The sequence below is a fragment of the Leptotrichia trevisanii DSM 22070 genome (assembly GCF_000482505.1).
GTDB lineage: Bacteria > Fusobacteriota > Fusobacteriia > Fusobacteriales > Leptotrichiaceae > Leptotrichia > Leptotrichia trevisanii.
Genome location: NZ_AXVL01000005.1, coordinates 1 through 57,671, shown reverse-complemented (window position 1 = coordinate 57,671; position 57,671 = coordinate 1). Strand labels below are relative to the sequence as shown.

Below are 57,671 nucleotides of genomic sequence, written 5' to 3'. Positions count from 1 at the left end.
TATCCCAAACAATTAATTTTTCTATTCCTTTGCTAGATAGATAAGTTCTCATAAATTCAATATTTTTTTTACTTATTGAGCAACTTACTACTAAAACATACACATCTGGTAATAAATTATTTTTTGATAAAAACTCATCTACTATTTTTTTTAATTGTGACTGTGAAATTTTTAGGTATCTTTTACATTGAAATATATACATTCTTTCTCTATCATATAAATTTTCAGTTGCTTCTATATCAATTCCATCATCACTTCCTAACTTTCCAAAATGATTTATTGATTCCCATCTTCTCCATTTATATGCCATTGCTAATATTAATTCTTCAAATCTTATTGGATCTAAGTCTTCAAAATGTAATTGATTTATAGTTCTTGTAACTCGATTTTCTTCTTTTTTAGCTTTCAACAACCTTAACCTCCTCCTCACTCAACCCATACAGTTCATAAACCATCCCATCAATCTCTTTATCCGTTTTTGTAATTTCATTATTTAATGTTTCTGCTTTTGATTTTTCTGCAATGAAATAATCCTCCCAATCAGCTTTTTGAGAAAGGTTTAATTTCACTTTTACTTTTGATAACTCTTTTATAAATTTATCAAAATTTAACAAATACCAATTTTGTAATTTAGTAGAAATTTTTTCTAAACTAAATTCTCTCATAATCATTCGTTGAAATTTTTGTGAAATTTCTTGTAATTCTTTATTTAAAGATAACATTTTATTAGCTTTTTCAATAAAAGACTGTTGATTTATATTTTCTATATTAACTAATGGAATATTTTCAAAAGCTATTTTGGTTAAATTAGTATTTGATTCTCCATAATATAAATTGTAAAAATAGCTAATTAATCTAGAATTCAAAATTGTTAAATAAAATCTTACATCATCTTTTTTATTTTTCAAATTAACTAAATTTGCATTCGGAAATATAATTTTTTGATTCAAGTCTATTGTTGCAAATATTTTATTTCTATTTTGACCAACTATTCTTTGAAGTATTATTTTAGGAGAAAAATGCCACTCTTTCGTTGTTTTATCAATATTTTTTATATAAACATATTTATTTACTTTATCAGTAAAATATCTATGAATATCTCTACCCTCCAAGTATTCAGAACAATTATTAATAATATTATTTTTTATTGCTTCTTCTTTAGTAAATATCCCTTTTTCTATTTCTGTTAAACCTATTTTTATTTTTTTAGGAATACTCATCCATCCCTTATGCAATTCTAGGTAATCCCCAAATCTTAAACTATTTTTTAATAATTTGTTTAAAATTGAATTTATATTAACTATTATTTTATTATTATACTTCATTAATATTTCTTCTTGGCTGAGTTGAATATTATTTTTTAAACTTTCTTTCAAATATAAATTATTTACATTTCTATTTGATACTCTTAAATTTACAAAATTCTTATCTATTTTTTTATTTAAAATAAGAATAGCTGTTTCCGTATTAACTTCTTTAAATGGATAAAATCTATATGGAAAATCAATTATTTCAATAATTTTAGTTTTTTCTAGTAAATATTTTCTTAATAATTCAAAACTTGTATTTGTAAAATAAGAATCACGTGTAATAAATCCTAGATAACCTTTATTTTTCAAGAATTCATTTATTGATTTATATATAAATATTTCATATAAATCCATTTCAGAAAATAAAATTTCTTTGTATTTATCCCAATAATAATTTCTGTCATTTACTGGTATTTGTTTTGTAGAAACATACGGCGGATTCCCCACCACAACATCAAATCCACCATTTTCAAACACTTGCGGAAACTCCTTCTCCCAATTAAACGCCAATTCCCCAGCAATCTCAATATCATCAATCAATGAATTTCCACATTTTATATTATTTTCAAGTGTTGCAAGTGTTTTATTTTTATCAGCAGTTTTTAGCCACAATGATAATTTCGTAATTTCTACACTTTCCTTATTCAAATCTACGCCAAAAATATTATTTTGCAAGATTTCCTTTGTCGTATCGGAAAATAAATCTTTTGTTCCTGTCAAATCAAAAATTTTATCGTTTAAATAATTGTTGTAATTTAATAAATATTCAAAGGCTGTGATTAAAAATGCTCCGCTTCCGCAAGCTGGATCTACAATTTTTATATTTTTTACAGCCTCTCTGTATTTTGTCCAAAATTCTATATGTTTTTTGTAATTTTTGCTGTAAATTCTTTCATCACTTTTTTTACTGCTATATTTTATTTCAAAATCTTTTTCTGTCAGTTCAGGAAGTTTATCTTCGCCTAGCTCTTTTCGTTTGTCGTCAAGCCAGTTTTTTATCGAATTTTCTACAATGTATTTTGTTATATATTTTGGTGTGTAAAAAATACCGTCTTTTTTACGTTTCCCTTTTTTCTTGTCAAATTCTTCCCCATTTAATTCTTTTTTCAAATCCTCTATATCGCTTATAGATTGCTCAAAAATATGCCCCAAGATATTTTCATTCAGTTCAGAGTCAAAATCATATTCAGATATTTTTTTCATTTCTTCAAAAACTTCATTATCGACATAAAGTCCATCCAAAATATCATCATTTTTGAATAATCCACCATTAAAACGAGGAATATTTTCTCTTGAATTTCCTATGTCTATCCATCTACACAATGATGAAAAAATTTCAAAAATATTTTCGATCTTTTTTCCTTTTTCCAAAGTTTTATGAAAAATATTATTTGGCAATAAGCCTTTGTCTTCACAAAAGCAGATAAACAAGAATCTATCCAATAATTTTTGAACTTTTTCAATTATCGTATTTTCATTTACTGCAGGATTATTTTTTCGCATATTTTCAAAAATATGTAATCTAATAGCTTTATATTCGTTATAAAATTTCTTCTCAATTTCAGCTTGATTTTTCTGATATTCTTCAGAAAGTTCTATTGTTTTTGCTTTTTTCTTTTCAGTTCCTACCAAAGCATAAAATGAAAGAATGTAAATAAATTTCTTAAATTCCAAATCATCTTTTAATTTTTCAAGAAAAAATACCTGATATTCTGTCATATCATTTGACCTGTAAAGCCGTATTTCCTTATAGTTTGAAACTATAACCCATTGACAGTTTTTTCCGTATTTTGGAGCATAATTAAAAGCCTGTTCTACAGGCGTTCTTGTATCGCCTGCCTTACATCTAGCGAAACTTTCGCACCTTTCAGTTCAATTACAGCCCTGACATCTTTTTTTCCATCTGCATCAAAAAATCCCAAAACTCCATCAGCCTTCTGCCCATCTAACTTTGTTTTAGTTTCTCTTTCCAAATTCCATTCATTTTTTCCATCCGATTTATTCACAGTCCTCAAGACAGTTGTAAAAATATCGTATAAAAATTCTCCTTGAAACTCTTCTTCTTTCGATTTATCCAGAATACCATTTTCAAGATTTTTTATCCATTTATTTAGTGCCTTTCTTCTTTCAGAAAAATTATGTTTACTTAAATCGATTTCTTCTTCAGCCTTTTTAGCTAATATTTTTGGATTAAATAAATTATTCATCTAAATTTTATACTCCTTCTGCTCCGTAAATTGTTACCTGCTTACATTCTATTAATTTTCCCATTTTTTGTCAATTCAATTTAATAATAAGATACTCAAACATTCTAATCAGTAAATCTATAACAAAATATATTCAAACCTATTTAAAATTAAACTACTAAAAATTATATAAATTTAGGGTTTGAGTAAAATAGTCATAACTTTTGAGTTTAGTTTTAAAGCAGTTTTACTATAATACTAAACCCCTTTTGAAAATAGGAATAAATTTTTATAATAGAGTTGTTTGATAATTAACTCATAATCATTCAACTAAATTATTTTTTATTATTTTTTGGATATTTTATTAATAAGTATTTTTTCATATTACTATGTTTTTTCTTTTTTATTTTCGTAGGATTGCTCATTGCCGCAAATCCTTATCTTGCAGAAAAGGTTTGTCCTAATAATTAAAATTGTGGCAAGAATTGCTACGCAATAACCTATGGCTAGTCTACGACATTTTTCTGCACTGACAAAAAACTCGCTATGCTCAGACAGTTTTGCCAGTACAGAAAAATGCTCCGACCGATTAATTTATACTAAAATCTATTTAAAAAGTAAAAATTATGTTTTAATCATTTGAAAATATTAAGTTTTATCCTTTAATTAGAAAAATTTGTAATAAATTCGTTATTTAAATGGGATTTAATATAAAATAATAGGGAATATCTTATAAATCATAAGAATCCCCATTTAAAATCCTAATAAACATATTTCGCAATCTCATCGACTATATCGCTCGTCATTTCATCTAACACATATTTTTTATTAGCTTTAATAGTTTTCCATTCTTCCTTAGGTTTATTTGCCTTTTCATCAAACATATTTCCGCCAGTAGTAATTTTTACTTTATTAGTAGAAAAATTAATGCTAAATTCCTCTTGATTGCCAGAATTTCTCATATATGAATTGCTGTCAAATCCGATAAGTTCGAATTTTTTGTTTTGAAATCTAAAAGTGTAGGTATTTTGTGTTACTGACCAGCTTCCTGCACTCAAAAAATAATTAAATTTAATTTTTAAAATATTATTTTTTATGCTGATGTTGTCTAAAGTATCCATAAGAGCTGGATTTTCCTTATCTCCTTCACTTTTGATAAAATCTTTGTCATTCTTGCTTGCCAAAATATAGCTTCCATTTTTTTGCTTGAATAAAACCAAAAGTATTCTTGGATTCAAGTTTAAATATTCAGAGCCAAGATTCTCGTTTTTTACAATGTTCGCCTTATCTTCTTTTTCAATAACAACGACGGTATCTTCAAGTTTATCGTTATTCAAATCCCCTTTAGCCGAAAGAATTGATTTCCAGCCTTTTGGAATAAATCCATCTATATTTTTTGATTTATCTGGAAAGTTTTCGCCAAAAGCAAAAAGTGAGCAAATTAAAAATACCGATAAAATAAATAATAGTCTTCTTTTCATAAATAATGCACCTTTCCTTTCTTTTTCTTTTTTATTCTAAAATTTTTCTCAAAGCCTTAATAACTCTGTCGTTACTTTTTCTGTCCTTAATTGCTAGTCTAAAAAATCTTTCATCCAAAAATTTAAAATTGGACGCATCCCTTATCAGAATTCCTTCTTCCATCATTTTTTCCCGCAATTTTTTCACATTCAGCCCTTTAGAAAACAGTTCATCTTTTATTTTTACACAAATAAAGTTTACTTCAGTCTTATAAGGCTTTATTCCTGAAATTTCATTCAGTTTTTCATACATATATTTTTTTTCTTCTGTTATCCAGTTTAATGTCTTTTCTATGTATTCTGTATCATCAAGAACCGTTATTCCAGCCATTTCAGCGATATTGTTCACACTCCACGGCTCTTTTTTTTCAGCGATTTTCTTTTCTAAATTTTTGTCAAAATAAATTCCGTATCCCAATCGTAATCCTGGAATAGCAAAAAATTTTGTAAATGCACGAGTTACAAACAAATTTTTCTTATTTTCCCCACTGTTTACAATGCTTTCCTTTAATCCATCCTCTAAAAATTCGATAAATGCCTCATCAATAAATAACTTTGTATCATATCTATTGCATTCTCTCAAAATTTCCTCTATTTCAGCCATTTTCAAAAATTTTCCAGTCGGATTATTCGGATTGCAAATTATTACCAAATCATATTTTTTCTCAAGTTCCTTTTTTAATTTCCCAATATTAAGCCTAAACTCGTCTTTTTCTTTTAATTCAAAATATTCAATTTCAATTTTCTGACTTTCAGAATTTTTACACGCTCTTATTGCCCTTTCATATTCCCCAAAAGTAGGCGATACAATCAGCACTTTTTCGGGCTTTATTACTTTTATGAACAAAAATATAGCTTCTGTCGCACCATTCCCCAGCACAATATTTTCCAGTTCAACTTTATTCAGCTGAGCTAATTTTTCACGCAATTCCACATAGTCAGGATCAGGATATCTCTCAAGAATCTCAATATTTTCTGTAATCTTACGTTTTAGACTCTCAGGCACTCCGTAAGGATTGATATTTGAGCTGTAATCCAGTATTTCTGTTATATTTTTTTCCCTGAATATTTTATAAATATTTCCACCATGAAAATCCATTTTTTCCTCCATTTTATGAAAATTGTTTTTATACAATCTCTCATTTTATTTTACATTAAAAATCTTTTAAAATCAAACATATATTTGAATATTTATAATTTTTTTTGTTTATTTTTAAATATTTTTTACTATTATTATTTTTTTATTTTATAGATTATAATGTATAACAGTAAATTTGAATAATATAAAAACTTATTGTCATTTTACTTTTTAAATACGCAAGATATAAAGTGTTCAATCATAGACTCTAACTCTATTCGCTCAATTTATAATTAAACTATACTCAAAAAAAAAAAAAAAAAACAAACGAGATTTAAATCACAATATTTAGAACATAGAATATAATAAGAATAAACAAAATAAATTAAAGGAGTTGAATGTCTATGAAAGTAGTATTTAAAATTTTAGCTTTAATTTTACTTGGATTAACAATAACAGGCTGTGAATTGTTTGATCCAAGAGAGTGGCAAAGACTTAAAAGAGAAGACGTTCTGACAGGTAGAGATTATGACAGATACACTGGAAAAACCACAAATTCAAGACCACATTGCCTTGTAGATGAAAATGGACATAAGAAAGAGTGTCGAAAAACCCCTTATGAAAATAAAAGATTTACAGGTTGTAGTGGCTCAGAGAGAGATATAATGGGAAGAATCTGTACATATAAAGATTATTAAACAATTACCCCAAATATCAGTTAGGAGAGATTCTTATGAACAAAGTATTTAAAATTTTAGCTTTAATTTTACTGGCATTAACAGTTACAAGCTGCGAATTGTTTAGTCCAAAATTTTGGGCAGAAGTAAAAAAAGATGACGTTTTGACAGGTAGATATTACGATACCGGAACAGGAGAAACCACAATTGCGAGACCGCATTGTCTTTTAGATAGAAATGGAAGTAAGAAAGAGTGCCGTAAAACACCTTATGAAAACAAAAGATTTACAGGTTGTAGCGGATCAAATACAGGTATGCTTGGAACTGGAAGAATTTGTACGTATGAAGATTATTAAACAATTACCTCAAATAAATAATAGTTAGGAGAGATTTTTATGAACAAAATATTTAAAATATTAATTATAGTCTTACTAGGATTGACTTTAATCAGTTGTTCAACACCAGATGTAATGGGATATGATGGAGAAGAATATTATCGTAATTAAGATTAAAAAAGATACTATTTAATTCATAGATTGACTAGACTGCACCCCAAAAATTGTATATAATATAAGAGGTGCAGTTTTTTTATTAAGAGAATTTATACTAAACCCTATTTTGATAATGAATTCATTACAAACTTTTTCAATATACTCAAACCTATTTAAAATTAAACTACTAAATTATATAAATTTTAGATTTTGAGTAAAATAGTCATAACTTTTGAATCTTGTTTTAAAGTAGTTTTACTATAAATTATAAAATTATGTTTTTATTTTTATTATTTTAATTTCCTATTTTATCTCCATTATTTCATAAACCTTATCAATATCGACATTTTCTCGCAAAATTTGTGCCAATTTATCGTATTCCCTGTTTTTATATTCTTTGAAACTAAAATCTTCATCGACTTTGTCTAGTCCTTTAAGTTTTCTTACTTCGTTCAGAAAATGATTTGTAAATTCAGAATTGTCAAATATTCCGTGAATATAAGTTCCGACAACATTTCCTTTTACAACGCCTTTTAGCTTTTCATCATCAAAGATACATTTTATCTTGGTTTTTTCCTCGTGTACAGGATAACTGTAGCCTTGATGTATTTCATAGCCTTTTATTTCAATGCCGTCCATTCCAGCGAGTATTCCATCTGCATTTTTTATTTTATTTTCATACTGTGTTGTTGTTTTTGCTGTTTCCATAACTGTTTCTATGTCTAGCAAACCTAAACCTGAAATTTCTTTTAGATTAGACTCAATATTTTGAGGATCCATTATTTTTTGTCCCATTATTTGAAAACCGCCACAAATTCCAAATACTATCGTTCCTTTTTTTGCAAGCCTTATAATTTCCCTGCTTATATTTTTATCAATCAAGTCCTTCATATCTTCCACAGTGTTTTTAGAGCCGGGAATAACAATAATGTCCTCATCTCCAAGTTCAGAGCTTTTTGTAACGTATTTCAAGGAAACATCGTTATAATGGCTAAGTGCATCAATATCAGTAAAGTTCGATATATGTTTTAATTTAATAACCGAAATCCGAATTTTCCCTTCTTTTTTCACATTATACTTATCAATCCCTAGACTGTCCTCTTCCTCAATTCCTAATGGCACAAACGGCACTACTCCCAGAACAGGCACATTTGTCAACTCTTCAATCATCTCAATTCCAGGAGTCAAAAGGCTCTTATCTCCCCTAAATTTATTTATAATTACACCTTTTATACGTTTTCTTTCACTTTCCTCAAGCAGCATAATTGTCCCGTAAATTGCCGCAAAAACACCGCCTCTGTCAATATCAGCAACCAAAATAACAGGCGAATCAGCCATTTCCGCCATCCCTGTATTTACAATGTCGTCTTCCTTCAAGTTAATCTCCGCAGGGCTTCCTGCTCCTTCCAGCACACAAATATCAAAGTTATCCCTTATGTGATTATATGCTGCCATTATATCCTTTTTTAAATTATGCTTATAGGCAAAATATTCCCTTGCATCCATGTTTTTATAAACTTTCCCATTCACAATAACCTGTGATTTTCTGTCTGTTGTAGGCTTTAGCAAAATTGGATTCATAAATGCCTGTGGCTCGATATTAGCCGCTTCAGCCTGCACCACCTGAGCTCTCCCCATCTCTTTTCCATCCTTCGTAATAAACGAATTTAAAGCCATATTCTGCGACTTAAACGGCACCACACTATACCCGTCCTGATAAAATATTCTGCAAAACCCCGCATTGATTATGCTTTTTCCCACATTAGAACCTGTCCCCAGCAACATTATATTCCTATGTTTTCTTCCCATAAATACTGCTCCTATTTTAAATTTATCTAAAAAATTTATAATTATTTTATAAATAATCCATTTATTCTTATTAAAATAATTATAACAGATAAAAATGCCATAAACAAATTAGATTTGCAAAAAATATTTTTATTTTCTTTTAGATTTTATTGTATCTAATATTTTCTTGATTTTATCGCTAAAAAATACTCCAATTACATATGAAATATGCGACATTATACAAAATATATATTTTTTCCCATTTGTCAAATAAGACATTATCGAACTATTTTTGTTTTCAAAAAGAGCTCTAAACACAAAATAAACCAATATTACAATCATTATCCAAATTAATGCCTTTTTATTCATTTTTTTCAAAAATCCTTTGCACAAATATCCTAAAAAATACATAATTCCCAATATTATTATCAAGCAAAACAACGAAAACACAATTATAAAAATCTTCAAAATCTGCTCTGGAGCTTCCAACAAAACCCCAGTAGAAAATAATGTAAAAATAAACCAAAACAAATATGCTAACACTGGATATATCCCTGCCTGAACTAAAAAATAAATTATTGTAAATAAAATTAATCCTAAAGGATTATTCTGTTTCGTCATAAGTTTATCTGTATTTTTTTTCATTTTTCTTCTCCTTCTTTTATTTTTTTTTAAATTTTATTCTGTCTAATACTTTCTTAACTTTATCGCTATGAAATGCTCCCATTATATACGAAATATGAAATATAGTACAAAATATATACTTTTTCTCATCTATTAAAGCATCAATTATTGAATTTTGATCTCCAGCAGCAGCTTTGTACAAAAAATAAATCAATATTACAATCATTACGGTATTTAATCCTATTTTATTCATTTTTCCTAAAAAATCTTTACATAAATATCCTAAATAACACATAAATCCAGATAATATTACCAAACAAACACAATAAAATAGATAAGTTAAAATAACTTGAATTTCTTTTATTTTTAAAATTCCCAAAGCATCTGCTATTCCTCCAAAAATCAGCGTGAAAGAAAACCAGAATAAAAATCCTAATAGCGGATATATCACATTCTGAACTAAAAAATAAATTATCGCAAATAAAATTAATCCTAAAAAATTATTCGGTTTCCTCACAAATTTATTTTCATTTTTTTCCATTTATTTTTCCTCCTTCTTTTATTTTTTTCTTTTAAATTTTATTCTGTCCAATACTTTCTTGACTTTATCACTAAAAAATACTCCAACTGTGTAAAAAATATGTGATGCTGTACAGAAAATATATATTTCCCGTGCTGTCGGTGCAAACATTGCTGTATTTTCATCTGTTTCTGTAAAAATTTTATACAAAAAATAAATTAAAATCGCCATCATTACACTACCTAACAAAGTTTTATTAATTTTTTTCAAAAATTTACTGCATAAATATCCCAAGTAAAATACAAACATAAGCACTGTTAGCAAAGCAATTCCTGTAATCACAATATCAATAATACTTATGGTTCCTTTTGAAAGATTTAAAAATTCTAAAGCATTAAAAATTATTTCTTCTATCCGCATTGTAAAAATTAACCAAAACAAAAGTGCTAATGCTGGATATATTGTTTTCTGAAAGAAAAAGTAAATTACTGTAAATAAAACTAATACTAAAAAACTTTTTGCTTTTGACATAAATTTATTTTCATTTTTTTCCATCCTTTTTTCTCCTTCTAATCTTTATTACTTTTTGTAATTTTTCTATTTTTTATAAACAGATAAATAATTTCCATAAGCAACATTACACTCCAAAACATCAAATAGAATGCTCTGTCTTTTTTATAATTTATTTCCAATTTCTTGCTTAATTCTGAATTTAAAGAAATATTTTCATCTAAATCTCCTGTTTTATCTAATTGATATTGATATAAGATTTCTTTTTTACTCCCAAATTTATCAACAAAGTACTCAGCATCCTGTAATTTTATTTCTTTTAAACCTAATCTTTTTTCTAAAGTTTTCTCATCTAAGTTATATTCAATTTTATTGTCGTTAATGAAAAAATATGTTTCTGGTTTGACACCATATTTTCCTTCGTAAGAATCTGTTTCTTCTATATAACCAACCCAAGTATTATTAATTTTAGCTAATCCATTTAAATACAAAATCAAATCTTCAAGCTTCGTCTTATCAACAAGTTTATAAACTTCATGCTCTGAATCCGAACTCAAAGTTCTTTTTATCAAAAAATTTTGTGATACTTCGAGTTCGCTGTTACGGTTAACTGTGTCATAGGGAAAACGAAGATACCTAACAAATAATAATGACAAAATTGTAAATGCAATAAGAAAATTAAATTTTCGTTTTGAAACAAAAAACCAGAAAGTTAATAAAATTAATATTGGAATTATAAAAGGGGATAACAAGACAAATCCCCAAGTTATATTTGTATCTGTAAGCATATTTACTCCTAAATTTCTATATATTTATGACCCTTTTATTTTTCAGAAATACTTTTTAAAAAACTCTCATAAATCTCAATTTTATCATCAAGATTTTGTAAATATTTTTGCCACTTTTCAATTTCTATATTTACATATTTTTTATGATTTGTCAAAATTTTCATTCTTTCTTTTATCGTTCCGTTCCCTTCATATCGTAAATCTGAATATTTCTTAATTTCACTCAATTTCATTCCCATATCTTTTAATCTTTTTAACATTTTTATCCATTCAATGTCAGTTTCATCGTATATTCTTCTATTCTTTTCGTCTCTTTTTACACGAAACAGCTCCTTTTTTTCATAAAACCTTATTGTATATGGAGTTAAGCCTGTTTTTTCTGAAAATTCCTTTATTTGCATTATTTTTTGTTCATTCTTTTTCATTTTATTTTCTCCTTTCAAAAAACTCTTGACTTATACTATACTCTAACTGTTATCCTTTATTTATCAAATTTATGGAGGTAATAACTATGAAAACAAAATATACTGTTATAACAGGAGCAAGTTCGGGAATAGGTAGAGCCGTGGCTCTAAAATTCTCAGAAAGAAATAAAAATCTTATTCTGATTGCACGGAGAAAGAATTTACTAGAAGACTTAAAAAGTGAAATTTTGAAGAAAAATCCTAATTTGGAGATTATTGTAATAGATTTTGACTTAACAAATGTCAGCAAAATCCCTGAACTATATTCAAAATTAAACAATTATCACATTGAAACTTTAATAAACAATGCAGGTTTTGGGATGTATGGTGATGTAAAAGAGCAGCCTTTAAATAAAATTTTAGATATGCTTCATCTCAATGTAGAAGCATTAACTTTGCTATCTTCTTTATATGTCCAAGATTACCACAACGAAAAAGGCTCTCAATTAATCAATATCTCCTCAGCAGGAGGCTACACAATCGTTCCAAACGCAATTGTCTACTGTGCCACAAAATTCTACGTAAACGCCTTCACAGAAGGACTCGCACTAGAATTAAAGCAAAATAATGCCCAATTAAAAGTAAAAGTCCTAGCCCCCGCTGCTACAAAAACTAACTTTGGAAATGTCGCAACTGGTAAAACTGATTTTGATTATGATAAATCTTATCCAAATTACCACACAGCCGAAGAAATGGCAGATTTTCTCATTCAACTTTACGAAAGCGACAAAACTGTCGGTTACATTAGCCGTGAAACTTTTGAATTTAACTTGTCCGATGAATTTTTTCAAAATGCGTTTAGTTCTAAAAATAATGTGAAATTTTAAATATTAGTTTTTATTATTGATTTTCCTAAAAAAATATTATAAAATATACGAAAATTGTTATTTAGGAGTGATTTTATGAAAAAAATTATATTTGCGTTGTTTTTACTGACTTTTAGTTTAAGTTTTTCTAATTCTGATATTGATATAATATCTAAAGAACTTTGGAGATGTCCTTATTCTGTTGACAGAACTTTTAAGGGACTTACTTATATAAAGTTCTTGAATGAAAATGGCAAGTCGTCTATTTCAGTTAGCATATTGGATAATCGTGCAGCATTAAAAACAGGAAAAGTTTCGCTTGAACTTTCACAATTAGATTACGAAGTAAAAGAAAATGAAAATTCTATCTATTTTACAAACTTGAATGACAAAACACAAGTTTTTTCAAATTACAAATTATCTTATTCGTTTGATAAAAAAAATAGACCTAAAATGGATTTATATCGTATTTCAGATAACAAAAAACTTTGCAATCTTATAACAAATTAAATTATCAAAATACAAAAAATAATTAATAATTTTTAAGCAACGATTTCTTAGTGATTTTCGTTGCTTAATTTTTATCTTAAAATTAGTCTAATTTTGATTTTTTTGTTCTATTTTGTTAATTAACCTCTCATAATAATGATCTAGCTTATTATCTTCATTATAATATTCTCCAACAGCATTTTCATAAGCTATAAACTCTTTGATTACTACAGGATACAATGAAATTTCAAATTCATTATTTTCTATGGAAAGTAATTCTAATTTTCCATTTTCATCTAAAACTAAAGCGTTGTCTTTAAAACTGTTTCCTTTTTTTAAAACTTCATCAAGTTCTACTTTTGTAGGAATTTTTATATTATTTAACAAAAAAGTTTTTACTCTTAAACCTAGATTTTTAATTCCTAAATTTAAAATTTCTTTTTTTATTTCTAATATTTGATTTTTATTAAATCTTCTTTTTTTGGGAAAACAACTACCAAAATTAATATTATCATTTATTGTATCAAAAATCATAGTATTATCAGACTTATTTAATTTATTTCTTTCATCAATGTAGAAATCAATATTTTCTATAATGATTTTTAATTCATACTCTATCTTTAAATTTTCTTCTTCTTTTATATAACTTAAAACTTTTTCGATTTTTTTAATATCTTCAGCCATTAATTTTAATTTTTCTTCTTCTGAAATTTCTTTTTTTTCTTTTTCAAAAATAAGCTCAGGACTTTTTATACATTTACATAAAAACTTTTTCTTTTCATCTTCACTCATTTTTACAGTTTTATGATTATTAAGTATTTGAATTTCATAAAGAAAAAGTTCTAAATTTTTAAAATAGTATAAAATTTTACTACTCATATCCTCTTTTTTTATATCCTTAACTTTTAAAAAACTATATATTTTATCAAGTATTTTCAATTCATTTTTAGAACTTTTACTACATTTTAGTATAATTTCATTAAATTCTTCTTTATTAAGAATATTTTCATAACCATTATATGTTGTATATTCTTTATTGTATTGAGAAAATTTATTAAAAATTACAAAATTACTCTTTGAATACAATTTAATTAGCCTAGCAGTTTTTGGAAATTTCCTTTTTTCTACAGAAGACATATTTCTTTGATAATACCACATCCAATTTGGCAAGTAAATTCCAGGATAAATTTCAACAACTTCTTCGTATTTCATTCCTTTATTTAACAATTTTATTTCTTCGCTTTCTAACCAAAGATAATTCCATTCAGAATTTTCAAATGAATAAAATGTTAATGATTTAGGCTTTATTTTATAAATAAATCCTCCCGAAATTAATTCAATAAATCCTTCTTCATTTGAATTTTTTACTTCTTTTAAGTCTAGACCTCCAGCTCCAAAAAACATATGATTCATTGAGTTAAAATAAGAAAATTTATTTAATACATCTACTATTTGTTTTGAATTTTCCCAAACAACTACATTTGGCATTGTATCAGAAAATAAATTTTTTGATATAAATTTCCATTCATAATTTATTTTTTCTTCCATTTTATAAGTTAAAAAATTTTCTAAATACTCTATTACCTTATCTATGTCTATTCTATTTTCAGGATTATTTTCAGTAGCCTCAAATAATAGTTGTTCTATTAACCCAAGAGGTTCATCTTTAATATAATTTCTAATGCTTATTTTTTCATCTCTAAAATTATATTGCCCATCAAAGCATTTTTTATCTCCTGTTAAAAATATCCACAAAGTTTTAGCAAAACTGTATATATCTCCCTTTGTTCCTTCTGATGTATCTGGATTTCTTTTAAATTCTGGGGCTATTGTCATTCTAGGACCCAATGCTCTATTTTTTTCATCAATAGTTATATTTTTGGCGTTTGGATAATCAACAAGCCCAAAATCACTAAGATACCATTTATTTTTTATACAAAGAATATTTTCTGGTTTTATATCTCTGTGACTAATTTTTTTGCTATGTAATTCTTTTAAAGTTTTAGCAACTTCTAAAACATTTTTTACTATTTTATTAATACAGTATTCTTTTATTTCATTTATATTTAAAGTTTCAGCTTTATCCATAATATACCAGCCAAAAGATTGATCTTTTTGATATTTTTCTGATATATACGAATCATAAATCTTCATAATTCCAGTAACTTCATTTTTAATTTTTTCCATAATTTTTATTTCTCTTTGAAATCTTTTATATTTCATTTTATTATTGAAAACTACATATTTTAGTGCATAATTTTCTTGGCTATATTTTACGAAATATACAATTCCATTTCCTCCTTTTCTATTTGGATTATTATCAGTAATTTCATATTTTCCTATCTTATCTCCTATATTTTTTATTTTACTATTTAACAATTTTACCATCTACTTTCTAAATAATTTGTTTTTTATTAAAAGATTCTAATATAAAATCGATTTCACAAAATATATAATCTTTTTTGTCTATTAAATTATTAATAAATTGATTCCAAGATATGTTTCCATTATAATATCTTCTCTGATTTCATTTAAAACATCTAACTTTTTTATTAAAATTTCTTAACTTATTTATTTTTAAATAAATTTGCTGTTTAAATGAAGTATCTGATTTTTCCAGAATTTTTTCATATACTGTCATTTTTATTTCTCCTTTTTCATAGTTTTCTATAACCTTTCACATACCAATTCCCATAAAACGCAATTCCCAGTTGCCCCACCATTACAATCCAAATCAGTGGCTCGCAAATCATTACACCTAAATAGCCTAATTTCGGAACGATAAAAATTACGAAGATTATTTTTCCAAAAAATTCTATTACGCTGGAAACAAGAGGGATTAATTTCTCTCCGAGAGCCTGTAAAGCGTATCGCAAGTTAAAAAGAATTCCCAGTATTGTGAAAAATGGGGAGGCGATTTTTAGGTAGGTTGAGCCGTTGTGCAGTACGATTTCAGATTCGGAGCCTGACATCAGATGAATCATGTTTTTGGAAAATAAATATACAAAGATTGTGATTCCGATTGCAAAAACTATATCCATCATATTGGCGTAAAATACACCTTTTCGGATTCTATCTACTTTGTTTGCACCTTTATTTTGGGAAACGAAAGTTGCAAGTGCAAGTGCAATTGTAGTTAGCGGAATGTTGCAAAATCCCATAAGTTTTCTTGCCGAAGTATGCCCAGCGATAATCAAGTACCCAAACCCATTTATCGCATACTGTAAAATCAGCGTTCCCATAAGTACAATTGCAATCATAAATCCCATAGAAAGTCCCTGTCCAAGCAGTTCCTTGTACAATTTTTTATCAAATCTGAAATGTTTTTTTCTAGGTATTAAAATTGGCTCTTTTACGTAAATGTAGATAATACTTAAGATAACTGAAATTGCCTGTGCAATAACTGTTGCAACCGCAGCTCCTCCAATTCCCATTTTAAGGGAAGTTATGAAATAAATATCAAGGAAAATATTTAAAATTGAAGCAATTACCAAAAATACGAGCGACATAAAGCTGTTTCCAATTGCACGTAAAAGTCCTGACGACAAGTTATAGGAAAAAGTTACGCCAATAAACATTGTTATTATGTTTATATATTCAAATGCTTCTTTTATAATATTTTCAGGCGTATGCAAGATTTTTAACAGCGGCATAAGAATAAACCGTGATAAAATCATTACTCCCACAGTAATCCAAATTCCAATAACAATCGAGCCAGCCACAGACTTTTTCAAAAGATTCTTATTATTCGCCCCATAATTTCTAGCTGTAACCATACTAAGCCCATTTCCAATTCCTAACGCAAATCCAAAAATCAGTTCAAAAATAGCCGCCGAAGCCCCAATAGCCGCAAGCGAGTTATCTCCCAAAGTATGCCCCACAATAGCAATATCCGCCATATTGTAAAGCTGCTGAAAAATATTCGATACAAGTATCGGTATCGAAAAAATCAGAAGCGACTTCAAAATATTATCATTTATCAAATCAACAGAAAAATCAAATTTTTTCATTTTTTATCCTTTCTTTTTGCTTTTTAAATCGTAAGTTTTTATTCTTGCTTACAAAATAATTTTTTGTAAATTATATAATTTCCAATTTTTTATTCTTCTTAATTTCTTTTATTAATTTTAACTTTGTTTTATTATATCACTAATTTCTAAAAATAAGATAAAAATTTTTTCATTTTTTATGGGTTGACAATAACAAAAAACGAAGTATTATTATTATTATTGAAAATTTATATCTACAGTAAAACTAAGTTAATAATAATATATTTTTTAAATTAAGTTTATAACCAAAGATTATGCTATTCAAAAAAATAAGTTTTTTAATTTATATCAATTTTATTTTAATATAATTTGAGTATAGTTTATAAACATTTTGAATAAACAGGAGGTTACTAAAATGAAAAAAAATCATTTACTCTCAGTATGTATGATTGTCAAAAATGAAGAAAAAATTTTAGAAGATTGCCTAAAATCAGTATTGCCAGTTGCCGATGAAATTATAGTTGTAGATAATGGAAGTTCAGATAATTCTTTAAGTATTCTAAAAAATTATGGATGTAAAATAATAGACGGTAGCCAATTCTACGTAGATGAAGCAAGGAATTTATATTTAAATGCTGCAAAAAGTGAATGGATATTAATAATAGATGCTGATGAAAGATTAGATGAAAATTCTTATGGATTGCTAGAAAAAACACTAGAAAAGACAGATGAAAAAGCTTATGGAATACAGTTAAAAAATATTCAGTATTTAGGAAAAGGATTATGGTGCGAAGTTCCTGCCTTACGAATTATAAGAAATCATAAGGGAATAAAATATGATAATGTGCCTATTCATGCCTCACTTGGAACATCTATAACAAAAATGGGGAAAAAAATAATAAATTCTGATATTTTACTTCATCACATAGATATTTTGATTAATAATCGAGCTGAAAAGAAAAGAGAAAAATACAGAAAAGGCTTGGAAACAATGCTGTTTTCAAAAAATAAAATCATAGATGAAAGATACTACTTAAATATGGGTTTTTATGCAATGGAATACATCGCTATCCAGGAATACGATAAAGCTGAAGATATCTTATTAAAAGCATTGCAAAAAGAAATAAAGTTTAAACCTTTTCTTATGGTATTTTTGTGTCAACTATACATTATTACAAATAATTTCCAAAAATTAGAAAAGTTAATAAAATCTATAGATTTCAATATGCAGAACTTACTAGATTCAGCAGATATAATAGGAAATTACTATTGTTATTTAGATAAAAACCTATGTAGGGAATACTATATGAAACAATGTATAGTAAATCCATTTAAAATATCAAATTATTTAAATTTAGCATATTTAATGAGAGAAAAAGATACTACTTTTGCTAAAAAACTTATTGAAACAGCATTTGAAAAGAATAGTTACTTGAAAAATCCTTTGATATATAAAGAAGGAGATGAATGTAATATTTTTAAACAGCAATCTAATTTTATTTTTCCAATAAAGGATTTAAAGTGCAATTTGTTCTTGGAGATTTAGATTCCTATAATGCTAGAAACCAAGAACTAAATATTGTTTTAAAAAGAGCAGAACATTATAAAAAATTTATTTCAAAATTAGGCTTTAATGAAAAAAAGGGAATTTTAAGAAGTCAATATAACGATTGTAATATTTGCAGAGATTGTTTTTTGATTTCAAAGTATATAAATGAGAGTTATTTTATAAACAAATACATATGTTAGGAGTGAATTCTTATTGTAATACTTATAATGATTTTCTTAATGCAATTAAATGGATAAATAAAAACTACGTAACTCTTTTTTCTCTAATTACAAATATATATGATTTTTCAGATATAGATTTTGTAATTGATAATATAATAAATCATAAACTAAAGAATTATATAAAAATTATTTTTAAAAAATAAAATTATTAGAACGTATCTGGAAACTATTAAAATAATGATTTTTAACAAATTTTTTAAAAAATAAAAATTTTAATTTTAACTTAGTTTATCTAATTTACAAACTCAAAAAATAGTAAAAATAAAACATATTTTGAGTTTTCAGATACGCTTTATAATTCTTCTCAACCTTAATCACAATCTTATTAAAAATATTTATATTTCTTGATAATTTATCTTTTTAACAATATATTTTGAATCAAGTCAATAATAAGTTCTCTAATTTTGTCCTTTCTTTTTATTTTTCAAATCGTAAATTTTTTATTTTTCCAAAAATTCCTTCATATCCGCAAACATTGATATTTCCAATTCAACTTCCTTTTTGCTTGCAGGATGTGTAAATTTTACCTTATAAGCGTGCAAAAATTGTCTATTTATTCCAAGTTCTTTGTTTAAGCCATTTCCGTAAAGTTCGTCTCCTACGATTGTATGCCCAATGGATTTTAGGTGAACTCGAATTTGATGCGTTCGCCCTGTAAAAAGTTCACATTCTACTAATGTTACATTTTTTTCAGGGTAAGTTTTTAAGACTTTTACAGCTGTTTTTGCGTATTGCCCCCGCTCATCAATTATTCTTTCCAAATTATCCCCATCCCGAAAAATCCGTCTTTCAATAACTATTTTATTTATTCCATTTTTTTCCAAAATTTCATTATTAAAATCATTTTTATTTTTCAAATTTAAATTATCTTTTGCATTTTTGCTGTTAAAATCTATATTTTCAAAATTACTTTTACTTTTCAGATTTAAATTATTATTTTCTTTTTTACTGTTAAAATCCGTATTTTCTTCAATTTTATTATCTTTATTTTCAAAAGTTAAATTGTTTTCTATTTTTTCCATTTCATCGTATTTTTTCATTTCTCCAAAATTAACTTTTTCAATTTCAGGTTTCAAATTTTCCTTTTCCAAATCCTGAATCTTATGTTTTTCCCCATCTTTTGCAAGTTCTTCATTGATTCTTGCAATTTCCTCACCATCGATAATTCCGTTCACAATCGCCAGATATTTTTTCTCAAAAATTGAAAAATTTTGTAAAAATGCCTGTGCAAAACTGTTTTTAGCAATAATAATCAACCCAGATGTATTCATATCGAGCCTATTGTAAAATCGTGGAACTCTCATTTCCCCATATTTTTCCAAAAAATGATTTACAATTCCGTTTGCAAGTGTAAAATCAGCTTTTTTCTGTGTCGGATGTGTCAATAAGAATGGCTCCTTATTCACAACCAAAATATCTTCATCTTCAAAAATAATATCAAGTGGCAGTTTGATCGGCTTAATGTCCGTCCCCTTTTTCTTCTCAATAACTCTCAAGTTTCCGTGTGACGGCAATTTCTTAGTTAACCTTACCTGCTTTCCATTCAAAAAAACTTCCACATTTCTCAAACTTCTCCCTGAATAATTCTGCACTTCCCGCAAATACTGCGAGATTTTCATCCTCTGATGTTCCTTTTCAATTCTAAATTTTTTCATTATCTATACACATCCTTTTTATAAATTTATTTTTTTAATAAACTTTTAGTTTTAAAAATAAGTTGCTAAACAAATCTATTATTCTACCATCTTCTAATTTAAATAATAAAAATCAGAAAATTAACGGAATTAAAACCTTTTTTACAAAATTGTACTATTTATAATCTATGTACTTATAAAATATCCTTTAATTAAATTTAATCATTAAGTATCCATATAAGGGATTTTATTTAGAGTTATGAAAAACTGCTCATTGTTAATAAATATTTTTCATAATTTCAGGTTTTTTCTTTTTATATAAGCAAGGGAAATCAATCGCCATTTCCCTTTATTTCGCAATAAAAGTTATTTTAACAAATTTAAATAATGGCATATTAAAAATAATGGCGAAAGTGTATGCACTAACCCTGGCTCGTCTAAGTATTTTTTTGAAATATTCCCAAATTTTATTTGGGAAAGTAGTCTAAACATTCATTATTTGGATAAACCTTAATTACTACGAAAACAAAACTCGCTAACACTCACTTTCGCAAACAAAGATCAGAACTGTTCTATAAAATATATTTGCTATAAAGGTTCTAGCGAAAGAAACACATAAATATGTTTAGTCGTTTTCATTCCAAAAAAATCACGACATTCTATATTAAATTATAAAGATTATTATATTTAAATTTTAGGTTTTAACATTTTGAAAATATTAAATAAGCAAAATTTCGTTAAAGGAAAAATAACTAAATACGAATGTATTTCTTTCGCCATAATTTTTATAATGATAGAACTTATTTATGTTAAAATAACTCTTGTTTGCGAAAGTGAGAGTAGTTTTACAAAGCGAGTTTTATTTTTTCTTTATAAGAAAGTTTTGCGTAAAGCGGGGTTGTAAGGGCATGGCGTCTGATGCCCTTACGTAAAAAAACATATAAATGAAATAAGAAAAAGCATTTATTAATTATAATATTTATAAATAAAATTACAAAAACCTTTAAGATGGATACTTAAAAATTAAATTTGATTTTTTTAATAAGGCTATCAAACTAATTATTATAAAATTTTATTACTATTTTTTAAATGAGGGTGTTAGTATAAAAGATTTTTATTATTTTTTTTCAAAATAATTATCAGTTTCCCATTTTCAAATTCCACGCTAGCCTCATTTTCAACAATAACATTGCTCACAAGCCTAGAACTTTCCCTTTTTACCTCAATTTTATCCGTTTCAAATTTAAAGCCTTTTAATGTTAATTTTTCAACTTTTTCACTAATTGGAATGATTGAAAATTCATATTCCTTTTTATTTTTTAGGATAAAAGATTTTTCTGCATAAAAAATTTCTTCATTTTCCTGCAAAAAAACCAGATTTTTATATTTTTCCATTATGAATAGGTTGCTCAAAGTCATGTCAATTCGTTTGCCAAGTCCACCAACAACAAATATTTTCTCAACAAAATTCTTATTTTCCGAAATTTTATTAATTTCTTTCAAAATCAATTCAAAATCTGTAAAATCCTTGTCTTTTGGGAATTTTTTTATCAAAATATTCTTACTTTTATAATATTCCAAAACTTTTTTCTCAATCGAATCCAGATCCCCAATAATAACTTCTGGCATTTTCCCGTATTTAAAAGCAAAATTTGCTCCGCCATCTGCACAAAAGCAAACTGCATATTCTGAAACTAACTTATCCATAAATTCCTGCGAATATTTATATTCCCCATTCAAGAAAATCACATATCTTTTCTCCATTTTTCTCCCTTCAAACCAAAAAATGCAATAATATTTACATTATACTTCTTTCTTAAATTATTTACAAGGCGGTGAATTATAATTGTTATTGAAAAAAACAATTAAAATTATTAATTATAAATTTACTAAAAAAATATAAAAATCAAAGACAAAATGGAGAATTATCAATAAATAAAGGGAAATTAAAGAAATGATATTTTTATAGCTAAATGAAAAAGTGTTAAAATAATTTAAAAAAATAGTTGCAAAAAAAACAAATAATTATTATAATGTAGGTATGGGAAAAAAATAGTTTGATTACCAAACTTAAAAATAGTTTTACTATAATAGTATTGGTTATCAATTTATTTTAGTTTGATGAGGTTTAAATTGTTTGAGAGTTGAAATTAATTTGTGAGTATGTTTTTTATAATTTTTGAAAGGAGGAAAAAAGTTCAAATTCTTAGATGGAGCAGAAAATAGAAGGTAAAATATTTCTATAAATTTAAAACGAAAGGAAATGTTTATGGAAAAGGCAGTTTTAGTGACTAGTTTTGGTACATCGCACACAGATACGAGGGAAAAATGCCTTGATTCGATTGAAAATAAGGTAAAATCCAAATATGGAAGTGAAAGAGTAGAAAGAGCCTATACATCGGGAATTATAAGACAAATAGTTGCAAAAAAAGAAGGAATCCACATATTTGATCAGAATGAAGGACTGGAGGCTTTGAAAAATAAAGGTTATGATGAGATTGTAACAATGTCATTGCATATTCTGGATGGAATTGAGTATTCAAAACTTAATGGTAAATATGGAAAAATAACAAAACCTCTGCTTGCAACAGATGAGGATTATAAAAGAGTTGTGAATAATGAAGAGTTTAACAACCTTGATGGAAATGATGCCATCGTGTTTATGGGACACGGTTCCGAAAGTGCGGCGGACAGTACGTATCAAAGGCTTCAGGAGGAATATCTGAAAGCTGGAAGAGATAATATTTTTGTAGCGACAGTTGAAGGAAAAGTAACCATTGGGGATGTTATTGAAAAATTGAAGGGAAGAGGATTTAAGAAAATATTGTTAAAGCCATTTATGATAGTGGCTGGAGATCACGCTAAAAATGACATGGCTTCTGATGAGGATGATTCGTGGAAAACAATTCTTCAAAAGGAAGGATATGAAGTAACTCCTGTATTAAAGGGAATGGGAGAATATGAGTTTATACATGATATGTTTATGGATAAACTGGAAGAAGTTATGTTTTTGGGGAAGGGAAAAATTTAATATATAAAAACTGCGGGAAACTTACATAGATACTGTTCATCTGTTTTAATATACAAAATATGAATTTTGTAAAGGAGGAAAGTGATAAATATCACTATTTTGGAGTGATGGCACAAAACAAAAAAATAATAAAATATGCTATACAGATACTGATTGTACTTTTTGGAGTAAGTTTTTTAACTTTCTGCCTGATTTATATAGCACCGGGAGATCCTGCACAAGTTATGCTGACAGAATGTGGACTTATTCCAACGCCCGAACTTTTAGCCCATACACGAGCCGAGCTTGGTATAGACAAGCCATTTTATATTCAATATTGGAAATGGCTCTTTGGAGTTCTGCAAGGTAATTTTGGAAAATCATATTCATTGAGGATACCAGTGATTCAGAAGATAGGACAGGCATTTATACCTACATTTTATTTATCTTTTTTATCACTGTTTTTAATGTGTATCATTTCTATACCAGTTGGAATATTGGCAGCAGTGAAAGAAAATAAATGGCAGGACTATTTAATAAGAATGATAACTTTTATGGGAATGTCCATACCAAGTTTCTGGCTAGGGCTGATATTTTTAAGTATTTTTGGAGTACAGCTTGGACTTGTGTCTGTTTCAGGAGGGCAAGCCGATTTTAGATCCATAATTTTGCCTGCTTTCACATTGGCAATAGCAATGTCTGTCAAGTATATACGGCAAATAAGGCACGTATTTCTGGAAGAGCTGGGAAAAAGCTATGTAACGGGAGCAAGAATGAGAGGGATAAAGGAACGGGATATTTTGTGGAAACATGTACTGCCTAATGCAATGCTGCCAATAATAACACTTTTAGGAATTTCTCTCGGAAGCCTTCTGGGAGGAACGGCAATTGTGGAATTTGTTTATAACTGGCCAGGGATGGGAAGAATGGCTGTAAAAGCGATAGCGGCTCAAGATTATCCATTAATACAGGCTTATGTCCTGATAATCGCATTCTTGTACCTGATAATAAATATAGCAGTGGATATTTCATATAAATATCTTGATGCGAGAGTTGGGGAGGTTGACTGATTTTGGAAAAATTGAGATTGAAAAGAAAAAATATTCAGCTGGCAGTGTTTTTGACATTGGCGATTATAGTAGTTCTGATAGCGATTTTTGCCCCTGTCATAGTACCCAAGAACCCTTTTAAGATGATAGCTCCAAGTTTGCGACGGCCATCAAGGCAGTATATCTTTGGAACAGATCATCTTGGAAGAGATTTATTTTCTAGAATTATATATGGCTCAAGATATTCAATATTTATGACTTTGGCATTAATTTTTATAGTTTTTTTAGTAGGAACTGTACTTGGAGTAATAGCAGGATATTTTGGTGGAATAGTAGACACTGTGATAATGAGGTTTGGAGATATGATGATTGCATTTCCGGGATTAATTCTTGCTATAGCAATAGCGGGGCTTCTGAACCCAAGTGTCAAAAATTCAGTTATCGCAATAGCGGCAGTTACGTGGACAAAATATGCAAGGCTTGCAAGGAGCATGGTTCTTAAAATAAAGCAGGAGCTTTATGTAAAAGCTGCAAAATTAACGGGAAGCAAAGATTATTCAGTAATATTCAAATATATAATTCCAAACATGATTACAACAATGATAGTAACGGCAGTTTCAGATATAGGAACATTAATGCTGGAAATAGCGGCACTTTCGTTCTTAGGGTTTGGAGCACAGCCACCGACACCCGAATGGGGAGCAATGCTTAATGAAGGGAGAACAACTCTTAGCAGTGCACCGTGGATGATGTTATACCCAGGGCTGGCAATAGTGATAGTTGTAACCATATTTAATATGCTAGGGGATTCGGTAAGGGATTTAGTCGATATAAAAAGTGAGTAGTTTATAAAAATAAAAAAATATATAAGGAGAAGACAAATGTTAAAAAATCGTAAAAGTAAATTTTTAGTTTTAATTTTAGCTTTATTCACGTTGTTAGTAGCGTGTGGAGGGAAAAGTGCAAAAAGTAAAGGTAATCCAGATGAATTGGTAGTAGGAGTTACTACGTTTGCGGATACGCTTGAACCAACAGATCAGTATTTTGGATGGGTTATAACTCGTTATGGTGTAGGAGAAAATTTGACAAAATTTGATGAAAAAGGGGATTTACAGCCATTGCTTGCTGAAAGCTGGAAATTAAGTGATGATAAGTTGGAATGGACTTTTAAAATAAGAGATGGTGTAACTTTCTCAAATGGACATCCATTGACAGCAGAAGCAGTAAAAAAATCAATTGAAAGAGTTTTTGAAAAAAATAAAAGAGCTGAAACATATTTTAAATATACCGCAATAGAAGCCAATGGACAAACTTTGAAAATAAAAACAAAGGAACCTGTGGCAATATTGCCTCAAACATTAGCAGATCCGTTATTTCTTGTTGTAGATACATCTGTTAATACAGACGAATTTGCTCAAAAAGGGCCAATAGGAACAGGGCCGTTTGTAGTACAGGAATTTAAATCTGGTGAACAGACAGTAGTTGTAAGAAATGAAAAATATTGGAATGGAAAAGCAAAATTGGCAAAAGTAACATTTAAAGACATAAATGATCAGAATACGAGAGCATTGGCACTAAAATCTGGAGAAATTGATGTAGCATACAACTTGAAAGTTACTAACAAAGCTGATTTTGAAGGGGATAAAAATATTGTAATAAATGAATTAAAATCGCTAAGATCAACTTATGCCTTTATGAACCAGACTAAGGGATTGAAGGACAAAGCGTTAAGAGAAGCAATAATAAGAGGTTCAAATAGACAAAACTATACACAAAACTTGTTACAAGGTGGAGCAACTCCTGGAAAAGCACCAGTTCCTCCAACATTGGACTACGGATTTAATGAATTAAAGGATGAAAATGCGTATAATCCAGAAAGTGCTAAAAAAATATTGGCAGATGCTGGATATAAAGATACAGATGGAGATGGATATCTGGAACGTCCTGATGGTTCAAAACTTGACTTGAACTTTGTAATTTATACAAGTAGAGAAGAATTGGGAATTTATGCTCAGGCATTTCAGGCTGATATGAAGGAAATTGGAATAAAAGTAACATTAAAACCTGTAAGTTATGAAACTCTTTTAACTATGAGAGATGATTCCAACTTTGATTTGATGATTTGGAATATACTTGCCGCAAATACAGGAGATCCTGAAAAATATTTGACAGAAAACTGGGATAGTAAAGTAAAAACAAATCAGACAGGATATGCAAATCCAGAAGTCGATAAACTGTTAAAAGAATTATCAAAAGAATTTGACAAGGCCAAGAGAAAAGATATAATAGTAAAAATACAACAATTAATAATGAATGATGCAGCTACATTGTTCTTTGGATACGAAACAACATTCCTTTACAGCAATAAATCGATAACAGGACTTAAAATGTATCCAATGGATTATTACTGGATAACAAAAGATGTTGCAAAAGTTAATTAAGGAGAATTTATGTTGGAGATAAAAGATTTGACAATCCAGTATGGAGAAAAGCCTCCAGTGGTTGAAGATTTTTCTCTTTCATTGAAAAAAGGTGAAATAATAGCAATTGTAGGGGAAAGCGGTAGTGGAAAATCTACCGTTCTTTCTTCTATTTTAGGACTTTTACCAAATACTGGGAAAATAATTTCAGGCGATATAGCTTATAACGGTAAATCAATGCTTAAAAATACCCTTAGTCAATGGAGGGAACTAAGAGGAACTGAAATAACTATGATTTCACAGGATTCAGGAGGAACTCTTAATCCAATAAGAAAAATAGGAAAACAGTTTGTTGAATACATTCAGACACATTCTAAAATGTCAACAAAAGAAGCTGAAGAAAAAGCAAAAGATATGTTTTCTAAAGTAAACTTGCCAGATCCTGAAATCATTATGAAAAGCTATCCGCACCAGCTATCAGGTGGAATGAAACAGCGTGTAGGAATAGCAATGGCACTTACTTTTCATCCAAAAATTATTCTGGCAGATGAGCCAACGAGTGCATTGGATGTGATAACACAGGCTCAGATAGTGAAGGAAATAATGGAATTAAGAAAAGCGTTTGACACTTCTATCATAATGGTAACTCATAATTTAGGAGTTGCCGCATATATTTCTGATAAAATAATTGTTATGCAAAATGGAAAAATAGTCGATGCAGGCGATAAAAATGCAATTATAAACAATCCAAAAAGTGAGTACACGAAAAAACTTTTAGCAGCTGTGCCTGAAATTGGAGGTGAGCGACTTGTCTAATATTAACGATATAATTCTCGAAACAAAAAATCTTACAAAAATTTATGAAAAATCAAATAATAAAAAAGTTATAGCTTGTAACAATATAAATTTGAAAATCCGAAAAGGTAAAACTTTGGGAATAGTAGGAGAATCAGGCTCTGGGAAAACAACACTTGTAAATATGCTTATGGACTTGGAAAAACCAACTTCTGGAGAAATTTTGTATCACGGAAGGGATATAAGCAAGTTTACAAAAAAAGAAATATGGGAAAATAGACAAAATATTCAGATAGTCTTTCAAGATCCATGGACAGCCTTCAATCCCAAAATGAACGTTATGCAAATCTTGACAGAGCCTCTGATGAACTACGGAAGATTAAAAAAATCAGAAAGAAAGCAAAAAGCGATAGAGCTTCTAAAAATGGTTGATTTACCCAAAGAATTTGTAACAAAATATCCACAAAATATGAGCGGAGGACAAAGACAAAGGCTTGGAATCGCAAGAGCAATTTCGCTTGAGCCTGAGATACTTATATGCGATGAGGCAACTTCCGCACTTGATGTTTCTATTCAAAAAAACATAGTGGAACTTCTTGTAAAGCTACAAAAAGAAAAAAACATAACAATGATTTTTATATGCCATGACATAGCGTTAATAGAATCTTTTGCACATGAAATTGCTGTAATGTATCACGGAGAAATTGTAGAAATGGTAGATGGAGGACAAATTTCTGAAAAAGCGAAACATCCATATACGAAGTCGTTGTTGAGTGCGATATTTCCTGTGCGAGGATAGATGGTGGAGGTTAAGTAATTTTTTATGAAAATGAAAATTTTGAAGAGCGAGAAAATACTGCTCTTTTTTATTACTTATGTAACAAAAGTTTTGCTTATTATAATTTTTATGTTATAATAGTTATATATTTATATATTAGGAGTAATAAAAATGAGTAAAACAACTTATGCATTTAAATTAGACGATAACTTAAAATTTGATTTGGAAAATGTCTGTGAAGAATTGGGAATAACATTGCCTGTTTTTTTTACAATGGCAGCCAAAAAATTGGTTAGAGAGAGAAAACTGGAAATTGACTTGTCAGAAAAAGATGATTATTTCTACAGTGAAGAAAATATTGCAAGACTTTTAAAAGCAAAGGAACAAATTGAAAAAACTGGTGGAACAATTCATGAGGTGCTGTAATGGTAAAAAGATGGTCTGATGAAGCATGGGAAGATTTTCTTTTCTGGCAGAAAAATGATAAGAAAGTTTTCAAAAAAATATTGGAACTTATAAAAGATATTGATAGAAACGGATATACTGGTATTGGAAAACCTGAAGGATTGAAACATGAACTGTCTGGCTACTGGAGCAGGAGAATTAATGAAGGAAATAGAATTGTTTATAAAATAGAAAACGGCGAAATCTGGTTTTTACAATGTGGTTCTCATTATAAGAAAAAATAAAAGTATGCTTTCAATCTTTTCTTTGAAGATGCTCTTTGTGCTCTGTTTTCTGATTTTAGTTTTTGAACAAAAAAAAGAAGGACTACAACATTTGATGTAAATAGTCCATTGGATAGATTACTGCTTTATTTTTTGAATTTTAAATATAATAATAAAAATGATAATTTTGATATATTCATTAATTATAAATAATACTTCTTATTCTTCATTTAGTCTAACAAGAAAATGTTTAAATTGTTCTTCATCGGTATCTAACTTTTTGAAAAAAATTTCATCAATTTGTTCAATTAATGGAACGGCTTTTTGTAATATTTCTTCTCCTTTTTTGTTCAAAATAACAGCTTTTGCCCTTGTATCTCTTGAATGTTCTTTTCTTTTTACAAAATCATGTTTTTCCAATAAACTTAATATTTGAGATACTGTCATAACATCTATTCCTGAGAGTTTTGAAATCATAACTTGCGTGACTTCGTCGCTGTCTTGTGATAAATAAGCAAGGGAAGCTAAAATAACAAATTGAGGGTGTGTTAAGTTCATTTTCTTTAGCTCTTTTTTTATCATAGAATGCCATTTATTGTATACCCTCATAAATAACAATCCTGTTGATTTTTCTGAATTATCTTTATATTTTGATGTAAACAAGTACCAGTCACCTTATCTTTCCAAGTGATTTTTTAGAATAAATATAGATTGAGGGACATCTGAAAAAACTTGACTTAAAAATTCTAAATGCTGTTCATCTTCACTGTCTAAAATTACAGTATGTTTTATATTTATGCTTCCATCATTGTTATCAATTATTTGATGACCAAAAAGAATATCTCCAAATGAAGTTTCTGTTTTATCCCAAAATTCTTCAAAAGGTTTTACGAGAGTAAGTTTATATTCCATAGGGGGCATTCCTTCAAGTTCCATAGTTCCATATGAACCTGTCTTAAATTCCCCCTTTAATGTGATATTTTTTAAGTCTTTTTCCCAGTCATACCATTTTTCAATATTTGCATAGTATTCCCACGCATCTTCTTTTTTTGCTTTGATTTTTAAACTAAAACTAAATTCCATTGTATTTCCTCCTTATTATTATACGTACACTTATTATAAATTATTTTACAATATTTGTCAACAATATTTTGGTATATTCCAATATCATATTAATAAATTATTTAAATTTGAAAAAAATATATTTTTTCAGGGTTGACAAACATAAAAAACAGAGTATACTAATAACAGAGAAATTATAGGTGTTTTACCAAACTTAATAAGGAAATCGGTTAGAATCCGATACAGCCCCCACTACTGTGAAACTGATGAAAGTACACGATACCACTGAAATATTCTGGATATTTTGGGAAGGGTACGAGTAGGATGAAGTTAGTCAGGAGACTTGCCTAATAATTTTTATATAAAATTTTCTGGGAAGGGAAGATTTGATATACATCAATAAAAATAAATCAACGGTGATTTGTTCCATAAAATAATATTATACAGTGATGGTATAGTGATTATTATGGAAGTTTTGACGTGTATTGGATTCAGCTTTGGCTGATTTTTTTTTTTGGAACTTGCCGAAGGTTAAATTAAATTTGGAGAAGGAGAGAAAATGAAAAAGAGAACATTATTGTTTTTAGTTTTAATCAGTATGCTGTTAATAGGCGTAAATGGTTATTCAATGCACATTATGGAAGGTTTTTTACCTTTAAACTGGGTTATAGTATGGTTTGTGGTTTGTATTCCGTTCTGGATTATAGGGATAAAGAAACTTCAGACTGTTTCTAAAGGAAGCGTGCAGGATAAGATGACACTTGCATTAGCAGGAGCATTTATATTTGTGTTATCTGCACTGAAAATTCCGTCAGTTACAGGAAGTTCATCACATCCAACAGGAGTAGGGCTTTCGGCTATATTATACGGACCTTTTGTAACTTCCATTCTTGGAACGATCGTATTAATATTTCAAGCAGGATTGCTTGCTCACGGAGGATTTACAACTCTTGGAGCAAATACTGTTTCGATGGCGATAGCAGGGCCAATTGTTTCGTATTTGATTTATAAGAGCCTTGCTAAGAAGAATAGGGCAGTTGCAATATTTTTGGCTGCAGCAATAGGAGATCTTGCTACATATGTGGTTACATCTTTACAGCTTGCACTTGCATACCCATCACCTCAAGGTGGAATGTTGGCTTCATTTATCAAATTTGGAGCGGTGTTTGCAGTAACTCAGATTCCTCTTGCTATCATTGAAGGGCTGCTTACAAATGTAGTGATGAATATACTTGAAAAATACAATGTAAAAGGGGTGGAAGCATAATGTCGGAAAATAAGAACAAAAGTGTATTTAAAAAGAATATTATTTTAATAATTGCAATAATTTTAATAGGTGTCATTCCTTTATTTCTCGTAAAATCTGAATTTGGCGGTTCTGATGACAAGGGAGAAGAAGTAATAAAAACTATAAAACCTGATTATGAGCCATGGGCTAAAAATTTAATAGAATTACCAGGAGATGAAACTGAAAGTCTGCTGTTTGCATTACAGGCAGCATTAGGTGCAGGAATTGTAGGATATGTATTAGGCTATTTCAAAGGTGAAAGAAAAAATGCTGATAGATAAAATATCTTATACAAATCCCATAAAAAATATAAATCCCGGAGTAAAGTTTATATTGTCAATGACGACATTAATATTTTTACTTTATACTGGAAGTAAAATAGTATTTGTTTTTAATTTTATACTGTTTAATTTACTTCTTTTATTTGTCGTAAAAGTGAAAATAGGTGACTTGTTAAAGCTGAACTTTATTCCGGCTTTATTTATTTTAACGACTGTAATTTCGCTGCTACTTATAAAGGCGGATATATGGACATTCTTACTTCGTTCATTTTCTTCGATAACAGTAATTTATTTCCTTATCTGCTCAACGCCTGTTATAGATCTGGATTATATATTTGAAAAAATGAAATTTCCTAAAATATTTAGGGAAATGTTTCTGTTAATTTACAGATATATATTTTTATTATTTGATAATAAAGAAAAGTTGCAGAATGCACAGGAAGTAAGGCTGGGATACAGCAGCTTTAAAAATGGGATGAAGTCATTTCCGATGCTGGTAGTCGCCATATTAAAAAAAACATACTACTATAATCTGAATTCTATAAAGGCTGTGGAATCACGGATGGGAAAAGAGTTTATCTTTTCTCATAGAAAATATAAAAAAATTGGGTTTGAAATAATTTTTGTAATAATAATATTTGCAATAAACTTATATCTGGTGGTAAAATACAATGCTTAGACTTGAAAATATAACCTTTTCGTATGATAAAGAAACAGAGGCTCTGAAAGATATAACTTTGAATATTGAAAAAGGTAGAAAAACATTATTTCTTGGGGAAAATGGCTCAGGAAAATCAACTTTATTTTTAATAATGAACGGACTTTTGCAGGCGCAAAAGGGCAGTATCTATTTTGAAGGGGAAAAAATAAAACATAAAAAAAAGGATTTGGAAGATCTGAGAAGAAAAGTTGGGATAATTTTTCAAGATCCCGAAATACAAATTTTTGCTCCTTTAGTGTTTCAGGAAGTAGCCTATGGGCCTGAAAATCTTGGCTATTCCAGTGAAAAAGTGGAAGAAAATGTAAACAGGGCAATGGAAGAAATCAATATAACAGATTTAAAAGATAGACCTTGTCATCATCTGAGCTATGGACAGAAAAAAAGGGTCTCAATAGCTGCAATTACAGCAATGGAGCCAGAACTGCTCATTCTGGATGAACCAACTGCGTGGCTTGATTCTAGAAATACAAAAAGAGTGTCAGAAATTTTGGATAACTTTTCCAAAGCGGGGAAAACGATGGTAGTATCAACGCATGATACTGATTTTGCCTATGAATTTGCTGATTATATCTATGTGCTTGAAAAAGGGAGAATTGTACGGCAAGGGAGCAGGGACGAGGTTTTTGAGGATTTTGAATTTTTGAAGAAATTAAATTTGAATATTCCAAATGTACTGAAAATAAAAAGCTATCTCAAGTATAAAAATCTTGATGAAAATGATTACTATAAATTTTTGGAGGAAAAAAACTTGTTATGAAAAAAATACTTATATCAGGAGCAATGAGTGGTAGTGGGAAAACTACAGTAAGCAGCATATTAATGTCGGCTTTTGAAAACGTGGCACCTTTTAAGGTAGGTCCTGACTACATTGATCCTGGCTATCATGAACTTTTCACAGGAAACAAGTCTTATAATCTGGATGCATTTATGTTTGACGAAAACACATTAAGGCATATATTTGAAACAGGAGCAAAAGGCAGTAATATCGCTATAGTCGAGGGAGTTATGGGGCTTTATGATGGAATTGGGCATGAAAAGGATAATTTTAGTACAGCTCATGTATCAAGAATACTTGATATTCCAGTAATTCTCGTAGTTAACGCAAAAGGAATCTCCACAAGTATAGCTGCCGAAGTTCTGGGTTTCAAATTGTTTGACAAAAATGTTAAAATAAAGGGTATTATTTTAAATAATGTTTCTTCTGAAAAGCTATACTTGAACTTGAAGGAAGCGGTAGAAAGATTTACAGGGATAGAATGCGTAGGATATTTGCCGAAAAATGAGAAATTATCGGTGGAAAGCAGACATTTGGGGTTGAAACAGGCTTTTGAACTGAAAGGTTCAAAAGAACTTGAGGAAAAGAAACAGCTGTTTAAAAAAATTGCACAAAATTGCTTAAATTTGGAAAGAATTTATGAAATAGCAGAAGAATTTCAAGTTAAGGGAGATATGGACTGTTTTGAGCCAATAAAAGGCTTGAAGGGCAAGTATAAAGGAAAACGTGTGGGAATTGCCAAAGATAGGGCATTTTCCTTTTACTATGAGTCAAATCTTTCGCTTATGAAATTCTCAGGCTTGGAAATAGTCGAATTCAGTCCTATAAAAGATGAAAAAATACCGGAAAACCTGGATATGATCTATCTTGGCGGAGGCTATCCCGAACTTTACTGGAAAGAATTGTCTGAAAATGTTTCCACGAAGAAAAGCATAAGGCAGGCTTATGAAAATGGAGTAAAAATCTATGGAGAATGTGGTGGATTTATCTATTTGACGAATAAGCTGAACTTGCTAGATGGAAATAGCGGGAATTTCTGCGGAATTATAGATGTGGAAATTTCCATGAAAAACAGGTTAAATATCGGAAGATTTGGATACATAAATATAAAAACTGAAAATGGGATTTGTACAAAAGGACACGAATTTCATTATTCAGAAATTTCTGTAGACAATGAAAAGGAAAAATTTTTCAAAATAGAAAAAAACGATGGAAGAAATTGGGTTTGTGGATATAAGAAAAAGAGCCTGCTGGCAGGTTATCCGCATATTTCTTTTTATTCAAATATAGAATTTTTTAAATATTTAATAGAAGAGTTGTAGTTAAAAATTTTATGAAAAAAATTTTTATTAATAAATGCTTTTTTTGTAATTTTCATATATTTTTTATGTAAAAGTAATTAGTCTAATAGGGTTTAATTTCGGATTATTTTGTTTAATAACAGTTTTTACTATTTTTATTATATTTTTTCTTTTTTTGCAGGATTGCTCATTGCCGCAAATTCTACACCTATGGCTAGACTACGACTTTTATTTGTCCAACTCCGAAACTCCTCCTTTCAGTCGTCAGACAGTCGTAGTTGAACAAATAAAAGCTCCGTCAGTTTATTAAAACTAAAATATAATTTTTCGTTTTTTAAATAGGGAATAATATAAAATTGTCGTGATTTTTTGGAAATGAAATTGACTGTTTGAGCGAAGTTTAACGTAGCGAGTTTCGATTTTATTTTCAAAAAATGCTTAGACGAGCCGGGATTGTAAAGGGGATGGCGACTGATTTCCTTTACATTAAAAAAAAGAAAAAATATTGAAGTAAAAGAAAAAAATATATATTAACAATAATTTATTTTATCAAAGTTTAAATAAAAACCATCAAACATTAAATTGAATAAGTGAAAATAAATTATCAAATACACCTAAATAAAAATAAAAAATACAAAAAAAGGAGAATGAATTTATGTCATATATTAAAGATCCGAAAGGGATAGAAGTTAGAAGTTTTGAGATAATAACGGAAGGGTTGGGGAACAAAGTTGATCATTTTGCTGAAAATGAGAAACCGATTGTGAAAAGGCTTGTGCATACTACTGGGGATTTTGGTTATGCAGATATTACAGAGTTTCATAATGATGCTGTAAATTCGGCTATGGAAGCGATAAAATCAGGGTGTAGGATATATTGCGATACAAATATGATTGTTACTGGATTAAATAAAATGGGACTTTCGAAATTTGGATGTTCGGCATACTGCCTTGTAAATGACGAGGAAGTGGCAAAAGAAGCTAAGGAAAGAGGAATTACAAGATCAATGGTTGGAATTGAAAGAGCAGTAAAAGATAAGGATACAAAAATATTTTTGATTGGAAATGCTCCAACAGCATTATTTAAACTTCTTGAAGAGATAGATAAAGATGGAGCAGAAAAACCTAAATTGATTGCAGGAGTGCCAGTAGGCTTTGTAGGATGCCCTGAATCAAAGGCGGCACTTTCAGGTTACGATGTGCCGTTTATAAGGACTAACGGTACAAAAGGCGGAAGCACAGTGGCTGTGGCAGTATTGCACGGAATATTGTATCAGATGTTTGAAAGAGATAGATATTAAATACAGAATTTAAAATAAAAAGGGGAAGTGAAAATGGAAGAATATGTATATTTTAATGGCAAGAAGCTAAGATATGGCTATACAACGGGAAGTTCTGCAACCGCAGCTACAAAAGCCGCATTAATATATCTTCTAGATAACGAAAGAAATGATATATCAGAAGTAACTATCGAACTTCCCTCAGGAAAACCCTTGACAATAAAAGTGGATTCATTAAAAATAAAAGAAAATTACGCTTTGGCATCAGTCTTAAAAGACGGTGGAGATGATCCTGATGTTACCCACGGTTTGGAAATTTTTTCAAAAGTAAATTTGAGAAATGACTCAAAAATAAATATCTTTGGCGGAATAGGAGTTGGAAAAGTTACTAAAAAAGGGCTTCCTATCGCTCCTGGAAATTCCGCAATAAATCCGGTACCCTTAAAAATGATAAGACAGGCTGTGGAAAGTGTATTGCCGCAAGGTATGGGGGCAGATGTGGAAATATTTGTTCCAAAAGGTGAAGAAACTGCTAAAAAGACATTGAATGCAAAACTTGGAATTATTGGTGGAATCTCGATCCTTGGGACGACTGGGATAGTAAAGCCAATGTCGGAAGAAGCGTGGAAAGCGTCGCTTGCTATCGAGTTAAAAATGGCTCTTGAAAATTCAGAAAATGGAGAAGCTATTTTTTTATTTGGAAACAGGGGGAAAAAATATTTAACTGACAACTTTGAGGATAACACTTCTCAATCGGTTGTAATAAGCAACTTTGTGGGCTATATGTTTGACAGGGCATGTGAATTTGAGGCAAAAAAAATTTACTTTATTGGTGAACTTGGAAAATTTGTGAAAGTTGCAGGAGGGATATTTCATACACACAGCAGGGTTTCTGACGCAAAAATGGAAATTCTCACAGCGAATGCGCTGCTTGTAGGCGAAAACATGGAAAACCTAAAAAAGATAATGGCTTCCAACACAACCGAAGAAGCTACAAAATACATTGAAAAAACAGAAGTTTACGATCTTCTGGCAAAAAAAGCCAAACAGAAATGTGAAGAATATTGCCGAAGAAACGGTTGGGATCTGGAAGTGGAAACACTTATTATTTCTGCTGAAAGAAAAGAGCTGGGAAGCAGTAAGAACTTTTTTGATAATTTTAAAAGAAAAGGGCTTTAAGGATATAGAAGTTGTTACGGTTGTTGTTAGCAGATTGAAAAAATCAGACAATACTATGATGTTTGGAAAAAATACTATTTGTATAGTAGATCTGTTAGACAGCCTAAGTTTTTTATTTTCACAAGGGGTTAATACCCCTTGTTTCAGAATATTTGTTTTATCAAATTCTAAATGCAAGTTTAATTAAATTTATGAAGAAATAAAAGCTGGTAAAACCTCATTGATAATTTTTAAATTATAGGATTACATTCCTTAAAAAATTAAAAATTCTAAAATTTAAGGAATACATTCCTTAAATTCTATTAATTTATAGAAAAATAGGATTACATTCCATAAAATTTGATTTTTGAATAAAAAAGGGATATAATTTAAAAGGAAATGAGGTGTTAAAATGATAAGAATAGATAGAAAAGAATATTTAGATATTTTAGTAAAATCAAAAGACAGACAGATAATAAAGGTTGTGTCTGGTGTAAGAAGATGTGGAAAATCCACTCTTTTTGAGATATATAAAGATTTTCTGCTTGAAAATGGAGTTGCAAAAAATCAGATTATATCCATAAATTTTGAAGATATGGATTATGAAGAACTTACAAATTACAAAAAACTTTACGAATATATAAAATCTAAAATAATTGAAGATAAAAGGAATTACATATTTTTAGATGAAATTCAGCATGTGGATAAATTTGAAAAAGTTGTAGACAGCCTTTTTATAAAAGAAAATACAGACCTGTATATAACAGGCTCTAATGCCTATTTTATGTCGAGCGAGCTGGCAACCCTTTTAAGTGGGCGTTATATAGAACTGAAAATGTTGCCTTTATCATTTAAGGAGTATTATCAGGCTAAATTAGAATATGAAAAAATGGAGCAAAAGGAAAATAAAACGTTAAAAACACTTATACAATATTATAATGAATATATAGTAAACAGTTCATTTCCTTATACTTTACAGTTAGACAGTGATTTAAAAAATATACATGAATATTTAAGTGGAATATATAACTCAGTGCTTTTAAAAGATATAGTTGCAAGATTGAAAATTTCAGATGTAATGAGACTTGAAAGTGTTGTGAAGTATATATTTGATAATATCGGTAATTTGACTTCGCTTTCAAAAATAGGGAATACTTTAACTTCAATGGAAAGAAAAACAGATGTAAAAACCATTGAAAAATATATTAGAGGGCTTACTGACAGTTTACTTGTACATGAAGTTAGCAGATATAATATAAAAGGGAAAGAATTTCTATCTACATTATCAAAATATTATGTTGCAGATTTAGGGCTTAGACAGATGATTTTAGGTAACAGAAATATAGATATGGGGCATATACTGGAAAATATAATTTATCTTGAACTGATTAGAAGAAAAGGCAATGTATATGTTGGGCAGTTTGATAAAAATGAAATTGATTTTGTTATTGTCAATTCAAATGAAATTGAGTATTATCAGGTTGCTTTGACTGTCTTAGATGAAAATACTTTAAAAAGGGAACTGGATGCCTTTAAAAATATTAAGGATAACTATCCGAAGTATCTTGTAACTTTAGATGATGTAATGGTGAATACTGACTATGACGGAATAAAGGTTATAAATGCTCTGGAGTGGTTATTATTTTCTAAAGAATAAATATTGAAATTATAAAAGGAGAAATAAGAAAATGAAGAATGATTTTTTAGAACCAGACAGTTTTAATCTTGTCAATTTATTTGAGAATGCTAAATATAGTGTTCCAGTATATCAAAGACCTTATAGTTGGACTGAAAAAGAAATAAGAAAATTATTAGATGATATCTTTTTAATTTTTGATAATAAAGATAATTTACAAAATGAAGAGCTGATTTTATTTATGGGAACTTTATTTCTCAGAGTAGGGAAAAATTTTAAAAATAAATATACTGAATATGAAATTGTTGATGGACAGCAACGAATAACAACTTTTACTCTTATACTAATGGTTTTATTAAATCATTTTTATCAGGAAGGAATAGAAGATGACGAAATAAGAGAAATAGAAAATTTCTTTTGGAAGAAAGATAGTAGAGAAAGGGATAAAGAAAAAAGAGTTTTGACATTAGGAAGTGTTGAACAAAAAATATTAAATGAGCTATTTAATCAGCTATATGATAAAAAAGATCTTATGGAATTTATAGAAGAGAGGCAAAATAACTTTGAAATTGACGAGATAACTAAAAATCTTTTAAAAAATATAGTATTCATTGATAACTTTTTTAAAGAAAAATATTTTTCAGAAGATAGTTCAGAGAAATATCTTGATTTTTTTGATTTTTTTGAAACTAATATAAGATTTATAGCTATTAAAGTAAATGTTAATTTAATGAAACTTTTCAGTATATTTGAATCTATAAATGCAAAAGGTAAAAAACTTGAAGAAGTAGATCTAATTAAAAATTATATATTCCAGAATATAAAAGAAGAAGATTACAAAGAATATTTAGAAAAATGGGGTAATTTAATAATAGAAACTTCAGATAACTTAATGGATTATATAATTGTGTATGTACGCGCGAATATGTCATACTATAGAAATAAAATAAAACTCGAAAATTTTAAAAAAATAATTGAAGAAGATGCTAAAAATTATTATAAAACAACTCAAAATGATAAAACAATAAAGAAATTTATAGATGAATTGAATAAATATTCAATTTACTATAGAATTTTGCATGATAAAACACTTTCTAGAGAAATTTTAGAGAAAATATCTAAAAAAATATTAGTTTTTTATGAAATGAATAGAATAATGGAATATTCTCATACAAAAGCATTATATTTTAAATTATTAACTTTATATAAAGAAAAGAAAATATCAGAGGAGAAATTTTTTAATATTGTTGAAGTTGCATTCAAATTCATTCTCACTTATCAAAGTATAGGAAGTCGTGAAAGTAAAAGAACAATAGGAGTTTTCGCTGATGTTCAAAATAAAATTTATAATTTTCTAAATGAAGATGATTTTCAAAAAAATATAGAGATAGAAATAAAAAATATTTTTTATAGAGAAATCAACAAACAGCTAATAGATAATGAAAGTTTATCCAAAAGTATAAAAGCATCTGCAACTTATCATAAATATCCAAAAGTAATAAAAATTATACTGGCTTATTTAGAAACATATGGAGAAAAAGGTATTGACTATGATAAATTTTATACGCTTTTAAATTCTATTGAAAGTTTGCAGTTAGACCATATTTTACCACAAAATCCTAAAAAGGATAATGATAATTTTTCATATTATATTGAAAATGATAATGTAATTTTTAAAAAATTTCAGGATTTTAATGAAAATAAAAAGGAGTTATCTTTATTAAAGGATGATTTTTATAAAGAATATTTAAATCGGATAGGGAATTTAAGATTAATATGGGCAAAGGAAAATAATAATAAGTCAAATGCAGTACTTTATCAAAATAATATCTCTTTCAAAGAAGATGAAAGGGAAATTAATACATATAAACAAATTAAAAAGAGAGAAGAGGAACTTATAAAGGAAATTTTAGATAAAAATGTCCTTTTGAGTACGGATAATATTGATATTCAAGAAACCATAAAAGATGAAACGACATTGAAATTTTATGAGGAAAGTCGTGATTATAAAAATTTAGAACCTATGTCTTTAGAAATTTTTGATAGCAGGATAACTCTTAATGAGTTTACTTATGCAAATCTACTTGTAGAATTTTATCAAAATCTTTATGATAACGAGAAAGATAAGTTTTTAAGAATAGCTCAAAATAATTTTAAACTTCCTAGAGCTAAAAAAACATATATATCTATGGATAAATCTATGATAAAAAGTAAAATGAAAAATATAGGAGAAACAGTATTTTATGAAACTAGTTTTTCATCTGAGCAGATTATAAAAATTATATTTGCTTTAAAAGAAGAAATGAATTTACAAAATCTAGAAATAATTTTGAGAGATAAATAATAGAGTTAAGGGAAGTGAATGTATAATGAAAAAATTTTACGGAATAGGAGTAGGAGTAGGAGATCCTGAAAATATAACAGTTAAAGCAGCAAAAAGACTGCATGAAGTAGATGTGATAGTACTGCCTGAGGCAAAAAGTGGAGAAGGAAGTACAGCTTTTAATATTGTAAAAGAGCATATAAAACCAGAAGTAGAGCAGCTATTTTTGGAGTTTCCGATGATAAGGGATGTAGAAGCAAGAAAAGTTTTTCGTAAAAATAATGCGGATGTAATAAGTGCTGAATTGGAAAAAGGTAAAAATGTAGCGTTTTTAACAATAGGTGACCCAATGACTTATAGCACTTATACTTATGTATTGGAACATATTTCAGATGATGTGGAAGTTGAAACTATTGCGGGAATAACTTCATTTAACAGTGTTGCAGCTAGACTGAATGTGCCTTTGATGATTGGCGATGAAGATTTGAAAGTAGTGTCTGTTAATCGAAAAACTGATATTTACAAGGAAATTGAAAATAATGATAATTTAGTTTTGATGAAAATTAGCCGAGATTTTGAGAAAATAAAAAAAGCGATAATTGAAACTGGGAATAAAGAAAATGCTGTAATTGTTTCAGATTGCGGGAAAGATAATGAAGTTGTTTATTGGGATATTGAGAGTGTAGAGGAGGTTCCTTATTTTTCGACGATGATATTGAAGAAGGAAGGAGTTAAGGAGTGGAAGAGATTTCTAAAAACACTTTAAGGAAAATAAAAATAGCAAAGTTTATAATTCTTCAAATTTTATTTTTTGCATTTTATTTTTGGGTTGGAAAATATGATTGGGATTACGGCTTTGATTTACCATATCGTATAGTTTTTGAAGGAATATCTTCGGTAGTAGCAGGCGTATTTTTTGGTTTAATATTTTATTTATTAGGAAAAAGTAAAGAATATGAAAATGATAAAATTTTGAAATTGCCAATATTTTTTATAATGTTATCAGTAATATTATTATTTAGAATAGATATTATTGGAGTTATAAAATTATGTTTTTTCAACGGATTATTCATTTTAGGAATATTTAGAAGTAAAATAAAGATTAGAAGTTATTTATCTAAAATTTCAAAAATCATATTATGGTTTATTGTAATGTATTTTTTAATTCCTATTCTTTCAATTATTTTTTCAATCTTTTTTTTAATAATAGAAAGTATTTTGAGAATTGAGGGAAGTTTTGGTCAATACAGAATTTTAGTTCCATTTTTTCTTATCAATGTATTTTTTGGACTTTTTATAAAAAAATATTTTGATAAAGAAGAAATTGAAGTTGTAAGAATATTGACAATAACAGGCTGTCTAATAATTATGGGAATATTTATTTTTATGGGCTTTAACTGGTACAAAGAAGATTATCAAGCAATAATTTATGCTTTTCCGTATAAAGTTTTGATGTATTTAGAAGAAGGTGAGAACAGCATTGAAAAATTTGGAATTATAAAGACGCTGGAGTCGAGGTATTTTATTTATGCGATGGTTGTTAATATGGGATTTTATTTGGGAACTTTGAAAATAAATAATAAAAATAAAAGGAAAAATTGTGTTGAAAACAAGATTGATGGGGATATTTAATAAGAAGTAGTTAAAATTTAAGAACTAAAAGAAAGAAGGAATTATTATGAAAAAAATATTATTTGTTTTGTTACTTGGAGTAGCAATTCAAGGACTAGCAGAAACAATTGTAAAAGGAACTTATGATACAAAGAAAAAAAGATACATAGAATTAAGTCAAATTTTTGAAAAGGAAATAAATTTGAGTTATGTATTGCCGAGTGATAAAAAGAATATAGTAACGTATAAAACTGAAGATTATGATATTTTAGTGAGAAAAAGTGATTTGTTAGAATTATACAATAAAAATAGGGATAAAAAAGAAAATAATATAAAAAATAATATCTCGGATAAAGATAAAAAATTGGATTATGTTCGTAATTATATTGCTGAATTGGTGGAAAACAACAAAGCAGTTATTTATGAAAGAAAAACGAAAAAAGAAATAAAAAATATTGTAAAAGTAAAATACAATAACAATATTTACTATGATGCGGGAAGAGGTTCAAATTACGACGGTTATAAATTTTATACAGATAAAAGTTTGTCACAGGAAATTATGAAATTTGATATTATAACACAATTTGGAATTGCTCTTCACAGCAGTTTGGGGGATAATCCGTATAATAGGGAATTGACAGAAAAGGAAAAAGAATACAGAGAAAAAAATGGAAATCATTTTGAAGAATTAAAGGCACTGTATAAGAAAGCCATTCAAAATCCGAATGTTGAACAAAAAATTAGTTATTAGTTAAATATGTTTGATAAGTTATAAATTATTTTTAGAATTTAATATAAATAGGGGGAGAAAAATGAATAAAATTGAAAAAGGAATTGAAAGTAATATGGTTTATTTGCAAATCAAAGAATTGATGGAAAATGCAAGGAAACAGGTGTCTGTAAAGATTAATAATATTCTTGTGCAGACTTATTGGAAAATTGGGAAAATTATTATAGAAGATGAACAGAAAAATAATGAGCGAGCGGAATATGGGAAAAAACTTTTAAAAGAATTGTCAAAAAAATTGACAAAAGAGTATGGAAAGGGCTTTTCAAAATCAAATTTATTTAATATGAGAAAATTTTATTTGAAATACCAAAAATTCTGGACAGTGTCTGGAAAATTGAGCTGGTCTCATTGTTGTGAGATTTTGAGTATATCTGATGATAAAGAAAGAGCATTTTATGAAAGAGAATGGTATTCAGTCTGAATATGCACTAGGTGGACTTTCTAATCAGATTTTTGCTTCAAAATACACATTGTATATCCCTAATAAGGAAGTGCTTGAAAATGAGGTGGAAAAAGTTTTGAGGGAGTATGATAAGAAAATAAAATTAAAAGGAATAGAAAATGATAATTTTGAATAAAAAAGAATTACCAAAGTGTTCTGTTGAAATAACACTTTCTTTAATTTCTAATAAATGGAAAATACTTATAATAAGAGATTTACTCGATGGAACAAAAAGATTTGGAGAGTTGAGAAAATCTATAAATGGAATTTCTAATAAAGTTTTGACATACAATTTAAGAGAAATGGAGGAGGACAATCTTCTTGTAAGAAAAATTTATCCTGAAGTTCCTCCAAAAGTTGAATATTCTCTTACTGAAACAGGTTACAGCTTAAAGCCGATACTGGAAAGTATGGACAAATGGGGTGTAAATTACCGAGAAAAACAAAATACGAATAACTGAAATTGTATCGAATTAATTATGGTTTTTCAATTTTAAAATTTTCATTGGTATAAGTTTTTAAATCAAAAGTCCTGATTTCTTCTACATCAATATAAAAAAGTTCAAAAATAGGATTATCAGGAGTTTTAAAAAGTTCCTTTATTGCTGGATATTTATTTAAAACTCTTGTTTTAAGATCAATATCATCAGTAAAATGAATATTTCCATTTACAGATACAAATGATAAATAATCTTCTGAATGAGAGAGAAAAGAAACATAAGGACATTTTTTTAACTGTTTGTAAACGTTTTTATTATTTGTAGTTGCAAGATATACTTTGTTCTTTTCAGAAAACAGATATTGTAAAATTCTTGTTTTAGGCTTATTATCATCGAGTGTAGCTAAAATTCCGTAAGAGTTTTCTTTTAATATTTTATTATAATCAACCATTTTAATTTCCTCCAGATATATTTTTTGAGTTAGCTAACTATGTTAATTATAGCTTAAAATAGAAAAATTGTGAAGAAGGTACATTTTTATTACAAGGTAACAAGATGGTAACTTTAAGAGGGAAAGAGTTATATAAATTTTATTTATTAAATAACAATGTATAGCTTATGAAATATGCAGGAAGTAAATATTTGATATTTGAAAAGTAAAAATAGTTAAAAATAATAATTTATAATTTGATAAAAAATAAATAACATGAAAAGAGAAAAAGTTGGAAATAAAAAGAAAAGTCTATGATGATAAGGATTGGTATGAAGAATATATTCAAGTTTTAAAAGATGGAAAAGAAATTCATTATGGTGAAAGTTTTGATTTTCCAAAATATGAAAATGGAAATTATGTTTTTTATTTAAATTATGGAAACATAGAATATTACAAATTTTTTAAAATTTATTTGAAAAAATGGAAAGATAAAATTTATTTTATTCCGAAGTATAATTTTTGTGATGATAAGGTTTATGGATATTCACCGTTGGAATTTTTAGAGAATGAGATAAAAGAAATTTTAGAGAATAAGGAAGAAATTAGTAAAATCAAGAAATTGACAATAAAGGATATTTTGTGTGAATGGGCATGTAATAGTCAGTTTAGAGAATTTTGCAATAGTTTTGAAGATTATCAGAAAAAAATGGTTAATGAAATTTATTTTGTGGATAACGAGATAATTAATAACGATATTTCAAGAAAATTTGAAAAGATTTTTGGAATAAAAAACAAAAAAATAGAAAAAATAAATGTTGAAGAAGTTGAAAAACTTGATAAAATATCCGTTTATCTTGAAAATGGGAAAGTCTGGGAAGCATTTTTTAAGAAGGATAAAAAAATATATTTGAATACAGAAATATCAGTAAGTTTTGAAATAAATGAAATATTATAAAAATAGAAAATTAATTCAAAAAGAAGGGGATAGTTTATGAAAAAAGTATACTTCATAGGATCAGGGCCTGGAGATCCTGAATTAATAACAGTAAAAGGGCAAAGAATCGTAAAGGAAGCAGATGTAATAATTTATACTGGCTCATTGGTTCCAAAAGAGGTTATTGATTGTCATAAGGATGGAGCTGAAATTTATAATTCTGCTTCAATGAATTTGGATGAAGTGATGGAAGTTACGATAAAGGCACAGAAAAAAGGAAAACTGGTAGCAAGGGTGCATACTGGGGATCCGAGCATTTATGGTGCAATAAGGGAACAAATGGATATTCTGGATGAATATGAGATTGAATATGAAGTAATTCCAGGAGTAAGTTCATTTGTAGCTGCCGCTGCTGCAATAAAAAAAGAATTTACTCTACCAGATGTAAGCCAGACAATAATTTGTACAAGACTGGAAGGAAGAACAACTGTCCCTGAAACAGAGAGTCTTGAAAGCCTTGCTTCACATAAATGTTCGATGGCAATATTCTTATCTGTGCAAATGATTGATGAAGTTGTAAAAAGATTATTAAAGCATTATGATAAAACAACACCAATTGCAATTGTCCAAAGAGCGACTTGGGAAGATCAGAAAATTGTTATGGGAACACTAGAAACTATTGCCGAACTTGTGAAAAAGGAAAAAATCACAAAAACGGCACAAATTCTTGTAGGAAACTTTATGGGGAATGAATATTCTAAGTCTAAACTTTACGACAAGGCATTTTCACATGAGTTTAGGAAAGGGATTGAAGAGTAAAATTAATGTTAAGAAGGAAAATTTAATTATGGATAAGAAAAATTTATTGGAAATTGTTGGGAATGTAGAAAAAGGGGATTTGATAGAAATTATTTGTTTTTTGGTAAATAAAAATCCCAAATTAGAGGGAAATTTATTAGAATATTGTCAAAAAAATAGTATTTTTGAAAATAAAATGTTTATTACAGAACAGCAGTTGCTACAAGGATGGGAAAATTCAAAAAAACTTATTAATGAACTTGATGAAACAGTTTTTTATTATGAGTATGAAATTAGCCCGACAGAAGATAATCTGTTTTCGCAGTTAGAAGAAATTATGGAAATTATAAATCAAAATGAGATTTCGTGGGAAACAAGGGAAAAAATATTGCTGGAAGTCTTGAACTATATTTTTTCTGAACACAGTGAATATTATGATTGCTGTAATCTGGAAGAATGGTTTATGAATTTGGTGGAAACTTTGTGTCAGACAAAAGGTGAGAAGAGATATTTGGTTGATTATATTATAGAAAATGGTGTAAGTGGATATTCAGAATGGATTGCATCTATTTACAGGGAAATTGGAGAAGATGAAAAATATCTTGAAATACGAAAAGCAAATCTGAATACAACTGAGCAGTATTGGGAACTTTTGCAATATTATGAAGAAAAAAATAAAAAAGATTTAGCACTTGAAACAGCTGTGAAAGGTTTGGAAAAAGGAATCGGAGGAATTGAGGAGATATTTGGATACCTTTTTAACTTTTATTCAAAGGAACATAACGATAAAATACTGGAAGAACTTTACGATAAATCAATGAAAAAGAATCGTAATTATGCAAAATTTGAAATAACAGAACTTATGTATAGTTATTACAAAAAGAATAATAATTATGAAAAGATGAAAAATTTACTACTTCATTTAGTGGAATTTGCTCAGTATGATGACTTACTGGATTGGTATAAAGAATGTCAGAAGGAACTTTCAAAAGAAGATTTTGAATTACACGAGCAACAGATTATCAATATTATAAAAAATAAAGATGTTTCAATATATTTGAAGATTTGTCTTGTGAAAAATAATAAAAAAGAAGTTCTTGATTATTTACAAAAAAATCCATATATAGACAGAAAGCATTATTTTTCAGAAAAAATTGCGTCTGAATATCCAAAAGAAATTTTGGAATTATATTGGAAGGAAGCACAGAATTTTACGAATCTGGGGCAACGACACAATTATGATTATTGTGTTTCTGTGTTGAGTTCCATCAAGAAGATAATGGATAACAACAATTGGAAAGATGAATGGAAAATAAAATTTGAAACATTTTTTGAAAAAAATAAAAAGAAAAGATTGCTAGTAGAAAGGATGAAAGCGAGATTCAAATGAAGAAGGAATTGAAAGAGAATCCGTCTTATGAAATTACTAAAAAGGATATTATTTTGGAAAAAAATGGAAATCAAAAGAATAAGAAAAATATTTAATAAAATAGTAAAAACTAACATAACATGATTAAAAAAACTGAAAAGTTTGATAATCATGTTTTTTATTTAAAAAAAATAATAAATTTTAATATTTTAAAAAAATATGTTATACTTTCTATAAGGTAACTAAAAGATATAGCGAGGAGAGTTTATGAAAAAATTATTATTTGTATTAATGCTGGCAGTAATGGGAAACACATTTGCAGCACCAAAAACACAAAAGGGTAGAAGTATGAGAACTACAACAACAAGTAGAATATCGGAAAGTGAGAAAAAGGAGATTGAAAATGCTGTTCAAGTTGGAATGCAGCCATTTATGAACACAGTTAGGAATGCTATGCTAACAGAAATTAATAAGCAGTCTTCAAAAATTCCGATAGACAGCCTGTTTCCAAAGGAATACGTTATAAGCGATGCTGCGAGAAAGGAAATCGGGAAAAAATATACAGATGAAATAATAAAAATTGTAATCAATGGAATGAAACCAAGAATTGCAGTTAAAAAAATTAATTATATTTCTCAAGATGAAGTTCAGGTAAATTGTGATATGAAAGTGAAAAATTTAGACAAAGTTTGGGATTTGCTGGACTTTGATGAAAAGATGGAAAGACAATTTTTGACAAAGATAGGACTCAAAGATATGGATGCAGCAGAAAAGATCATGAGAAACAAAGGAAATGAAGAATTAAAGAAAAAATATTATTATGTAATGCTGGAAGAAGTGGTAAATTTCCTTAATGAAGAAATAAGAAAGACAAAAGAGGAAGAAAATTTGGTAGAAGATATATCGGTTACAGTTAAAAAAGTGAATGGAAGGTGGCAAGTGGATTTAAATCAATAATTAAAAGGTTTTAATTAAAAATTAGGTTATAATTTTAGTGGAAATAAAAATAAATATAAAATGGAGGAGATCTTATGAGAAAAATATTGTTTTTAATTATGCTGGTGATAGCAGGAAACAGCTTTACAGCACCTACATCACGAAGTAGCAAAAATACTGGAATGGTAAGTCAAGTGTCGGAAAGTGAGAAAAGAGAATTTGAAAGAGCAATAAAAAATGATGTGGAACAGCCGATAAATGATTCTATAAAGGCAGAGCTTTCCAAAAGTGAAGAATTAAAAAAAATAGCATATGAGAGCTTATTTAACGAAGATTATAATATCAGTGAATCTTTGAAAAAAGAAATGGCACAAAAATTTTTGAAAACTTTGATAGACTTGTCCTTAAAAGGATTGGATCTTAAAATTGTAATGAAAAAAGTCAATCGTGTTTCAGAAAATGAAGTTGAAATTTTATATGATACAAAAGCAAAAAATACAGAAAATATTTTGAGTATAAGCGGTAAAGAGGAGATTTTGGGAGAAAGAGTTTTAAAAAGAATGGGATACAGTATGAATAAAATGGAAAGTATTTTAAAAAATAAAGGAAATGATGAAATAAAACGTAAATTTTATAATATAACAATGGAGGAAATGGCAAAAATTATTAATCAAAATATCCATGAACTTAAAGATGAACAGGTTTTGGTGGAAGATATACCGGCTACACTTAAAAAAGTAAACGGTAAATGGCAAGTTCAAGATACAGACAATTAGAAATTTAACAGAAATAAATAAAAAAATAAGGAGAATAAGGATGAAAAAAATATTATTTTTGATTATGCTGGTAGTTATGGGAAATACTTTTTCAGCAAATAATCAAGCACAGCAAAGTGTGCCGGCAAGAACAGTGGAAGATGAAAATATGGAAATAAAAAAAGCACTTATAAGCAGATTACAATCGTTTTTTTTCACAATTGTAAACGCTGGAATACAGGATAATGAAAAAAAATTGGAAAAGGAAACTTACAATAGACTGTTTAAAAAAGATTATATTATAAGTAATGCACTAAAACACGAAATTGTAGATAAATACATAAGATCAATTTCAAGAATTACAGCAAGGGAAACACCACTAAGATTTGATGTAAAACAAATAGATTATGTTTCTGATGATGAAGTGGAAGTAATTTATGACATAAAGTCTAAAAATTTGAAAGATGTTCCAGATATGCTGGATCTAGATGAGGAAACAGAAAGACAGATTATGGAAAAAGCTAAATTCAGCAGTGTAAGCGAATTGGAAAAAGTTATGAAAAATAAAGGAAATGAGCCATTAAAACGAAATTACTACAGTATCGCAATAACAAAAAGAATAAAAATGTTTGAAGCAGAAGCCAAAAAGATTACAGAAGAAGAGGTTATAATTGAAAATGTACCAGCAACATTGAAAAAAGTAAATGGAAAATGGGAAGTAGATAGTTTAGAAAAAACAATGAAGGGTATTAAATAAAAAATAAAGTAGCTTTAAAATTTAAGATAATTAAACTGTATTCATACTTTTTTTATTAAGTGAATAAAATCAAATAGATTAAAGGTAAAAAGATTTTTATGTTACATTTAAAAAATCTTTTAAGTAAAAGATACTGTTTTATTATAATTTATAGGGCAGTATCTTATTTACATTTTTACTATATTTCCTTAATATATTTTAGGTATTACACTTAATTATACAATACACCCTTTAAAATTATTTTGAAAATTGTAAAATAAAGTGTTGACAAAATAGAAATTTTTTTGTATAATAATTCTTGTCTTAGGAAATATTGTTGGGCTGTCGCCAAGCGGTAAGGCACTGGACTTTGACTCCAGCATGCAATGGTTCGAATCCATTCAGCCCAGCCATTTTGAAAATAAATTGTGTGATATATAACTGCTGATTTTTTCGGCAGTTTTTTTGTTTAGAAAATATAAAACTTATATAATTTTTTAATAATCACAATATAAAATTTTATTAATTTATGACTGTTGAAAATTCAAAAAAAATGTGGTATACTCAAATTGTAAGGAATAATATATTAATGTATATTAAAATTTTTTAGGAGGTATTATTGAAATGGCAATTAAAGTAGCAATTAATGGATTTGGAAGAATCGGAAGACTAGCATTAAGATTAATGGCTGAACAAACAGACAAATTTGAAGTAGTGGCAATTAATGATTTAACAGATGCTAAAATGTTAGCACATTTGTTCAAATATGATTCATCTCAAGGAAGATTCAATGGAACTATCGAAGTTAAAGAAGGAGCTTTCGTAGTAAACGGAAAAGAAATTAAAGTTTTCTCAAAAGCTAATCCTGAAGAATTACCTTGGGGAGAATTAGGTGTTGACGTAGTATTAGAAGCTACAGGATTCTTTGCTACAAAAGATAAAGCAGAATTACACGTTAAAGCAGGAGCTAAAAAAGTAGTTATTACTGCACCTGGTGGAAGCGATGTTAAAACTGTAGTTTACAACGTAAACCACGAAATCTTAGATGGAACTGAAACAGTTATTTCAGGAGCTTCTTGTACAACTAACTGTTTAGCACCAATGGCTAAAGCATTAAACGATAACTTTGGTGTTGTAACTGGTACAATGACAACTATCCATGCTTACACTGGAGATCAAAATACTTTGGATGCACCTCACAGAAAAGGTGACTTAAGAAGAGCAAGAGCTGCAGCTGTAAATATCGTTCCTAACTCAACAGGAGCTGCAAAAGCAATTGGATTAGTAGTACCTGAATTAAACGGAAAATTAGATGGAGCTGCTCAAAGAGTACCTGTTCCAACTGGTTCATTAACTGAATTAGTATCTATCTTAGAGAAAAAAGTAACTGTAGAAGAAGTAAATGCAGCTATGAAAGCAGCAGCAACTGAATCATTCGGATACACTGAAGAACAATTAGTATCTTCTGACATAGTTGGAATCCACTTTGGATCATTATTTGATGCAACACAAACTAAAATTGTTCAAAACGGAGATACTCAATTAGTTAAAACAGTATCTTGGTATGACAACGAAATGTCTTATACAGCTCAATTAATCAGAACTTTAGGATACTTCGCAAGCAAAATTGCTAAATAATTGATTTTAAACAGAAATCTTAAAAATTAACTTTGAAAATCGGCTAGAAATAGTCGGTTTTCTTTTTTCTGTTGTTTTTTACAAATTTAATTCTTATTTTCTAAAATTTATGATATAATAATTTAAAATTATGACTTTATCATTAATACTAAACCTCTATTAAAAAAATGGAAATTAAATTTTATATATTTACACTAAATCTTGTAAAAAATGGTTTTAACTGTTTTTTACTATTTAACTAGGAAATAGTATAAAATTCAAAAAAATTTAAAATTTGGAGAAAATATGGAAAATAAAGAAAATATGAAGAAATTTTATGATACAATCGCAGAAAAATACGATTTTATCTTTTCACTTTCAGATGTTCAGAAGAATTTTTTTCAAAAATATATTACAGGAAAAAAAGTGCTTGATGTGGGAGCTGCAACAGGCAATTTGTCAAAATTTCTGAAAAATGAAGGATATGATGTAATTTCCATTGATATAAATGAAAAATTGATTGAGCAGGCTAGAGAAAAAAATGTTGATGTAAAAAATTTGGATATGATGAGAATTGATGAATTTGAAAAATTTGACACAATAATAAATGTTGGAAATACATTACCGCATTTAAATAGTAAAGATGAGATTTTTTTATTTTTACAAAAGGCTTATTCTCAGCTTGAAAATAATGGGAAACTCATTATTCAGCTAATAAATTTTTATAAGTTTTTTGAAAATCAAAAATCTGAATCTGATTTTTTGGGAAATTTACCATTGATTGAAAATGAAAATGTGAAATTTGAACGTTATTATTACAAAAATTCTGATAATAATGTGATTTTCAAAACTATTTTGGATGATAAATTTGAAAATGAGGAAATTTTAACAAATGTCAATTATTTTGATTTTATGAAATTTTTTGAACAGTTAGGCATGAGCAATGTAAAAATATTTGGCGGCTTTAATGAGTCTGAGTTTGTTTTGGAAAAATCACAGCCCTTAATATTAGTGATTACAAAAAAATAATTAAATTTAGTTGGAAATATGTTGTAAATTTATGAATTTTTGTAAGAATTAGATAGAATTTCAAATAAAAAAATAGAGTATACGTTCTCTTGAAACAACGTAAATAAACAATAAAGGAGAAATTTGTAATAATTAATGAATGTAATTATTATAAAGTAAAAAATAAAAATGATGGAATCTTTTAAAAATTTTGTAAAGGTAACTTTGATTGGAGCTCCACTTTTAAACAAAGTGATTGGAATATTTCTTATATCAATGCTGCCTATAATTGAGCTTCGTGGTGCAATACCGATTGGAGCGGCTATTGGCTTACCTTGGTATTTGAATATGATTGTTTCGATTATTGGAAATATGCTTCCTGTACCATTTATTCTGCTGTTTTCAGTAAAAGCCTTTGAATTTATGAAAAAACATAATATTATGGTAAAATTTATTGAAAAAATAGAAAATCGTGCAAAAAAGCGAAGTGAAGGGCTTGCAACAGGAGAATTTATTGGTTTGATGCTGTTTGTAGCAATTCCGTTTCCAGGAACAGGTGCCTGGACAGGTGCATTAATTGCGGCATTGCTTCAGTTCGAGAGAAAAAAATCGTTTTTTTATATTGTGCTGGGAGTAATAATAGCCGCAGTAATAATGACTTTAGCATCTTATGGTGTAATAAGCCTTTTTGCACCAAAACATTAAAAAAATTTAAAATTGCTGTTGAAAAATAAATGTTTTTATGATAGAATGACTTGAAAGTTAAAAAGTGAATAATTAAGGGAATGTTTTGGTTTCGACAGGATAAAAAGATTATTATTGGCAAGTAAGCGGGAGCTTTAAAATCCAACTTAAAAATAATCGGAAACGATAATTACGCATTAGCTGCCTAAGATAGCGGCTCATCTCTTTTGGGAACGCCATTTTCCCATTAGATGATGTCATTTTTAATGGCTTACTCAAATGTATGATTATGTCATTTGAGGAAATCTTATAATCTCGCCTTTAGACTTTTGTCTGTTTAATATCTAACGGTTAAAGCGTTAAATAGACTAAACTTGTAGAAGATAGTAAGAACTTTCTATTTTGGACACGGGTTCGATTCCCGTCATTTCCACCAAAACAAAAATTAAAAATGTAATTATTAAATAATTGAGAACGAGTTGAATAACTCGTTTTTTCTTTTTTGAAAAATACTTTATTGAAAAAAACAAAATATTAATATATAATTGATTTATAAAAAGAATTGGAATTGAAAGGAGAATGTAATTTTAAGTCAAAGTATTATTTTGAGAATAAAAAATTACAATTTATAAATAAAATGAGAAATTATGATGTAATTATAGTTGGTGCTGGACACGCAGGAATTGAAGCGGCATTGGCATCGGCGAGATTAGGGTTGAATACAGCAATTTTTACAATAACATTAGATAATATAGGTGTTATGTCTTGTAACCCATCAGTTGGAGGACCTGCAAAAAGCCATCTGGCTAAGGAAGTTGACGCATTAGGTGGAGAAATCGGACGAAATATGGATAAAAGCTTTGTACAAATGAGAATTTTAAATACAAAAAAAGGACCAGCGGTTCGTTCGTTAAGAGCTCAGGCAGATAGAAAAATTTATGCAAGGGAAATGAAAAAAACAATAGAAAATCAGCAAAATTTAGATACTGTTCAAGATATTGTCACAGAATTAATTGTTGAAGAAATTGAAATTTTAGAAAGTAATTCTAAAAAAATTGAAAAAGTTATAAAAGGGATAAGAACTAAGACAGGAATGGAGTTTTTTGCAAAAGCAGTTGTACTTGCAACAGGAACGTTCTTAAGAGGGCTTTTATACATTGGAGATAAAAGGGTGAAAGGTGGAAGAATGGGAGAGTTATCAGCAGACGATTTGACAGCTTCCCTGAAATCGTTAGGATTTAAAATGGATAGATTCAAGACAGGGACACCTCCTAGACTTGATATCAGAACATTAAATCTGGAAAAATTGGAAGAACAGCCAGGAATAACAGGTATTCCATTAAAATTTTCAATGAGAACTCCAAATAGTGAAGTTTTAGAAAAACCTCAATTATCCTGCTATTTAACACGTACAAATGAAACAACGCATAAAATAATACTTGATAATTTGGACAAAGCACCAATGTATAATGGAAGTATAAGCAGCACAGGACCAAGATACTGTCCATCAATTGAAGATAAAGTTGTAAAATTTAATGATAAAGACAGCCATCATCTGTTTTTGGAGCCAGAAGGATTTGACACGGCAGAAGTCTACATAAGTGGACTTTCCACAAGCTATCCCGCTAGTTTGCAACAGAAGATAGTAAATACAATTGATGGACTCGAAAATGCCCATATAATGCGATACGGATATGCTGTGGAATATGATATTGTAGATCCTAGCGAACTTGACTACACTCTTGAAACTCGTAAAGTAAAAGGACTTTATCTGGCTGGGCAGCTAAATGGTACAAGTGGTTATGAAGAGGCGGCTGCACAGGGAATTATTGCAGGAATTAATGCAGCTTTAAAAATTAAGGGAGAAGAGCCATTTATTTTAGACAGAGAAAGTTCGTACATTGGAACAATGATAGATGATTTAATAAATAAGGAATTGTTTGAGCCATATAGAATGTTTACGGCAAGATCTGAATTTCGACTTATCTTACGTGAAGACAATGCTGATATAAGACTTTCTGAAAAGGCTTATAAAATTGGACTTCTTGATAAAAAATATTATGATATTGTACAGGAAAAGAAAAAAAATGTTAAGGAAACAATAGAAAACCTTGAAAATATAAAACTTGGAAGCAGTAATCAAAGACTAATGGAAATTCTTGATAAATACGGTGAAAGCCTAAAAAGCGGAACGACTTTAAAGGAAATTTTACGCCGTCCAAAAGTTACATATCAAGATATAAAATATATCGCTGAAATCATTGAAAATGTGCCAAATCTAAATTTTGACGATGAAACTGAATATCAAATTGAAGTTCAGACAAAATATGAAGGCTACATCGCCAAAGCTATTCAAATTATGGAAAAACAGCAAAAACTGGATGATAAAAAAATTCCTGAAAATTTTGACTATGACAATATGAAGGGAATTACAAGAGAAGCAAAACAAAGATTGAAAGAAAATAGACCGTATAATGTAGGACAGGCATCCAGAATGTCTGGAGTAACGCCAGCAGATGTTTCTGTGCTGCTCATGTATTTAGATGGAGTCTTAAAATAAAATCTAGCTATAAAAAAACTTTTATATATTAATGAAACATAAGGAGAAAAAGTGGAAAATATAAACGAAGAAGCCGATTTAAGAGAATATTTCTTAAACTTGCTTTCAAAATCAGAAATTAAAGTGCCAGACGAAAAAATTACACAAATGCTGAAATTTTTAGAACTTTTATATAATAAAAATCAAATTATGAATTTAACAGCAATTCGTGAGAAAAAAGGAATGCTGGAAAAACATTTTATAGATTCCTTGCTTTTAACAAAAGTTATAAATAATGATGAAAAATCTTTTATAGATGTGGGAACAGGCGCTGGATTTCCTGGGCTTGTACTTGCCCTTTATTACCCGAAAAATAAGTTTCTATTAGTAGATTCAGTAAGGAAAAAAATAGAATTCATAAATGAAGTAATAAAAGAATTAAATTTACAGAATGTAACCACAAGTTTTGAACGTGCAGAAGAATTAATAAAAGATAGAAGAGAAAGTTTTGATGTTGCTCTTTGCCGAGGGGTAGCCAATTTAAGAATAATACTGGAGTATATGATTCCATTCATAAAGGTAAATGGACGATTTTTACCGCAGAAATTAAACCTAAACGAAATAGAAGAATCGAAAAATGCTCTAAAGATTTTAAATGTAAAAATAAACAAAACTTTTGAATTTAATCTTCCAGAAAGCAAAGATACAAGAATAATATTGGAGATTATAAAACTTCAAAAAACAAATATAAAATATCCTAGAAAAGTAGGAATACCAGTAAAGAAACCTTTATAACTACAAAAAACACAAATTTTTTTAAAAAAAGTAGTTGACAAATAAATTTAGTTATGATAATATATATCTTGTCGATACAAAATCGTATCGCAGGACAATTAAGATAAGAATAGAAGAAGCAATAATGTGTAAAAGATAAATAATAGTCAAGAACTCTTGTTGTAAAACAAGATTCTCGTCAAGACAAAGGTGAAAATTAAATATATGTAAAATATATTGAATGAAGAGTTTGATCCTGGCTCAGGATGAACGCTGACAGAATGCTTAACACATGCAAGTCTTTGGCGAATCTGTGCTTGCACAGGCTAGCCAAGGCGGACGGGTGAGTAACGCGTAAAGAACTTGCCCTGCAGACAGGGATAACAGACGGAAACGACTGATAACACCTGATACAATTGCCGGCACGCATGTGCCTGGCAATGAAAAGAGATGCTGCAGGAGAGCTTTGCGTCCTATTAGCTTGTTGGTGAGGTAACGGCTCACCAAGGCGATGATAGGTAGCCGGCCTGAGAGGGTGAACGGCCACAAGGGGACTGAGATACGGCCCTTACTCCTACGGGAGGCAGCAGTGGGGA

Annotated in this window: 58 protein-coding genes, 1 tRNA gene, 1 rRNA gene, 1 other RNA gene and 1 riboswitch (1 of these 62 running past the window's edge); of the genes, 43 read left to right on the top strand and 18 right to left on the bottom strand. The window is 28.4% G+C overall.

The window, feature by feature from the left end; genetic code table 11:
* The 5 genes from K324_RS0101140 to cobD form a co-directional block, all read right to left on the bottom strand.
* A protein-coding gene (locus K324_RS0101140; RefSeq protein WP_155283229.1) for a PDDEXK family nuclease crosses the window boundary here: on the bottom strand, nucleotides 1–409 show its 5' portion. The gene continues 638 nt to the left of window position 1, outside the view; only the first 409 of its 1,047 coding nucleotides appear in the window; the start codon lies at nucleotides 407–409; its stop codon lies off the left edge, out of view.
* Complete coding sequence (locus K324_RS14110; RefSeq protein ID WP_248615318.1) at nucleotides 399–3,029, bottom strand: Eco57I restriction-modification methylase domain-containing protein; 2,631 nt, start codon at nucleotides 3,027–3,029, stop codon at nucleotides 399–401. Before K324_RS14110 ends, K324_RS0101140 begins: the two co-directional genes overlap by 11 nt.
* Before the next feature lie 95 nt (nucleotides 3,030–3,124).
* Nucleotides 3,125–3,517, bottom strand: a complete 393-nt coding sequence (locus K324_RS16285; RefSeq protein ID WP_232056098.1) for a hypothetical protein — start codon at nucleotides 3,515–3,517, stop codon at nucleotides 3,125–3,127.
* 740 nt (nucleotides 3,518–4,257) lie between these two features.
* The gene (locus K324_RS0101130; protein ID WP_026747516.1) at nucleotides 4,258–4,977 is read right to left on the bottom strand and encodes a hypothetical protein; all 720 of its coding nucleotides are present in this window, start codon (nucleotides 4,975–4,977) and stop codon (nucleotides 4,258–4,260) included.
* 31 nt (nucleotides 4,978–5,008) lie between these two features.
* Nucleotides 5,009–6,115 carry a threonine-phosphate decarboxylase CobD gene (cobD, locus tag K324_RS0101125; protein WP_026747515.1) on the bottom strand — a complete coding sequence of 369 codons (1,107 nt, stop codon included), beginning with the start codon at nucleotides 6,113–6,115 and terminating at the stop codon, nucleotides 5,009–5,011.
* A gap of 383 nt (nucleotides 6,116–6,498) precedes the next feature.
* Here cobD and K324_RS14105 point away from each other — a divergent pair, with 383 nt between their 5' ends.
* Nucleotides 6,499–6,792 carry a hypothetical protein gene (locus K324_RS14105; RefSeq protein WP_036094923.1) on the top strand — a complete coding sequence of 98 codons (294 nt, stop codon included), beginning with the start codon at nucleotides 6,499–6,501 and terminating at the stop codon, nucleotides 6,790–6,792.
* Between the two features lie 35 nt (nucleotides 6,793–6,827).
* Nucleotides 6,828–7,127 carry a hypothetical protein gene (locus K324_RS14100; protein WP_036094917.1) on the top strand — a complete coding sequence of 100 codons (300 nt, stop codon included), beginning with the start codon at nucleotides 6,828–6,830 and terminating at the stop codon, nucleotides 7,125–7,127.
* Between the two features lie 438 nt (nucleotides 7,128–7,565).
* Here K324_RS14100 and K324_RS0101105 read toward each other — a convergent pair whose 3' ends face one another.
* The 6 genes from K324_RS0101105 to K324_RS0101080 form a co-directional block, all read right to left on the bottom strand.
* The gene (locus K324_RS0101105; protein ID WP_026747514.1) at nucleotides 7,566–9,071 is read right to left on the bottom strand and encodes a cobyric acid synthase; all 1,506 of its coding nucleotides are present in this window, start codon (nucleotides 9,069–9,071) and stop codon (nucleotides 7,566–7,568) included.
* A 129-nt stretch (nucleotides 9,072–9,200) separates the two neighbouring features.
* Nucleotides 9,201–9,695: a sodium:proton symporter gene (locus K324_RS0101100; RefSeq protein WP_026747513.1), complete on the bottom strand. Its 495-nt coding sequence runs from the start codon at nucleotides 9,693–9,695 to the stop codon at nucleotides 9,201–9,203.
* 16 nt (nucleotides 9,696–9,711) lie between these two features.
* On the bottom strand, nucleotides 9,712–10,215 hold the full coding sequence (locus K324_RS0101095; RefSeq protein ID WP_026747512.1) for a sodium:proton symporter: 504 nt from the start codon (nucleotides 10,213–10,215) through the stop codon (nucleotides 9,712–9,714).
* An 18-nt stretch (nucleotides 10,216–10,233) separates the two neighbouring features.
* Nucleotides 10,234–10,749, bottom strand: a complete 516-nt coding sequence (locus K324_RS0101090) for a hypothetical protein (RefSeq protein WP_026747511.1) — start codon at nucleotides 10,747–10,749, stop codon at nucleotides 10,234–10,236.
* Nucleotides 10,750–10,763: 14 nt separating this feature from the next.
* Nucleotides 10,764–11,492 (bottom strand): hypothetical protein, encoded by a 729-nt coding sequence (locus K324_RS0101085; protein WP_026747510.1) that lies wholly within the window; start codon nucleotides 11,490–11,492, stop codon nucleotides 10,764–10,766.
* A gap of 35 nt (nucleotides 11,493–11,527) precedes the next feature.
* Complete coding sequence (locus K324_RS0101080; protein WP_026747509.1) at nucleotides 11,528–11,917, bottom strand: MerR family transcriptional regulator; 390 nt, start codon at nucleotides 11,915–11,917, stop codon at nucleotides 11,528–11,530.
* Nucleotides 11,918–12,003: 86 nt separating this feature from the next.
* Here K324_RS0101080 and K324_RS0101075 point away from each other — a divergent pair, with 86 nt between their 5' ends.
* The gene (locus K324_RS0101075) at nucleotides 12,004–12,783 is read left to right on the top strand and encodes an SDR family NAD(P)-dependent oxidoreductase (RefSeq protein ID WP_026747508.1); all 780 of its coding nucleotides are present in this window, start codon (nucleotides 12,004–12,006) and stop codon (nucleotides 12,781–12,783) included.
* 75 nt (nucleotides 12,784–12,858) lie between these two features.
* The gene (locus K324_RS0101070) at nucleotides 12,859–13,272 is read left to right on the top strand and encodes a hypothetical protein (protein ID WP_026747507.1); all 414 of its coding nucleotides are present in this window, start codon (nucleotides 12,859–12,861) and stop codon (nucleotides 13,270–13,272) included.
* An 87-nt stretch (nucleotides 13,273–13,359) separates the two neighbouring features.
* On the opposite strand, the gene K324_RS0101065 is transcribed toward K324_RS0101070, so the two are convergent.
* A complete protein-coding gene (locus tag K324_RS0101065; protein ID WP_026747506.1) occupies nucleotides 13,360–15,639 on the bottom strand; it encodes a protein kinase domain-containing protein in 2,280 nt (759 codons plus the stop codon).
* Nucleotides 15,640–15,908: 269 nt separating this feature from the next.
* Nucleotides 15,909–17,261, bottom strand: a complete 1,353-nt coding sequence (locus K324_RS0101055) for an MATE family efflux transporter (RefSeq protein ID WP_026747505.1) — start codon at nucleotides 17,259–17,261, stop codon at nucleotides 15,909–15,911.
* 394 nt (nucleotides 17,262–17,655) lie between these two features.
* Between K324_RS0101055 and K324_RS15110 the strand changes: the two genes are divergently transcribed.
* Nucleotides 17,656–18,786 (top strand): tetratricopeptide repeat-containing glycosyltransferase family 2 protein, encoded by a 1,131-nt coding sequence (locus K324_RS15110; RefSeq protein WP_026747504.1) that lies wholly within the window; start codon nucleotides 17,656–17,658, stop codon nucleotides 18,784–18,786.
* A 685-nt stretch (nucleotides 18,787–19,471) separates the two neighbouring features.
* Here K324_RS15110 and K324_RS0101045 read toward each other — a convergent pair.
* Both K324_RS0101045 and K324_RS0101040 read right to left on the bottom strand, forming a co-directional pair.
* Nucleotides 19,472–20,686 carry an RluA family pseudouridine synthase gene (locus K324_RS0101045; protein ID WP_026747503.1) on the bottom strand — a complete coding sequence of 405 codons (1,215 nt, stop codon included), beginning with the start codon at nucleotides 20,684–20,686 and terminating at the stop codon, nucleotides 19,472–19,474.
* Between the two features lie 1,077 nt (nucleotides 20,687–21,763).
* The gene (locus K324_RS0101040; protein ID WP_026747502.1) at nucleotides 21,764–22,429 is read right to left on the bottom strand and encodes a thiamine diphosphokinase; all 666 of its coding nucleotides are present in this window, start codon (nucleotides 22,427–22,429) and stop codon (nucleotides 21,764–21,766) included.
* 505 nt (nucleotides 22,430–22,934) lie between these two features.
* On the opposite strand from K324_RS0101040, the gene K324_RS0101035 reads away from it, so the two are divergent.
* The 8 genes from K324_RS0101035 to K324_RS0101000 all read left to right on the top strand — a co-directional run bounded on the left by K324_RS0101035 (nucleotide 22,935) and on the right by K324_RS0101000 (nucleotide 29,406).
* On the top strand, nucleotides 22,935–23,696 hold the full coding sequence (locus tag K324_RS0101035) for a sirohydrochlorin cobaltochelatase (RefSeq protein ID WP_026747501.1): 762 nt from the start codon (nucleotides 22,935–22,937) through the stop codon (nucleotides 23,694–23,696).
* A 107-nt stretch (nucleotides 23,697–23,803) separates the two neighbouring features.
* Nucleotides 23,804–24,745, top strand: coding sequence for a nickel ABC transporter permease (gene nikB, locus K324_RS0101030; protein WP_026747500.1), 942 nt, complete (start codon nucleotides 23,804–23,806; stop codon nucleotides 24,743–24,745).
* Nucleotides 24,746–24,747: 2 nt separating this feature from the next.
* Nucleotides 24,748–25,569 carry a nickel transporter permease gene (gene nikC / locus K324_RS0101025; protein ID WP_026747499.1) on the top strand — a complete coding sequence of 274 codons (822 nt, stop codon included), beginning with the start codon at nucleotides 24,748–24,750 and terminating at the stop codon, nucleotides 25,567–25,569.
* A 36-nt stretch (nucleotides 25,570–25,605) separates the two neighbouring features.
* The gene (locus K324_RS0101020; protein WP_026747498.1) at nucleotides 25,606–27,165 is read left to right on the top strand and encodes an ABC transporter substrate-binding protein; all 1,560 of its coding nucleotides are present in this window, start codon (nucleotides 25,606–25,608) and stop codon (nucleotides 27,163–27,165) included.
* Between the two features lie 9 nt (nucleotides 27,166–27,174).
* The gene (locus tag K324_RS0101015; RefSeq protein WP_026747497.1) at nucleotides 27,175–27,960 is read left to right on the top strand and encodes an ABC transporter ATP-binding protein; all 786 of its coding nucleotides are present in this window, start codon (nucleotides 27,175–27,177) and stop codon (nucleotides 27,958–27,960) included.
* Nucleotides 27,926–28,738 (top strand): ABC transporter ATP-binding protein, encoded by an 813-nt coding sequence (locus tag K324_RS0101010; protein ID WP_408610834.1) that lies wholly within the window; start codon nucleotides 27,926–27,928, stop codon nucleotides 28,736–28,738. The genes K324_RS0101015 and K324_RS0101010 overlap by 35 nt, the downstream gene beginning before the upstream one ends.
* A gap of 150 nt (nucleotides 28,739–28,888) precedes the next feature.
* The gene (locus K324_RS0101005; RefSeq protein WP_026747495.1) at nucleotides 28,889–29,143 is read left to right on the top strand and encodes a type II toxin-antitoxin system RelB/DinJ family antitoxin; all 255 of its coding nucleotides are present in this window, start codon (nucleotides 28,889–28,891) and stop codon (nucleotides 29,141–29,143) included.
* A complete protein-coding gene (locus K324_RS0101000; RefSeq protein ID WP_012806210.1) occupies nucleotides 29,143–29,406 on the top strand; it encodes a Txe/YoeB family addiction module toxin in 264 nt (87 codons plus the stop codon). Before K324_RS0101005 ends, K324_RS0101000 begins: the two co-directional genes overlap by 1 nt.
* A 198-nt stretch (nucleotides 29,407–29,604) precedes the next feature.
* Here the strand turns inward: K324_RS0101000 and K324_RS0100995 are convergent, their stop codons facing one another.
* On the bottom strand, nucleotides 29,605–30,048 hold the full coding sequence (locus K324_RS0100995; RefSeq protein ID WP_026747494.1) for a MarR family winged helix-turn-helix transcriptional regulator: 444 nt from the start codon (nucleotides 30,046–30,048) through the stop codon (nucleotides 29,605–29,607).
* Nucleotides 30,049–30,060: 12 nt separating this feature from the next.
* Nucleotides 30,061–30,468, bottom strand: a complete 408-nt coding sequence (locus K324_RS0100990; protein WP_026747493.1) for an SRPBCC family protein — start codon at nucleotides 30,466–30,468, stop codon at nucleotides 30,061–30,063.
* Between the two features lie 160 nt (nucleotides 30,469–30,628).
* Nucleotides 30,629–30,812, top strand: a riboswitch (cobalamin riboswitch).
* Nucleotides 30,813–31,006: 194 nt separating this feature from the next.
* Between K324_RS0100990 and K324_RS0100985 the strand changes: the two genes are divergently transcribed.
* The 16 genes from K324_RS0100985 (at nucleotide 31,007) to K324_RS0100910 (ending at nucleotide 44,513) form a co-directional block, all read left to right on the top strand.
* A complete protein-coding gene (locus K324_RS0100985; RefSeq protein WP_026747492.1) occupies nucleotides 31,007–31,714 on the top strand; it encodes an energy-coupling factor ABC transporter permease in 708 nt (235 codons plus the stop codon).
* Complete coding sequence (locus K324_RS0100980) at nucleotides 31,714–32,016, top strand: energy-coupling factor ABC transporter substrate-binding protein (RefSeq protein WP_026747491.1); 303 nt, start codon at nucleotides 31,714–31,716, stop codon at nucleotides 32,014–32,016. Before K324_RS0100985 ends, K324_RS0100980 begins: the two co-directional genes overlap by 1 nt.
* A complete protein-coding gene (locus tag K324_RS0100975) occupies nucleotides 32,003–32,695 on the top strand; it encodes a CbiQ family ECF transporter T component (protein WP_026747490.1) in 693 nt (230 codons plus the stop codon). Before K324_RS0100980 ends, K324_RS0100975 begins: the two co-directional genes overlap by 14 nt.
* Nucleotides 32,688–33,494, top strand: coding sequence for an energy-coupling factor ABC transporter ATP-binding protein (locus tag K324_RS0100970; protein ID WP_026747489.1), 807 nt, complete (start codon nucleotides 32,688–32,690; stop codon nucleotides 33,492–33,494). The genes K324_RS0100975 and K324_RS0100970 overlap by 8 nt, the downstream gene beginning before the upstream one ends.
* Complete coding sequence (locus K324_RS0100965) at nucleotides 33,491–34,834, top strand: cobyrinic acid a,c-diamide synthase CobB (protein ID WP_026747488.1); 1,344 nt, start codon at nucleotides 33,491–33,493, stop codon at nucleotides 34,832–34,834. Before K324_RS0100970 ends, K324_RS0100965 begins: the two co-directional genes overlap by 4 nt.
* A 634-nt stretch (nucleotides 34,835–35,468) precedes the next feature.
* Nucleotides 35,469–36,113 carry a precorrin-8X methylmutase gene (locus K324_RS0100960; protein WP_026747487.1) on the top strand — a complete coding sequence of 215 codons (645 nt, stop codon included), beginning with the start codon at nucleotides 35,469–35,471 and terminating at the stop codon, nucleotides 36,111–36,113.
* A gap of 33 nt (nucleotides 36,114–36,146) precedes the next feature.
* A complete protein-coding gene (gene cbiD / locus K324_RS0100955; RefSeq protein ID WP_026747486.1) occupies nucleotides 36,147–37,271 on the top strand; it encodes a cobalt-precorrin-5B (C(1))-methyltransferase CbiD in 1,125 nt (374 codons plus the stop codon).
* Nucleotides 37,243–37,458, top strand: a complete 216-nt coding sequence (locus tag K324_RS15650; protein ID WP_026747485.1) for a hypothetical protein — start codon at nucleotides 37,243–37,245, stop codon at nucleotides 37,456–37,458. The genes cbiD and K324_RS15650 overlap by 29 nt, the downstream gene beginning before the upstream one ends.
* A 204-nt stretch (nucleotides 37,459–37,662) precedes the next feature.
* The gene (locus K324_RS0100945) at nucleotides 37,663–38,907 is read left to right on the top strand and encodes an ATP-binding protein (protein ID WP_026747484.1); all 1,245 of its coding nucleotides are present in this window, start codon (nucleotides 37,663–37,665) and stop codon (nucleotides 38,905–38,907) included.
* Between the two features lie 31 nt (nucleotides 38,908–38,938).
* Nucleotides 38,939–41,230, top strand: coding sequence for a DUF262 domain-containing protein (locus K324_RS0100940; protein ID WP_026747483.1), 2,292 nt, complete (start codon nucleotides 38,939–38,941; stop codon nucleotides 41,228–41,230).
* A 25-nt stretch (nucleotides 41,231–41,255) separates the two neighbouring features.
* Nucleotides 41,256–41,975, top strand: a complete 720-nt coding sequence (gene cobI / locus K324_RS0100935; RefSeq protein WP_026747482.1) for a precorrin-2 C(20)-methyltransferase — start codon at nucleotides 41,256–41,258, stop codon at nucleotides 41,973–41,975.
* Entirely contained in the window at nucleotides 41,948–42,841 is an 894-nt protein-coding gene (locus K324_RS0100930; RefSeq protein ID WP_026747481.1) for a hypothetical protein, read from the top strand. The genes cobI and K324_RS0100930 overlap by 28 nt, the downstream gene beginning before the upstream one ends.
* Nucleotides 42,842–42,887: 46 nt before the next feature.
* Entirely contained in the window at nucleotides 42,888–43,571 is a 684-nt protein-coding gene (locus K324_RS0100925; protein WP_026747480.1) for a hypothetical protein, read from the top strand.
* 61 nt (nucleotides 43,572–43,632) lie between these two features.
* Nucleotides 43,633–44,031 carry a DUF1016 N-terminal domain-containing protein gene (locus K324_RS14090; protein WP_026747479.1) on the top strand — a complete coding sequence of 133 codons (399 nt, stop codon included), beginning with the start codon at nucleotides 43,633–43,635 and terminating at the stop codon, nucleotides 44,029–44,031.
* The gene (locus K324_RS16280; RefSeq protein ID WP_026747478.1) at nucleotides 44,006–44,188 is read left to right on the top strand and encodes a hypothetical protein; all 183 of its coding nucleotides are present in this window, start codon (nucleotides 44,006–44,008) and stop codon (nucleotides 44,186–44,188) included. Before K324_RS14090 ends, K324_RS16280 begins: the two co-directional genes overlap by 26 nt.
* Complete coding sequence (locus tag K324_RS0100910) at nucleotides 44,181–44,513, top strand: winged helix-turn-helix transcriptional regulator (protein WP_026747477.1); 333 nt, start codon at nucleotides 44,181–44,183, stop codon at nucleotides 44,511–44,513. The genes K324_RS16280 and K324_RS0100910 overlap by 8 nt, the downstream gene beginning before the upstream one ends.
* A gap of 16 nt (nucleotides 44,514–44,529) precedes the next feature.
* Here the strand turns inward: K324_RS0100910 and K324_RS0100905 are convergent, their stop codons facing one another.
* Nucleotides 44,530–44,943, bottom strand: coding sequence for a pyridoxamine 5'-phosphate oxidase family protein (locus tag K324_RS0100905; protein ID WP_026747476.1), 414 nt, complete (start codon nucleotides 44,941–44,943; stop codon nucleotides 44,530–44,532).
* Nucleotides 44,944–45,214: 271 nt separating this feature from the next.
* Between K324_RS0100905 and K324_RS0100900 the strand changes: the two genes are divergently transcribed.
* The 14 genes from K324_RS0100900 to K324_RS0100835 all read left to right on the top strand — a co-directional run.
* Entirely contained in the window at nucleotides 45,215–45,880 is a 666-nt protein-coding gene (locus tag K324_RS0100900) for a hypothetical protein (protein WP_026747475.1), read from the top strand.
* Between the two features lie 36 nt (nucleotides 45,881–45,916).
* Nucleotides 45,917–46,678, top strand: coding sequence for a precorrin-4 C(11)-methyltransferase (gene cobM / locus K324_RS0100895; RefSeq protein ID WP_026747474.1), 762 nt, complete (start codon nucleotides 45,917–45,919; stop codon nucleotides 46,676–46,678).
* 28 nt (nucleotides 46,679–46,706) lie between these two features.
* Nucleotides 46,707–48,047: a hypothetical protein gene (locus K324_RS0100890; protein WP_156906951.1), complete on the top strand. Its 1,341-nt coding sequence runs from the start codon at nucleotides 46,707–46,709 to the stop codon at nucleotides 48,045–48,047.
* A 246-nt stretch (nucleotides 48,048–48,293) separates the two neighbouring features.
* Nucleotides 48,294–48,983, top strand: a complete 690-nt coding sequence (locus K324_RS0100880) for a hypothetical protein (protein WP_026747472.1) — start codon at nucleotides 48,294–48,296, stop codon at nucleotides 48,981–48,983.
* Nucleotides 48,984–49,057: 74 nt separating this feature from the next.
* The gene (locus K324_RS0100875) at nucleotides 49,058–49,738 is read left to right on the top strand and encodes a hypothetical protein (RefSeq protein ID WP_026747471.1); all 681 of its coding nucleotides are present in this window, start codon (nucleotides 49,058–49,060) and stop codon (nucleotides 49,736–49,738) included.
* 40 nt (nucleotides 49,739–49,778) lie between these two features.
* Complete coding sequence (locus tag K324_RS0100870) at nucleotides 49,779–50,474, top strand: hypothetical protein (RefSeq protein WP_026747470.1); 696 nt, start codon at nucleotides 49,779–49,781, stop codon at nucleotides 50,472–50,474.
* A gap of 317 nt (nucleotides 50,475–50,791) precedes the next feature.
* A tRNA-Gln gene (locus K324_RS0100865) sits at nucleotides 50,792–50,866 on the top strand.
* 211 nt (nucleotides 50,867–51,077) lie between these two features.
* Nucleotides 51,078–52,091 (top strand): type I glyceraldehyde-3-phosphate dehydrogenase, encoded by a 1,014-nt coding sequence (gene gap, locus K324_RS0100860; RefSeq protein ID WP_026747469.1) that lies wholly within the window; start codon nucleotides 51,078–51,080, stop codon nucleotides 52,089–52,091.
* Nucleotides 52,092–52,376: 285 nt separating this feature from the next.
* The gene (locus tag K324_RS0100855; protein WP_211231537.1) at nucleotides 52,377–53,099 is read left to right on the top strand and encodes a class I SAM-dependent methyltransferase; all 723 of its coding nucleotides are present in this window, start codon (nucleotides 52,377–52,379) and stop codon (nucleotides 53,097–53,099) included.
* Between the two features lie 168 nt (nucleotides 53,100–53,267).
* The gene (locus K324_RS0100850) at nucleotides 53,268–53,783 is read left to right on the top strand and encodes a COG2426 family protein (RefSeq protein ID WP_036094908.1); all 516 of its coding nucleotides are present in this window, start codon (nucleotides 53,268–53,270) and stop codon (nucleotides 53,781–53,783) included.
* 76 nt (nucleotides 53,784–53,859) lie between these two features.
* Nucleotides 53,860–54,198: a transfer-messenger RNA gene (gene ssrA, locus K324_RS15365) on the top strand.
* Nucleotides 54,199–54,399: 201 nt separating this feature from the next.
* Complete coding sequence (gene mnmG, locus K324_RS0100845) at nucleotides 54,400–56,322, top strand: tRNA uridine-5-carboxymethylaminomethyl(34) synthesis enzyme MnmG (protein ID WP_026747466.1); 1,923 nt, start codon at nucleotides 54,400–54,402, stop codon at nucleotides 56,320–56,322.
* A gap of 51 nt (nucleotides 56,323–56,373) precedes the next feature.
* Nucleotides 56,374–57,096, top strand: a complete 723-nt coding sequence (gene rsmG / locus K324_RS0100840; protein ID WP_026747465.1) for a 16S rRNA (guanine(527)-N(7))-methyltransferase RsmG — start codon at nucleotides 56,374–56,376, stop codon at nucleotides 57,094–57,096.
* A gap of 217 nt (nucleotides 57,097–57,313) precedes the next feature.
* Nucleotides 57,314–57,671: ribosomal RNA gene (locus K324_RS0100835) — 16S ribosomal RNA — on the top strand; the annotation flags it as partial.

Bases quoted from the DNA above. Each gene is read 5' to 3' on its own strand.
- K324_RS0101070 (WP_026747507.1), top strand. From the start codon at position 12,859: ATGAAAAAAATTATATTTGCGTTGTTTTTACTGACTTTTAGTTTAAGT.
- K324_RS0101005 (WP_026747495.1), top strand. From the start codon at position 28,889: ATGAGTAAAACAACTTATGCATTTAAATTAGACGATAACTTAAAATTT.
- K324_RS15110 (WP_026747504.1), top strand. From the start codon at position 17,656: ATGAAAAAAAATCATTTACTCTCAGTATGTATGATTGTCAAAAATGAA.
- K324_RS0100870 (WP_026747470.1), top strand. From the start codon at position 49,779: ATGAAAAAAATATTATTTTTGATTATGCTGGTAGTTATGGGAAATACT.
- mnmG (WP_026747466.1), top strand. From the start codon at position 54,400: ATGAGAAATTATGATGTAATTATAGTTGGTGCTGGACACGCAGGAATT.
- K324_RS0101105 (WP_026747514.1), bottom strand. From the start codon at position 9,071: ATGGGAAGAAAACATAGGAATATAATGTTGCTGGGGACAGGTTCTAAT.
- K324_RS0100970 (WP_026747489.1), top strand. From the start codon at position 32,688: ATGCTTAGACTTGAAAATATAACCTTTTCGTATGATAAAGAAACAGAG.
- K324_RS0101095 (WP_026747512.1), bottom strand. From the start codon at position 10,215: ATGGAAAAAAATGAAAATAAATTTGTGAGGAAACCGAATAATTTTTTA.
- K324_RS0101080 (WP_026747509.1), bottom strand. From the start codon at position 11,917: ATGAAAAAGAATGAACAAAAAATAATGCAAATAAAGGAATTTTCAGAA.
- K324_RS0101015 (WP_026747497.1), top strand. From the start codon at position 27,175: ATGTTGGAGATAAAAGATTTGACAATCCAGTATGGAGAAAAGCCTCCA.
- K324_RS0100890 (WP_156906951.1), top strand. From the start codon at position 46,707: ATGGATAAGAAAAATTTATTGGAAATTGTTGGGAATGTAGAAAAAGGG.
- cobM (WP_026747474.1), top strand. From the start codon at position 45,917: ATGAAAAAAGTATACTTCATAGGATCAGGGCCTGGAGATCCTGAATTA.
- K324_RS14110 (WP_248615318.1), bottom strand. From the start codon at position 3,029: ATGACAGAATATCAGGTATTTTTTCTTGAAAAATTAAAAGATGATTTG.
- K324_RS14090 (WP_026747479.1), top strand. From the start codon at position 43,633: ATGAATAAAATTGAAAAAGGAATTGAAAGTAATATGGTTTATTTGCAA.
- K324_RS0100975 (WP_026747490.1), top strand. From the start codon at position 32,003: ATGCTGATAGATAAAATATCTTATACAAATCCCATAAAAAATATAAAT.
- K324_RS0101045 (WP_026747503.1), bottom strand. From the start codon at position 20,686: ATGAAAAAATTTAGAATTGAAAAGGAACATCAGAGGATGAAAATCTCG.
- K324_RS0101000 (WP_012806210.1), top strand. From the start codon at position 29,143: ATGGTAAAAAGATGGTCTGATGAAGCATGGGAAGATTTTCTTTTCTGG.
- cobD (WP_026747515.1), bottom strand. From the start codon at position 6,115: ATGGATTTTCATGGTGGAAATATTTATAAAATATTCAGGGAAAAAAAT.
- K324_RS0101035 (WP_026747501.1), top strand. From the start codon at position 22,935: ATGGAAAAGGCAGTTTTAGTGACTAGTTTTGGTACATCGCACACAGAT.
- K324_RS0100905 (WP_026747476.1), bottom strand. From the start codon at position 44,943: ATGGTTGATTATAATAAAATATTAAAAGAAAACTCTTACGGAATTTTA.
- K324_RS0101085 (WP_026747510.1), bottom strand. From the start codon at position 11,492: ATGCTTACAGATACAAATATAACTTGGGGATTTGTCTTGTTATCCCCT.
- K324_RS0100855 (WP_211231537.1), top strand. From the start codon at position 52,377: ATGGAAAATAAAGAAAATATGAAGAAATTTTATGATACAATCGCAGAA.
- K324_RS0100980 (WP_026747491.1), top strand. From the start codon at position 31,714: ATGTCGGAAAATAAGAACAAAAGTGTATTTAAAAAGAATATTATTTTA.
- K324_RS14105 (WP_036094923.1), top strand. From the start codon at position 6,499: ATGAAAGTAGTATTTAAAATTTTAGCTTTAATTTTACTTGGATTAACA.
- K324_RS0100990 (WP_026747493.1), bottom strand. From the start codon at position 30,468: ATGGAATTTAGTTTTAGTTTAAAAATCAAAGCAAAAAAAGAAGATGCG.
- cbiD (WP_026747486.1), top strand. From the start codon at position 36,147: ATGGAAGAATATGTATATTTTAATGGCAAGAAGCTAAGATATGGCTAT.
- K324_RS0100960 (WP_026747487.1), top strand. From the start codon at position 35,469: ATGTCATATATTAAAGATCCGAAAGGGATAGAAGTTAGAAGTTTTGAG.
- K324_RS0101065 (WP_026747506.1), bottom strand. From the start codon at position 15,639: ATGGTAAAATTGTTAAATAGTAAAATAAAAAATATAGGAGATAAGATA.
- K324_RS0100945 (WP_026747484.1), top strand. From the start codon at position 37,663: ATGATAAGAATAGATAGAAAAGAATATTTAGATATTTTAGTAAAATCA.
- K324_RS0100850 (WP_036094908.1), top strand. From the start codon at position 53,268: ATGATGGAATCTTTTAAAAATTTTGTAAAGGTAACTTTGATTGGAGCT.
- K324_RS0101020 (WP_026747498.1), top strand. From the start codon at position 25,606: ATGTTAAAAAATCGTAAAAGTAAATTTTTAGTTTTAATTTTAGCTTTA.
- K324_RS16280 (WP_026747478.1), top strand. From the start codon at position 44,006: ATGAAAGAGAATGGTATTCAGTCTGAATATGCACTAGGTGGACTTTCT.
- K324_RS0101075 (WP_026747508.1), top strand. From the start codon at position 12,004: ATGAAAACAAAATATACTGTTATAACAGGAGCAAGTTCGGGAATAGGT.
- gap (WP_026747469.1), top strand. From the start codon at position 51,078: ATGGCAATTAAAGTAGCAATTAATGGATTTGGAAGAATCGGAAGACTA.
- K324_RS0100875 (WP_026747471.1), top strand. From the start codon at position 49,058: ATGAGAAAAATATTGTTTTTAATTATGCTGGTGATAGCAGGAAACAGC.
- K324_RS0100880 (WP_026747472.1), top strand. From the start codon at position 48,294: ATGAAAAAATTATTATTTGTATTAATGCTGGCAGTAATGGGAAACACA.
- K324_RS0100940 (WP_026747483.1), top strand. From the start codon at position 38,939: ATGAAGAATGATTTTTTAGAACCAGACAGTTTTAATCTTGTCAATTTA.
- K324_RS14100 (WP_036094917.1), top strand. From the start codon at position 6,828: ATGAACAAAGTATTTAAAATTTTAGCTTTAATTTTACTGGCATTAACA.
- K324_RS0101055 (WP_026747505.1), bottom strand. From the start codon at position 17,261: ATGAAAAAATTTGATTTTTCTGTTGATTTGATAAATGATAATATTTTG.
- K324_RS0100985 (WP_026747492.1), top strand. From the start codon at position 31,007: ATGAAAAAGAGAACATTATTGTTTTTAGTTTTAATCAGTATGCTGTTA.
- K324_RS16285 (WP_232056098.1), bottom strand. From the start codon at position 3,517: ATGAATAATTTATTTAATCCAAAAATATTAGCTAAAAAGGCTGAAGAA.
- K324_RS0100965 (WP_026747488.1), top strand. From the start codon at position 33,491: ATGAAAAAAATACTTATATCAGGAGCAATGAGTGGTAGTGGGAAAACT.
- nikB (WP_026747500.1), top strand. From the start codon at position 23,804: ATGGCACAAAACAAAAAAATAATAAAATATGCTATACAGATACTGATT.
- cobI (WP_026747482.1), top strand. From the start codon at position 41,256: ATGAAAAAATTTTACGGAATAGGAGTAGGAGTAGGAGATCCTGAAAAT.
- K324_RS0101130 (WP_026747516.1), bottom strand. From the start codon at position 4,977: ATGAAAAGAAGACTATTATTTATTTTATCGGTATTTTTAATTTGCTCA.
- K324_RS0101100 (WP_026747513.1), bottom strand. From the start codon at position 9,695: ATGAAAAAAAATACAGATAAACTTATGACGAAACAGAATAATCCTTTA.
- K324_RS0101090 (WP_026747511.1), bottom strand. From the start codon at position 10,749: ATGGAAAAAAATGAAAATAAATTTATGTCAAAAGCAAAAAGTTTTTTA.
- K324_RS0100925 (WP_026747480.1), top strand. From the start codon at position 42,888: ATGAAAAAAATATTATTTGTTTTGTTACTTGGAGTAGCAATTCAAGGA.
- K324_RS0101040 (WP_026747502.1), bottom strand. From the start codon at position 22,429: ATGGAGAAAAGATATGTGATTTTCTTGAATGGGGAATATAAATATTCG.